Annotated in this window: 53 protein-coding genes and 2 tRNA genes (2 of these 55 only partly in view); 25 read left to right on the forward strand and 30 right to left on the reverse strand. The window is 70.5% G+C overall.

Going from position 1 to position 54,681, the window contains the following annotated elements:
- Together KAK07_RS16020 and cysE are read left to right on the forward strand one after the other, a co-directional pair.
- On the forward strand, nt 1-223 hold the end of the coding sequence (locus KAK07_RS16020; protein ID WP_210853736.1) for an RNA methyltransferase. It extends 548 nt beyond the left edge of the window; only the last 223 of its 771 coding nucleotides appear in the window; the start codon falls outside the window, past its left edge; the stop codon is at nt 221-223.
- Nucleotides 224-294: 71 nt separating this feature from the next.
- Nucleotides 295-1,074, forward strand: a complete 780-nt coding sequence (cysE, locus tag KAK07_RS16025) for a serine O-acetyltransferase (protein WP_210853737.1) — start codon at nt 295-297, stop codon at nt 1,072-1,074.
- A 27-nt stretch (nt 1,075-1,101) separates the two neighbouring features.
- Here cysE and KAK07_RS16030 read toward each other — a convergent pair whose 3' ends face one another.
- Genes KAK07_RS16030 through yjgA form a run of 3 tightly spaced genes read right to left on the reverse strand, consistent with a single transcriptional unit; the run spans nt 1,102 to nt 3,879 of the window.
- A complete protein-coding gene (locus KAK07_RS16030; protein WP_210853738.1) occupies nt 1,102-2,718 on the reverse strand; it encodes a FecR domain-containing protein in 1,617 nt (538 codons plus the stop codon).
- Complete coding sequence (mog, locus tag KAK07_RS16035) at nt 2,715-3,305, reverse strand: molybdopterin adenylyltransferase (protein WP_210853739.1); 591 nt, start codon at nt 3,303-3,305, stop codon at nt 2,715-2,717. Before mog ends, KAK07_RS16030 begins: the two co-directional genes overlap by 4 nt.
- Nucleotides 3,298-3,879, reverse strand: a complete 582-nt coding sequence (gene yjgA, locus KAK07_RS16040; RefSeq protein ID WP_210853740.1) for a ribosome biogenesis factor YjgA — start codon at nt 3,877-3,879, stop codon at nt 3,298-3,300. Before yjgA ends, mog begins: the two co-directional genes overlap by 8 nt.
- Before the next feature lie 95 nt (nt 3,880-3,974).
- Here yjgA and pmbA point away from each other — a divergent pair, with 95 nt between their 5' ends.
- The gene (pmbA, locus tag KAK07_RS16045) at nt 3,975-5,345 is read left to right on the forward strand and encodes a metalloprotease PmbA (RefSeq protein ID WP_210853741.1); all 1,371 of its coding nucleotides are present in this window, start codon (nt 3,975-3,977) and stop codon (nt 5,343-5,345) included.
- 146 nt (nt 5,346-5,491) lie between these two features.
- Nucleotides 5,492-6,574: a TRAP transporter substrate-binding protein gene (locus tag KAK07_RS16050; RefSeq protein WP_210853742.1), complete on the forward strand. Its 1,083-nt coding sequence runs from the start codon at nt 5,492-5,494 to the stop codon at nt 6,572-6,574.
- Between the two features lie 189 nt (nt 6,575-6,763).
- Here the strand turns inward: KAK07_RS16050 and KAK07_RS16055 are convergent, their stop codons facing one another.
- The 5 genes from KAK07_RS16055 to lysA form a co-directional block, all read right to left on the reverse strand.
- Nucleotides 6,764-8,479: a TRAP transporter large permease gene (locus tag KAK07_RS16055; RefSeq protein ID WP_210853837.1), complete on the reverse strand. Its 1,716-nt coding sequence runs from the start codon at nt 8,477-8,479 to the stop codon at nt 6,764-6,766.
- Complete coding sequence (locus tag KAK07_RS16060) at nt 8,479-9,072, reverse strand: TRAP transporter small permease subunit (protein ID WP_210853743.1); 594 nt, start codon at nt 9,070-9,072, stop codon at nt 8,479-8,481. Before KAK07_RS16060 ends, KAK07_RS16055 begins: the two co-directional genes overlap by 1 nt.
- A gap of 225 nt (nt 9,073-9,297) precedes the next feature.
- Complete coding sequence (locus tag KAK07_RS16065) at nt 9,298-9,639, reverse strand: protein tyrosine phosphatase family protein (protein ID WP_210803301.1); 342 nt, start codon at nt 9,637-9,639, stop codon at nt 9,298-9,300.
- Nucleotides 9,640-9,649: 10 nt separating this feature from the next.
- Entirely contained in the window at nt 9,650-10,096 is a 447-nt protein-coding gene (locus KAK07_RS16070; protein ID WP_210853744.1) for a GatB/YqeY domain-containing protein, read from the reverse strand.
- A 51-nt stretch (nt 10,097-10,147) separates the two neighbouring features.
- Entirely contained in the window at nt 10,148-11,386 is a 1,239-nt protein-coding gene (gene lysA, locus KAK07_RS16075; RefSeq protein WP_210853745.1) for a diaminopimelate decarboxylase, read from the reverse strand.
- A gap of 71 nt (nt 11,387-11,457) precedes the next feature.
- On the opposite strand from lysA, the gene KAK07_RS16080 reads away from it, so the two are divergent.
- Nucleotides 11,458-12,366, forward strand: coding sequence for a LysR family transcriptional regulator (locus tag KAK07_RS16080; RefSeq protein ID WP_210853746.1), 909 nt, complete (start codon nt 11,458-11,460; stop codon nt 12,364-12,366).
- A 2-nt stretch (nt 12,367-12,368) separates the two neighbouring features.
- On the opposite strand, the gene KAK07_RS16085 is transcribed toward KAK07_RS16080, so the two are convergent.
- From KAK07_RS16085 to rpsU, 3 genes are all read right to left on the reverse strand, one after another.
- The gene (locus tag KAK07_RS16085) at nt 12,369-13,430 is read right to left on the reverse strand and encodes an alpha/beta hydrolase family protein (RefSeq protein ID WP_247661058.1); all 1,062 of its coding nucleotides are present in this window, start codon (nt 13,428-13,430) and stop codon (nt 12,369-12,371) included.
- 106 nt (nt 13,431-13,536) lie between these two features.
- A complete protein-coding gene (locus tag KAK07_RS16090) occupies nt 13,537-14,643 on the reverse strand; it encodes an AraC family transcriptional regulator (protein WP_210853747.1) in 1,107 nt (368 codons plus the stop codon).
- Nucleotides 14,644-14,729: 86 nt separating this feature from the next.
- The gene (rpsU, locus tag KAK07_RS16095) at nt 14,730-14,942 is read right to left on the reverse strand and encodes a 30S ribosomal protein S21 (RefSeq protein WP_012346814.1); all 213 of its coding nucleotides are present in this window, start codon (nt 14,940-14,942) and stop codon (nt 14,730-14,732) included.
- Nucleotides 14,943-15,185: 243 nt separating this feature from the next.
- On the opposite strand from rpsU, the gene KAK07_RS16100 reads away from it, so the two are divergent.
- Nucleotides 15,186-16,034: a 3-hydroxybutyryl-CoA dehydrogenase gene (locus KAK07_RS16100; protein ID WP_210853748.1), complete on the forward strand. Its 849-nt coding sequence runs from the start codon at nt 15,186-15,188 to the stop codon at nt 16,032-16,034.
- A gap of 8 nt (nt 16,035-16,042) precedes the next feature.
- Here the strand turns inward: KAK07_RS16100 and KAK07_RS16105 are convergent, their stop codons facing one another.
- Together KAK07_RS16105 and queF are read right to left on the reverse strand one after the other, a co-directional pair.
- A complete protein-coding gene (locus tag KAK07_RS16105; RefSeq protein ID WP_210853749.1) occupies nt 16,043-16,471 on the reverse strand; it encodes an SET domain-containing protein in 429 nt (142 codons plus the stop codon).
- 11 nt (nt 16,472-16,482) lie between these two features.
- Nucleotides 16,483-16,980, reverse strand: coding sequence for a preQ(1) synthase (queF, locus tag KAK07_RS16110; protein ID WP_210853750.1), 498 nt, complete (start codon nt 16,978-16,980; stop codon nt 16,483-16,485).
- A 228-nt stretch (nt 16,981-17,208) separates the two neighbouring features.
- Here queF and KAK07_RS16115 point away from each other — a divergent pair, with 228 nt between their 5' ends.
- The 8 genes from KAK07_RS16115 (at nt 17,209) to KAK07_RS16150 (ending at nt 30,134) form a co-directional block, all read left to right on the forward strand.
- The gene (locus KAK07_RS16115; protein WP_210861852.1) at nt 17,209-18,693 is read left to right on the forward strand and encodes a DUF1800 domain-containing protein; all 1,485 of its coding nucleotides are present in this window, start codon (nt 17,209-17,211) and stop codon (nt 18,691-18,693) included.
- A gap of 11 nt (nt 18,694-18,704) precedes the next feature.
- Nucleotides 18,705-19,910 (forward strand): DUF1501 domain-containing protein, encoded by a 1,206-nt coding sequence (locus KAK07_RS16120; protein WP_210861854.1) that lies wholly within the window; start codon nt 18,705-18,707, stop codon nt 19,908-19,910.
- A gap of 174 nt (nt 19,911-20,084) precedes the next feature.
- Nucleotides 20,085-23,597 (forward strand): chromosome segregation protein SMC, encoded by a 3,513-nt coding sequence (gene smc, locus KAK07_RS16125; RefSeq protein ID WP_210861856.1) that lies wholly within the window; start codon nt 20,085-20,087, stop codon nt 23,595-23,597.
- A 16-nt stretch (nt 23,598-23,613) separates the two neighbouring features.
- Complete coding sequence (locus KAK07_RS16130; protein WP_210853754.1) at nt 23,614-24,675, forward strand: cell division protein ZipA C-terminal FtsZ-binding domain-containing protein; 1,062 nt, start codon at nt 23,614-23,616, stop codon at nt 24,673-24,675.
- 94 nt (nt 24,676-24,769) lie between these two features.
- Nucleotides 24,770-25,384, forward strand: a complete 615-nt coding sequence (locus tag KAK07_RS16135) for a c-type cytochrome (RefSeq protein WP_210853755.1) — start codon at nt 24,770-24,772, stop codon at nt 25,382-25,384.
- Between the two features lie 27 nt (nt 25,385-25,411).
- On the forward strand, nt 25,412-27,508 hold the full coding sequence (gene ligA, locus KAK07_RS16140; protein ID WP_210853756.1) for an NAD-dependent DNA ligase LigA: 2,097 nt from the start codon (nt 25,412-25,414) through the stop codon (nt 27,506-27,508).
- Nucleotides 27,509-27,510: 2 nt separating this feature from the next.
- Nucleotides 27,511-28,059 carry a peptide deformylase gene (gene def / locus KAK07_RS16145; protein ID WP_210853757.1) on the forward strand — a complete coding sequence of 183 codons (549 nt, stop codon included), beginning with the start codon at nt 27,511-27,513 and terminating at the stop codon, nt 28,057-28,059.
- Nucleotides 28,060-28,136: 77 nt separating this feature from the next.
- Nucleotides 28,137-30,134 carry a DUF6600 domain-containing protein gene (locus tag KAK07_RS16150; RefSeq protein ID WP_210853758.1) on the forward strand — a complete coding sequence of 666 codons (1,998 nt, stop codon included), beginning with the start codon at nt 28,137-28,139 and terminating at the stop codon, nt 30,132-30,134.
- Nucleotides 30,135-30,164: 30 nt separating this feature from the next.
- Here KAK07_RS16150 and KAK07_RS16155 read toward each other — a convergent pair whose 3' ends face one another.
- Complete coding sequence (locus KAK07_RS16155) at nt 30,165-30,824, reverse strand: arylesterase (protein ID WP_210853759.1); 660 nt, start codon at nt 30,822-30,824, stop codon at nt 30,165-30,167.
- Here KAK07_RS16155 and KAK07_RS16160 point away from each other — a divergent pair.
- Complete coding sequence (locus KAK07_RS16160) at nt 30,823-31,497, forward strand: ABC transporter ATP-binding protein (protein ID WP_210853760.1); 675 nt, start codon at nt 30,823-30,825, stop codon at nt 31,495-31,497. The genes KAK07_RS16155 and KAK07_RS16160 overlap by 2 nt on opposite strands.
- 22 nt (nt 31,498-31,519) lie before the next feature.
- Here the strand turns inward: KAK07_RS16160 and KAK07_RS16165 are convergent, their stop codons facing one another.
- From KAK07_RS16165 to KAK07_RS16205, 9 genes are all read right to left on the reverse strand, one after another.
- The gene (locus KAK07_RS16165) at nt 31,520-32,743 is read right to left on the reverse strand and encodes a BaiN/RdsA family NAD(P)/FAD-dependent oxidoreductase (RefSeq protein ID WP_210853761.1); all 1,224 of its coding nucleotides are present in this window, start codon (nt 32,741-32,743) and stop codon (nt 31,520-31,522) included.
- The gene (locus KAK07_RS16170) at nt 32,740-33,555 is read right to left on the reverse strand and encodes a sulfite exporter TauE/SafE family protein (protein WP_210853762.1); all 816 of its coding nucleotides are present in this window, start codon (nt 33,553-33,555) and stop codon (nt 32,740-32,742) included. Before KAK07_RS16170 ends, KAK07_RS16165 begins: the two co-directional genes overlap by 4 nt.
- Complete coding sequence (locus KAK07_RS16175; RefSeq protein WP_210853763.1) at nt 33,555-34,001, reverse strand: EVE domain-containing protein; 447 nt, start codon at nt 33,999-34,001, stop codon at nt 33,555-33,557. The genes KAK07_RS16170 and KAK07_RS16175 overlap by 1 nt, the downstream gene beginning before the upstream one ends.
- Before the next feature lie 272 nt (nt 34,002-34,273).
- Nucleotides 34,274-34,597 (reverse strand): cell division protein ZapA, encoded by a 324-nt coding sequence (locus KAK07_RS16180; protein ID WP_210861864.1) that lies wholly within the window; start codon nt 34,595-34,597, stop codon nt 34,274-34,276.
- Nucleotides 34,594-34,812 carry a DUF904 domain-containing protein gene (locus KAK07_RS16185; RefSeq protein WP_210853765.1) on the reverse strand — a complete coding sequence of 73 codons (219 nt, stop codon included), beginning with the start codon at nt 34,810-34,812 and terminating at the stop codon, nt 34,594-34,596. The genes KAK07_RS16180 and KAK07_RS16185 overlap by 4 nt, the downstream gene beginning before the upstream one ends.
- A gap of 34 nt (nt 34,813-34,846) precedes the next feature.
- Nucleotides 34,847-35,935 (reverse strand): lytic murein transglycosylase B, encoded by a 1,089-nt coding sequence (gene mltB, locus KAK07_RS16190; protein WP_210861865.1) that lies wholly within the window; start codon nt 35,933-35,935, stop codon nt 34,847-34,849.
- A gap of 8 nt (nt 35,936-35,943) precedes the next feature.
- Nucleotides 35,944-37,971, reverse strand: coding sequence for a transglutaminase TgpA family protein (locus KAK07_RS16195; RefSeq protein ID WP_210861867.1), 2,028 nt, complete (start codon nt 37,969-37,971; stop codon nt 35,944-35,946).
- Nucleotides 37,968-38,924 carry a DUF58 domain-containing protein gene (locus tag KAK07_RS25820; protein ID WP_210861869.1) on the reverse strand — a complete coding sequence of 319 codons (957 nt, stop codon included), beginning with the start codon at nt 38,922-38,924 and terminating at the stop codon, nt 37,968-37,970. The genes KAK07_RS16195 and KAK07_RS25820 overlap by 4 nt, the downstream gene beginning before the upstream one ends.
- Nucleotides 38,921-39,847, reverse strand: coding sequence for an AAA family ATPase (locus KAK07_RS16205; protein ID WP_210861877.1), 927 nt, complete (start codon nt 39,845-39,847; stop codon nt 38,921-38,923). Before KAK07_RS16205 ends, KAK07_RS25820 begins: the two co-directional genes overlap by 4 nt.
- Nucleotides 39,848-39,914: 67 nt before the next feature.
- On the opposite strand from KAK07_RS16205, the gene KAK07_RS16210 reads away from it, so the two are divergent.
- Together KAK07_RS16210 and KAK07_RS16215 are read left to right on the forward strand one after the other, a co-directional pair.
- Nucleotides 39,915-40,850, forward strand: coding sequence for a histone deacetylase family protein (locus KAK07_RS16210; protein WP_210861879.1), 936 nt, complete (start codon nt 39,915-39,917; stop codon nt 40,848-40,850).
- Between the two features lie 27 nt (nt 40,851-40,877).
- Nucleotides 40,878-42,137 carry a mechanosensitive ion channel family protein gene (locus tag KAK07_RS16215; RefSeq protein WP_210861895.1) on the forward strand — a complete coding sequence of 420 codons (1,260 nt, stop codon included), beginning with the start codon at nt 40,878-40,880 and terminating at the stop codon, nt 42,135-42,137.
- Between the two features lie 51 nt (nt 42,138-42,188).
- Here the strand turns inward: KAK07_RS16215 and KAK07_RS16220 are convergent, their stop codons facing one another.
- Nucleotides 42,189-43,715 (reverse strand): fumarate hydratase, encoded by a 1,527-nt coding sequence (locus KAK07_RS16220; RefSeq protein ID WP_210861897.1) that lies wholly within the window; start codon nt 43,713-43,715, stop codon nt 42,189-42,191.
- 70 nt (nt 43,716-43,785) lie between these two features.
- Nucleotides 43,786-44,433: a YqhA family protein gene (locus tag KAK07_RS16225; RefSeq protein ID WP_210853772.1), complete on the reverse strand. Its 648-nt coding sequence runs from the start codon at nt 44,431-44,433 to the stop codon at nt 43,786-43,788.
- Between the two features lie 239 nt (nt 44,434-44,672).
- Between KAK07_RS16225 and acs the strand changes: the two genes are divergently transcribed.
- Nucleotides 44,673-46,640 (forward strand): acetate--CoA ligase, encoded by a 1,968-nt coding sequence (gene acs / locus KAK07_RS16230; RefSeq protein ID WP_210853773.1) that lies wholly within the window; start codon nt 44,673-44,675, stop codon nt 46,638-46,640.
- A gap of 321 nt (nt 46,641-46,961) precedes the next feature.
- Here acs and KAK07_RS16235 read toward each other — a convergent pair whose 3' ends face one another.
- Together KAK07_RS16235 and KAK07_RS16240 are read right to left on the reverse strand one after the other, a co-directional pair.
- On the reverse strand, nt 46,962-47,453 hold the full coding sequence (locus KAK07_RS16235; RefSeq protein WP_210853774.1) for a 3'-5' exonuclease: 492 nt from the start codon (nt 47,451-47,453) through the stop codon (nt 46,962-46,964).
- 96 nt (nt 47,454-47,549) lie between these two features.
- Nucleotides 47,550-47,849 carry a c-type cytochrome gene (locus KAK07_RS16240; protein ID WP_210853775.1) on the reverse strand — a complete coding sequence of 100 codons (300 nt, stop codon included), beginning with the start codon at nt 47,847-47,849 and terminating at the stop codon, nt 47,550-47,552.
- 116 nt (nt 47,850-47,965) lie between these two features.
- On the opposite strand from KAK07_RS16240, the gene KAK07_RS16245 reads away from it, so the two are divergent.
- On the forward strand, nt 47,966-48,244 hold the full coding sequence (locus KAK07_RS16245) for a TIGR04438 family Trp-rich protein (RefSeq protein ID WP_210853776.1): 279 nt from the start codon (nt 47,966-47,968) through the stop codon (nt 48,242-48,244).
- 15 nt (nt 48,245-48,259) lie between these two features.
- On the opposite strand, the gene ilvD is transcribed toward KAK07_RS16245, so the two are convergent.
- Nucleotides 48,260-50,119, reverse strand: coding sequence for a dihydroxy-acid dehydratase (gene ilvD, locus KAK07_RS16250; protein ID WP_210861898.1), 1,860 nt, complete (start codon nt 50,117-50,119; stop codon nt 48,260-48,262).
- A gap of 75 nt (nt 50,120-50,194) precedes the next feature.
- Between ilvD and lgt the strand changes: the two genes are divergently transcribed.
- From lgt to KAK07_RS16280, 6 genes are all read left to right on the forward strand, one after another.
- The gene (gene lgt / locus KAK07_RS16255) at nt 50,195-51,019 is read left to right on the forward strand and encodes a prolipoprotein diacylglyceryl transferase (protein ID WP_210861900.1); all 825 of its coding nucleotides are present in this window, start codon (nt 50,195-50,197) and stop codon (nt 51,017-51,019) included.
- Nucleotides 51,016-51,726, forward strand: coding sequence for a DNA polymerase III subunit epsilon (gene dnaQ / locus KAK07_RS16260; protein ID WP_210853778.1), 711 nt, complete (start codon nt 51,016-51,018; stop codon nt 51,724-51,726). Before lgt ends, dnaQ begins: the two co-directional genes overlap by 4 nt.
- Before the next feature lie 65 nt (nt 51,727-51,791).
- A tRNA-Val gene (locus KAK07_RS16265) sits at nt 51,792-51,866 on the forward strand.
- A 20-nt stretch (nt 51,867-51,886) separates the two neighbouring features.
- A tRNA-Val gene (locus tag KAK07_RS16270) sits at nt 51,887-51,961 on the forward strand.
- A 108-nt stretch (nt 51,962-52,069) separates the two neighbouring features.
- Nucleotides 52,070-52,987, forward strand: coding sequence for an AEC family transporter (locus KAK07_RS16275; protein ID WP_210861902.1), 918 nt, complete (start codon nt 52,070-52,072; stop codon nt 52,985-52,987).
- A gap of 63 nt (nt 52,988-53,050) precedes the next feature.
- Nucleotides 53,051-53,467: a DsrE family protein gene (locus KAK07_RS16280; RefSeq protein WP_210853780.1), complete on the forward strand. Its 417-nt coding sequence runs from the start codon at nt 53,051-53,053 to the stop codon at nt 53,465-53,467.
- A gap of 16 nt (nt 53,468-53,483) precedes the next feature.
- Here the strand turns inward: KAK07_RS16280 and KAK07_RS16285 are convergent, their stop codons facing one another.
- Complete coding sequence (locus KAK07_RS16285; RefSeq protein WP_210861904.1) at nt 53,484-54,200, reverse strand: class I SAM-dependent methyltransferase; 717 nt, start codon at nt 54,198-54,200, stop codon at nt 53,484-53,486.
- A gap of 15 nt (nt 54,201-54,215) precedes the next feature.
- Nucleotides 54,216-54,681: the final stretch of a sulfurtransferase gene (locus KAK07_RS16290; RefSeq protein WP_210861906.1), read on the reverse strand. Its footprint extends 518 nt past the window's final position; only the last 466 of its 984 coding nucleotides appear in the window; the start codon falls outside the window, past its right edge; it ends in the stop codon at nt 54,216-54,218.

Here is a 54,681-nt window from a genome sequence, read left to right on the forward strand (position 1 = left end):
CCCGGTGCGCCAGGCCGATGCCACGATGGTGCAGGGCCTGCTGGCCCACTGGCGCGAGATGCTGGTGCAGATCGGCTTTCTGGATCCGGCCGCGCCCAAGAAGCTGATGCCGCGCCTGAACCAGCTGGCCAACCGCCTGCAGCCCACCGAGGAAGAGGTGCACATCCTGCGCGGTATTGCGCGCACCATGCAGCAGCGCGACGGCGGCGGGCGGGGGCGCTGACAGCAGGATTTCCGGCCGCGGGCTACACTGAGTGCGGACACTCACGTCCTACACGTCCGGTCCCCAACGCCATGTTCCACCGCCTGCGCGAAGACATCGCCTGCATCCTCGAGCGTGACCCGGCTGCCCGCAGCACCTGGGAGGTGCTGACCTGTTATCCGGGCCTGCACGCGCTGGTGCTGCACCGCCGGGCGAACTGGTGCTGGCGGCATGGCTTCAAGTGGCTGGGCCGCTTCATCTCGCATGTCTCGCGCTGGGCCACCGGCATCGAGATCCACCCGGGTGCCACGATCGGCCACCGGGTGTTCATCGACCACGGCATGGGCGTGGTGATCGGCGAGATGGCCGAGATCGGCGACGGCTGCACGATCTACCAGGGCGTGACGCTGGGCGGCACCTCGCTGGTCAAGGGCGCCAAGCGCCACCCGACGCTGGAGGCCGGCGTGATCGTCGGCGCCAACGCGGCGGTGCTGGGCGGTTTCACCGTGGGCGCGGGTGCCCGTGTGGGCTCGGGCGCGGTGGTGACCAAGCCGGTGCCGGCGGGCGCCACGGCGGTGGGCAACCCGGCGCGCATCATCCAGGCTGAAAAAGACCAGGAGCGCGAGGCCGCAGCCGCGCGCATGGGCTTCTCGGCCTATGGCGTGACCGCGGGCGATGACCCGGTGGCGCAGGCGATGAAGGGCCTGATCGACAACGCCTCGACCCACGAGCACCAGATCGCCCTGCTGTGGCAGGCGATCGAGAAGCTTTCGGCCCAGGCGCGCGAGTTGCCGGCCGCCGAATGCGTGCCGCAGGAAGCCCACACCACCGAGCAGTTCGACGCCGAGCGCCTGAACCGCCTGGTCAAGTGAGCCGGTCCCCGGCGCTGCCGGGAAGGATCACAGCGCGAACAGCAGCGGCAGCAGCAGACCCCAGGCGCCGCGCCAGTCGCGCGGCAGCTCGATCTTCTGCGTGCTGCTCCAGGGCGTGGTGAAGCCGTCGGGCTCGACCGTGCGGTAGCGGAAGTAGTAGGTGCCGGGCTGCTCGGGCTTGGCCAGCTGCCAGCGCGGCTCGCTCAGTTCGGCCTCGGCCACGCGGGTGGCGAAATCCGCCTCGCGCGCGAGCTGCACCTGCTGCTTGTCCTCGGGGCGGCCGCTCCAGGCCAGCGTCAGCGCGTTGCCGTCCAGCGCCAGGCTGGGCGGCGTGGGCAGCGCGCGCAGCTCGAACTGCTGCGCATCACCCCAGGGGCCGGCGCTGCCGTCGGCACGCAGGCTGGCCAGGCGCCAGTGGACCGTGCCGGGCTCGGACAGCGTCAGCGTGGTGCGCGCGCCGCTCAGGCCATCCAGGCGCTGCACGCCGGTGGCGAAGGCCGGGTCGCGCGAGAGCTCGATGCGGTAGCGCGCGGCGTCGGTGTTCTCGGCCCAGTTCAGGGCAACTTCCCCCACACTGAGCTTGCCCCGGTGCACCGGCGCCACTGCTGCGGGCGGCTCGGGGCGCGCGCGCAACTGCACCTTCAGCTGGGCGTTGCGGCCTTCCAGGCCCTGTTCGTTGCTGCGCCGCACACGCAGGTACCAGTCACCGTCGGGCAGGCCGGTCAGGCGCGCCTCGGCACCGGCCGCGAAACGCTCGTCGCGCAGGATGCGGCTGAAGCCGGCATCGGCGGCCACCTGCACGCGCAGCGGGTCATTGCCCGGGACCTTGAAGCGCAGCACCGGGCGCTCGAACAGCGTGGGCACCGACGACAGATCAGGCGCCGGTGGCAGGGCCACTGGCGCGGCGGTGAGGCCGGGCTGCAGCGCACTGCCGAAGCCGGCGTCGAGCAGCACGCTGCTGGCGCCCACGTCGGCCTGCACGCGGCCTTCCAGCACTTCGGCGACCGAGCGCTGGTCTTCGTGGCGCACCCGGTACTCGGTGCCGCGCACGCCGATCACGGCGGTGGGCGTGGTCACCTCCAGCGGCTTGGCCCGCTGCAGCTTGGTGGCCAGCACCTCCAGCGTGCCGCGCAGCAGGCGCATCGTGCCGGCGAACAGGCCTTCATCGTCGGGCTGGCTGGCGCGCAGCAGGTAGCGCTGGCTTTCGCTGAGTTCGCCCTGGCTCAGCGGCGCCAGCTGCAGGCGGCTGCCATCGGCCAGGATCAACACGGCGGAGCTGTTGGCCGCCACGTCCAGCGCCTGGCCGGGCAGCACCGTGTCGCCCGCGCGGGCCTCTCGGCCGGCCAGGCGCACGCTGCCCTCGATCGCGTCCAGGCGGGCCGGTGCCTGCGCCGAGCGCAGCAGGCGCAGCGGCATCTGCAGCACCTGGCCGGTGCGGATCAGGTTGGGGTTGGGCAGGCGGTTCAGGCGCGCCACCTCGGGCCAGGCCTGCGGGCTGATCAGCACGTCGCGGCCCAGGCCGATCAGGGTGTCGTGCGGCTGCACGGTGTAGGGCAGCACGGCCTCGGCGGCCAGGGCCTCGGCACCCAGCGCCAGCAGCAGCGCCGCCAGGGCGCCACCGACGGAGCGACGGCGCGTGTTCATCCGCGTGGCGGCCGTTGGGCCGACTTGGGTCGGAAGGCGACGATGACCTCGGGATCGGTCTCCATGTAGGGGCCACCGATCAGGTCAATGCAGTAGGGCACGGCCGCGAAGATGCCGGGGGCCGGCGGCTCGGCCCGGGGCAGGCCTTCCAGCGTCTCGGCGATGCTCTTGGGCTGGCCTGGCAGGTTGATGATCAGGCAGCGGCCACGGATCACCGCCACCTGACGCGACAGGATGGCCGTGGGCACGAAGCGCAGGCTGATCGCCCGCATCTGCTCGCCAAAGCCGGGCATCAGCTTGTCGGCCACATCCATCGTGGCTTCGGGCGTGACGTCGCGCGGCGCCGGGCCGGTACCACCGGTGGTCAGCACCAGGTCGCAGCCGGCCTGGTCGACCAGCTCGGTCAGCGTGGCGGCGATCAGCGGCCGCTCGTCGGGAATCAGCCGGGTCTCGAAGGTGATCGGGTTGCGCAGCGCGCGGCCCAGCCACTCGCGCAGCGCCGGGATGCCCTTGTCCTCATAGGTGCCGCTGCTGGCGCGGTCGCTGACCGAGACCAGGCCGACGCGCAGGTGGTCGGGCTCACTCATCATCGTTCTCCTCGGTGTCGTCGTCGGCCGCGTCGGCCTGGGCCAGGGCCTGCTTGATCAGCTGGAACAGTTCGCGGTAGGCCCGGCCGTGGCGCACGGCGCCGGTGGCGGTGTCGGGCTGCGCATCCTTGCGGGCGGCACGCACCAGGCTGCGCAGCTGCTGGGCACCGGTGTCGGGGTGCTCGGCCAGCCAGCGGGTCAGGGCGCTGTCGTCGGCCAGCAGCTGCTCGCGCCAGCGCTCGGCGGTGTGCAGGGCCAGCGACTGGCGGGCGCCGCCCAGGCGGAAATCGTCCACGGCGGCCTGCAGCGGCGCCGGATCGACCTGGCGCATCAGCTTGCCGATGTACTGCAGCTGGCGGCGCAGGCCTTCGTGCGAGCGGATGCGGCGGTAGTCGGCGATCGCCCCAGCCAGCGTTTCGGGCAGCGCCAGCGCCTCCAGGCGCGAGGCGGGCAGCTCGCTCAGCGCGCGGCCCAGCGCCTGCAGGTCATGGCTCTGGCGCTTGAGCGCCGACTTGCTGGGGCGGGCGCTGAAGTCGTCGTCGGGTGGGTCGAGGTGGGCGGGCGCGGAGCGCATGGGACAGGCCGGCGGTCGGGCGGTGTGGGTGTGGCTATGATTGTCCCCGCAATTCTGACCGGGCGGCGTACCGTCCACGACACCGACCACACCCGATGACCGCCACCGCCGCCCAGGGCTTTGCCTTCGACCGTGAACAATTTCAGCAGATCGTGGAGGATGTGCTGACGATGGCGCGCCACCTGGGGGCCAGCGACGCCGGGGTGGAGGTGTCCGAGGGCGCCGGCCTGTCGGTCTCGGTGCGCCGCGGCGAGGTGGAACATGTCGAGCGCAACCGCGACAAGTCGGTGGGCGTGTCGGTCTACCTGGGCCAGCGGCGCGGCAATGCCAGCAGCTCCGATTTCTCGCGCCAGGCGCTGGAGCAGACGGTGCGCGCCGCCTACGACATCGCCCGCTTCACCGCCGAGGACCCGGCCGCCGGCCTGCCTGACGCCGAGGACCTGGTCAGCGCCGACGAGGCCGCGCGCGACCTGGACCTGTTCCACCCCTGGGCGCTCGACGCCGAAGGCGCGGCGCGCCTGGCCCGCCGGGCCGAGGACGCGGCCTTCGCCGTGGACAAGCGCATCACCAACAGCGAGGGCGCCTCGGTGTCGGCGCAGCAGTCGCACTTCTGGGCGGGCAACAGCCGGGGATTCCGGGGCGGCTATGCCAGCTCGCGCCATTCGCTGTCGGTCTCGCCAATCGCCGGGCGCGGCGCCGGCATGGAGCGCGACTACTGGTACAGCTCTGAGCGCGACGCGCTGCAGCTGGCCTCGCCCGAGGCGGTGGGCCGCTACGCCGCCGAGCGCACGCTGGCCCGGCTGAAGGCCCGCAAGATCGCCACCTGCGAGGTGCCGGTGCTGTTCGAGAACACCGCGGCCGCCGGCCTGCTGGGCTCTTTCGTGCAGGCCGTCAGCGGTGGCGCGCTGTACCGCAAGGCCAGCTTCCTGGTCGACAGCCTGGGCCAGCCGGTCTGGGCCGACCACATCGACGTCATCGAAGACCCGCTGCTGCCGCGCGGCAAGGCCAGCGCCCCGTTCGACGACGAGGGCGTGCGCACCCGGGCGCGGCGCGTGGTCGAGGGCGGTGTGGTGCAGGGCTATTTCCTGTCCAGCTACTCGGCGCGCAAGCTGGGCATGAAGACCACCGGCCACGCTGGCGGTTCGCAGAACCTGCGCCTGTCCAGCCGCCTGACCCAAGCCGGCGACCACCTCGACGAGATGCTGCGCAAGCTGGGCCGCGGCCTGTTCGTCACCGACCTGATGGGGCAGGGCGTCAATCCCGTGACCGGCGACTATTCGCGCGGCGCCGCCGGCTACTGGGTCGAGGGCGGACGCATCGTCCACCCGGTGCACGAGATCACCATCGCCGGCAACCTGCGGCAGATGCTCAAGGGCGTGGTGGCCGTCGGCGCCGACGCCTTCACGCTGGGTGGCAAGACCATCGGTTCGGTGCTGCTCGAGCGCATGAAGGTGGCCGGCAGCTGAGCGCGGTTCCGGCCAGGCCGGAAATTTCTTCCTGTCAGCCAGGGGGCGCTCGGGGGAAACCCGCCGCAGGGCTGTGAGGACCCACTCCTAGAATCGTCCGACCGACCCTCTTTCCGCGGTCGCTCTTTACTGAGGAGTTCACCTACATGGAACGTCGTTCCTTTGTCCGTGGTGCCGGCCTGGCTGGCGTGCTGGCGGCCGGTACCGCCCCGGCGATCGTGCAAGCCCAGGCCCAGATCCGCTGGCGCCTGGCTTCCAGCTTCCCGAAGTCGCTGGACACCATCTTCGGTGCGGCTGACGAGTTCGCCAAGCAGGTCTCCGCGCTGAGCGGCGGCAAGTTCCAGATCTCGATCCATGCCGGCGGCGAGCTGATGCCCGCGTTCGGCGTGGTCGACGGCGTGCAGAACGGCACCGTCGAGATGGCCCACACCGCGCCGTACTACTTCTTCGGCAAGGACGAGACCTTCGCCCTGGGCTGCGCCATCCCCTTCGGCCTGAACAGCCGCCAGATGACGGCCTGGATGTTCGAGGGCAACGGCCTGAAGCTGATGCGCGAGTTCTACCGCGGCTACAACATCGTCAACTTCCCTGGCGGCAACACCGGCGCCCAGATGGGTGGCTGGTACCGCAAGCCGATCACGTCGCTGGCCGACATGAAGGGCCTGAAGTTCCGCGTCGGCGGCTTCGCCGGCAAGGTGGTCGAGCGCCTGGGTGGCGTGCCGCAGAACATCCCCGGCGGCGAGATCTACCAGTCGCTGGAAAAGGGCACGATTGATGCCGCCGAGTGGATCGGCCCGTACGACGATCAGAAGCTGGGCTTCAACAAGGTGGCCCCGAACTACGCCTACCCGGGCTGGTGGGAAGGCGGCCCGCAGCTGGACTTCTTCGTCAGCTCCAAGGCCTACGACGCGCTGTCGCCTGAGTACAAGGCGATCCTGGAGTGCGCCACTGCCTACGCCCACGTCGACATGCAGGCCAAGTACGACGGCCGCAACCCGGCGGCGCTGCGTCAGCTGGTGGCCGGCGGTACCAAGCTGTTCCGCTTCCCGAAGGACGTGATGGAGTCGGCCTTCAAGGAATCGATGGCCCTGTACTCCGAGATCTCGGCCAAGAACCCGAACTGGAAGAAGGTGTACGACGACTACGCCAAGTTCCGCGCCGACCAGAACCTGTGGTTCCGCTTCGCCGAAGCCAGCTTCGACGAGTTCATGCACCAGCAGAAGCTGTGAGGACGGCGGCCGCCTAGTAGCGGCCTGCCCATCCCTCTCGAAGCCGAAGGGCCCTGCCACCGCAGGGCCCTTTTTTCATGCCTGAGACCTGCGGGATCCGATGGATCCTGGCCAAGAAAAAAGCCCGACGGCGTGGCTGCGCCGTCGGGCCTGGGGCGTCGCCATGGCCGGGCATGCCCGGCCATGGCCTCACTTCTTGAACGCGTCCATCGGGTCCGGCTCCTTGCCGCCTTGCGGGGCGCTGGCCGGCGTGCCGAACAGGGCGTTGGTGTCGATCTCCTTGTCCGGGGCGTTGTCGTTCGGCTGGACTTCGATGATCACGTTGCTGGTGTCCAGATCCGCCTTCTTGTCCAGGCCGCCGGAGACCAGGTTGGGGAAGGCGATGATCAGGCCGACCATGATGATCTGGATGATCACGAAGGGCACCGAGCCCCAGTAGATCTGGCCGGTGGTGACCGGTGCGATCTCGGCGTTGGTGACCTTGTCCTTGTACTTGTCCACCGGCGCCACGCTGCGCAGGTAGAACAACGCGAAGCCGAAGGGCGGGTGCATGAACGAGGTCTGCATGTTCACCGCCAGCAGCACGCCGAACCAGACCAGGTCGATGCCCAGCTTTTCGGCCACCGGACCCAGCAGCGGCACCACGATGAAGGACAGCTCGAAGAAGTCCAGGAAGAAGGCCAGCACGAAGACCAGGATGTTCACCACGATCAGGAAGCCCAGCTGGCCGCCCGGCAGGCTGGTCAGCAGGTGTTCCACCCAGATCGGGCCGTCAACACCCTGGAAGCTCAGACTGAAGACGGTGGAGCCCAGCAGGATGAAGACCACGAAGCAGGACAGCTTCATCGTCGAATCCATGGCCTGCTTCATCAGGTGCATCGACAGGCGGCGGCGCGAGATCGCCATGATCAGCGCACCAACGGCGCCCATCGCACCGCCCTCGGTGGGGGTGGCGATGCCCAGGAAGATCGTGCCCAGCACCAGGAAGATCAGGCCCAGCGGCGGGATCAGCACGAAGGTGACACGTTCGGCCATCTTCGACAGCAGGCCGCGGCCGGTGAGCTTGTTGAGCACCGCCAGCGAGAAGGCCACGCCCACGCCCACGCACATCGACAGCACGATCAGCTCGTCGGTGGGCATGGTGTCGGGGCGGCTCTTGGCGAAGGCCACGGCGGCAGCTACCGACAGCACGGTCAGCACGCCCAGCGAGCGCAGGCCGGAGCTGCCATCGGGCTCGCGGAAGGTGCGTGCCTCGGGCGGCAGGGCTGGCGCCCACTGCGGCCGGAACAGCGTGACCAGGATGACGAAGCCGACGTACAGGCCAGTCAGCACGAAGCCCGGCAGGAAGGCACCCTTGTACAGGTCACCCACCGACCGGCCGAGCTGGTCGGCCATGATGATCAGCACCAGCGAGGGCGGGATGATCTGCGCCAGCGTGCCCGACGCGGCGATGACGCCCGAGGCGATGCGCCGGTCGTAGCCGTAGCGCAGCATGATGGGCAGCGAGATCAGGCCCATCGAGATCACCGACGCCGCCACCACGCCGGTGGTGGCCGCCAGCATCGCACCGACGAAGATCACCGCGAAGGCCAGGCCGCCGCGCACCGGACCGAAGAGCTGCCCAATGGTGTCCAGCAGATCCTCGGCCATCCCGGATCGCTCCAGGATCAGGCCCATGAAGGTGAAGAACGGGATCGCCAGCAGCGTGTCGTTCTGCATGATGCCGAAGACGCGCAGCGGCAGGGCCTGCAGCAGCGAGGCCGGCAGGATGCCCAGTTCGACGCCGACGAAACCGAAGAACAGGCCGGCTGCGGCGAGCGAGAACGCCACCGAGAAGCCCATCAGCAGGAACACGATCAGGCCCGCGAACATCACGGGCGCCATGTTGTGGGTCAGGAACTCGATCACTTCGCGGCTCCTTCTTCACGGGCACGGATCACTTCGGCCAGCTCCTCTTCGGCCGATTTCTGCTGGTGGCGCTTGGTGGGGTCGTCGACCAGGCCTTGCAGGAAGGCGAAACGCTTGATCAGCTCGGACACGCCCTGCAGGCCCAGCAGCGTGAAGCCGATCGGCACCAGCGCATACACCGGCCAGCGGATCAGGCCGCCGGCGTTGCTGGACATCTCGCCGCTGGCGTAGGCCTTCAGCACCAGCGGCGTCACCAGCGTGATCACCTCGATCACGAAGGGGAACAGGAAGACGATGATGCCGAAGATCTCGACCTTGATCTGGGTGCGCTTGGAGAACTTGCCCAGGATGACGTCGATCTTGACGTGCTCCTGGCGCATCATGGTGTAGCCGGCCGCCAGCAGAAAGACGGCGGCGAACAGGTACCACTGGATCTCGAGAAAGGCGTTCGAGCCGATGCTGAAGACCTTGCGGACCACGGCGTTGCCGGCGCTGATCAGCACCGCGGCCAGGACCAGCCAGGATGTCCAGCGGCCGACGCGCTCACTGAGCGCGTCAATCAGCTTGGAGAGCTTGAGAAGTGCCGTCACGGTGACTCCATCGTTGGGCATGACAAACGAAGCGCCGCGCCGACTTGGGGCCGGCGTGGCGCGGGTGGCGAGACTGTAGCGGCTCGGCCCCGACCAGAGGGCACCGTGCCGGTGCCGATCAGGGGAAACGCTGAGGAATCAAGGCTGAAAAGTTTTCAGCCTGCATCGGAATTTCCGTCAGTGTCGCGCGTGGTCAATGTCGCGCGTGGTCAGTGTCGCGCGTGCTCAGAGGCTGATGGCCTGCTGGTACAGCCGCGTCGAGCGTGCCCCCGAGCGGCAGAAGCACAGCAGCGGTCGCGGCAGCTCCGCCAGCAGCGCGGCGAAGGCGGCGATCTCCTCGGGCGACTGGTAGCCACCGGCCACCGGCAGGTGGCGGTAGACCAGACCGGCCGCTTCAGCGGCGGCCTGGACCGCGGCGCTGGTGGGCTGGTCGGGGCCGTGCTCGAAGTCGGGGCGGTTGTTGACCACCGCCTTGAAGCCCAGGCGGGCGGCCTCGGCCATGGCCTCGGGGCTGAGTTGCGGGGCGACGCAGACGTCGGCGGCGATCTGTTGCAGCGGCAGGTTCACGGCGCGTTCCTCACTTCGACAGCGCGGCCTTGACGGCGGCCGACACCAGACCCATGTCGGCCTTGCCGGCCAGTTGCGCCTTCACGGCGCCCATCACCTTGCCCATATCGCCCGGGCCGGCGGCGCCAACCTCGGCGACGATGCGAGCCACCTCGGCGGCGATCTCGTCGGCGCTCAGGCGCACCGGCAGGTAGGCCTGCAGCACGGTGATCTCGGCGCTCTCCTTGGCGGCCAGGTCCTCGCGACCGGCCTGCTGGTAGGCGGCGACCGAGTCCTTGCGCTGCTTGATCAGCTTGTCGACCAGGCCGATCACCATCGCATCGTCCAGCGTCACGCGCTCGTCGACTTCCTTCTGCTTGCAGGCGGCCAGCAGCATGCGGATGGTGGACAGGCGCTCGGCCTCCTTGGCGCGCATGGCGGCCTTCATGTCCTCGGTGATGCGGTCTTTGAGACTCATGGCGACAGTGGATGGAATGTGGGGTCGGCGGATTGTCGCAAACCCCGCCGCTCAGACCACTTCCAGGGCCAGCAGTTCGCCGAAGGACTGGCGGCGGCGGATCAGCCGCGCCTGGCCGCCATCCACCAGAACCTCGGCGGCCAGCGGGCGGCTGTTGTAGTTGCTCGACATCGAGGCGCCGTAGGCCCCGGCGTCGTGCAGCACCAGCAGGTCGCCCACGCGCGCCTCGGGCAGCGCCCGGCGCTGCACCACGCCGCCGTCGCCCTGGGTGAAGACATCGCCCGACTCGCACAGCGGTCCGGCCACCACCGTGTCGACGGTGGCGCGTGGCGTGCCGTCCTGCGCGATCAGGCTCATCGCGTGGTAGGCACCGTACATCGAGGGGCGCATCAGGTCGGAGAAGCCGGCATCCACCAGGGTGAAGCGGTTGTCCCCCATGGGCTTGGTGGCGCGCACCTCGGTCAGCAGCACGCCACTTTCCGCCACCAGGTAGCGGCCGGGTTCGATCTCCAGGTGAACCCCATGGCCCAGGTGGGTGGCCACGGCCTGGCGGGCGGTGTTCCACAGGCTGAAGTAGTGGGTGGTGTTGATGCGCGCGTCGCCCTCGCGGTAGGGGATCGACAGACCGCCACCGGCCGAGATGGCCTGCAGGTCACAGTCGGCGCGCTTGACGAGATCCACCATGGCCTGGCAGACCTGCTGCAGGTGGCCGTAGTCCACGCCCGAGCCGATGTGCATGTGCAGCCCCACCAACTGCAGACCATGCTGGCGCACCGCGGCGAGTGCGGCATCCAGCTGCGCGTGCCAGATGCCGTGCTTGCTGTGCTCGCCACCGGTGTTGGTCTTGTTGCTGTGGCCGTGGCCGAAGCCGGGGTTGATGCGCAGCCACACCTTGTGGCCTGGCGAGGCCGCGCCCAGCTGGTGCAGCATGTCGATCGAGCCGGCGTTCACCGGCACCCGGTGCTCGACCACGGTGGCCAGCGTGGCGGCATCGAACAGGTCGGCGGTGAAGACGATGCCGCTGGCGCCGCAGGGCGCATCGTCGGCGCTGTAGCCGGCGGCCAGCGCGCGCAGGATCTCGCCGCGCGACACCGCATCCACCACCACCCCTTCGGCGCGCATCAGGCGCAGCAGGTGGGTGTTGGAGTTGGCCTTCTGGGCGTAGCGGATGGTGTCGAAGGCGCGCAGGTCGGCGATGCGCTGGCGGATCGTGGCGGCGTCGTAGACCCACAGCGGGGTGCCGTGCTGGCGCGCCAGGGCGCGCAGCGTGTCGTCGGTGAACGGGTTCATGGGGGGCGATCCTGCCGCAGATGGTGCATATTGCAAAATACTGATTCTTCTTGAATGCATTCAATGGTGATATGGAATTGACCCACCGCCAGGTCGAGGTGTTCCGCGCCGTGATGGGCACCGGCCATGTCACCCGGGCGGCCGAGCTGCTGCATACCTCGCAGCCCACGGTGAGCCGCGAGCTGGCGCGGCTGGAGCAGGTGCTGGGCTACGCGCTGTTCGACCGCGTGCGGGGCCGGCTGCACCCCACCACCCGCGCGCTGGCCTTGCTGGACGAGGTGAAGGCCTCGTATGTGGGCCTGGAGCGCATCGCCGCCACCGCACAATCGCTGAAGCACTTTGCCCAGGGGCGGCTGACTCTGGCCAGCCTGCCGGCCCTGGCCCACGCGCTGGTGCCCGAGGCGCTGGCCGGCTTTGCCCAGGGGCAGCCGCAGGCGCGGGTGAGTCTGGAAAGCCTGGAGTCGCCCCTGCTGGAATCGGCGCTGGCCGAGCAGCGCTATGACCTGGGCCTGGTCGAGCGGCATGAAGCCCCCGCCGCCTGCACGCTGCAGACGCTGCTGGTGGCCGACGAGGTGGCGGTGCTGCCCGCCGGGCATCCGCTGGCGGCGCGGGAGCGACTGACGCCGGCCGACTTCGCCGGCCAGCCCTTCGTCAGCCTGGCGCCCACCGACCCCTACCGCCAGCAGATCGACGCGCTGTTCGCGCAGGCCGGCATCGAGCGCACGCTGCGCCTGGACACGCCCAGCGCGGTGTCGGTCTGCGCGCTGGTGCGCCAGGGGCTGGGGCTGGGCATCGTCAACCCGCTGACCGCGCTGGAGATGGCCGGCCCGGCGCTGCTGGTGCGGCCGCTGAGCGTCTCGATCCCCTTCCATGTGGCGCTGGTGCGGCCCGCCTGGCGGGCGGTGCACCCGCTGCGGGCCGAATTGGAGGCGGCGCTGAGTGCCGCGGCACAGCGGCTGCAGCAGCGTCTGGGCGGCTGAGCTCAGCGCAGCAGGTGACGCTGGAAAAAGGCCACGGTGCGTTGTTCCACCGCGGGCACGGTGGCGGCGCGGTCGAAGCCGGGCGGATCGGCCAGCAGCCGGCCGGCCAGGCCGCCCACTGGCGGCGGCGGCGACAGCATCGCGCCGTGCCCGCCGTCGGGCAGGGTGGCCAGATCCTCACAGCCGGTGCAGCCCTGCAGCACGCGCAGACCATGCCAGGCCGGAAGCAGCCAGCGGTCCTGCGCGGCGTTGACCAGGCCCAGCGGCACCGCGGGCCGCTGCAGCGAGGCGGGGTCGAAATCGGCGGCCAGCGGCACCACGGCCACCACGGCGGCGATGCGCTCGTCGCGCTCATGGCGCCAGGTGGTGTCGCTGCCGAATCGGCTGTCCAGCGCGCGCGGCGCCAGCCAGCGCTTCAGGCCGTCGAGCGGGCCACCGGTGAGCTCGGCGTACAGGCCCACGCAGGCCGCGAAGTCCTCGGCGATGTGTTGCCGGCAATGCTCGGCGAACCGGGCGGGTGACCAGCGGCCGCCGGCCAGTTCCAGCGCCGTGTGGCCGCCGGCCGACAGGCCCCACAGACCCACGCGCCGGGCGTCCAGGCCGGGCCAGCGGCCATCGGCCAGCACGGCGTCGATCGCCCGCCGCACCTCGCCAGGGCGGCGGCTCCAGCTCTCGGGCCCTGGGGTGCCGGGATCCCCGGCGTGATCGCCCCGGTGCTGGGGCAGGGCCACGACGAAGCCGGCCTCGGTGAGCCGGCGCGCCAGGTCCAGGTGCACCCAGGGCGTGCCGCCCGAGCCGTGCGACAGCACCACCAGCCGGCCGTTGCCGGCAGCGGGCGGGGCGTCGGTGGCCAGCGGCACCGGCTGCCAGCCGGCCCACACCGGCCGTTCGGCCGCATCGCTGGGGTAGAAGACCGTGACCGGTCCGTCGTCGCCGCTGGCGGGCAGGCGGGTCATGCCCAGTCCCGCCCAGGCGGGGGACAGGGTGGCACCGGCGCACAGCGCCAACGCAGCCAGGAAACGGTCCAGGAAACGGCCCAGGGGCCGGGAACATGCAAGCGTCATCGTCAGCTCCTTGCGGCGGCGACGGCCACCGTGGAGCGCAGGGTCGCGCTGGCGGCTGCGGCGGTCTGCGCGATTCCTGCAAGCAGCCAGGCCGGGCTGGCCGATTTCAGGAATCGGCCAGCTGCTGGCGCCGGAACTCGGTGGGCGTCTGGCCGGTCGCGGCCTTGAAGGCGCGGTTGAACGGGCCGATCGACTGGAAGCCCACGTCCAGCGCGATCGCCAGCACCGCCTGGTCGCGCCGCGCCGGGTCGGCCAGCGCGGCCTGCGCGGCGGCAATGCGGTGGCTGTTGATGAAGGCGCTGAAATGGCCGTGGCCCAAGCGATCGCGGATCACCCGGCGCAGCCGGTACTCCGGGCAGCCCAGGCGCGCGGCCAGCGCGCCGATGCCCAGCTCGCCCTGGCGCCACAGCTGGTCCTGCTGCATCGCGCGCTGCAGCCGCTCGGCGGTCAGATCGTCATCGGGGTCGCGCGGCGCGACGGCCGCTGTGGGCGGAGCCACGTCGGGCGACGGGGGCGGTGCGGCCGGGGCGGCGGGCGCCGGACCGATGAACCAGCCCAGGTCGTCGCGCAGCCGGGCCATGCCCAGGACCACCGCGGCCAGCATGGCGGCCACCATGGCCGAGTCCAGCAGCGCCGCCCCGCCCACCAGCCGCCCGCCGGGCTGGCCCAGGCGCAGCGCCAGCTGGACCAGCGTGTAGGCGCCGCCGCCGGCGACGATCACCAGGCGCAGCCGGCGCCGGGGCTCGACAAGGTCGCCGCGCCAGTGCCGCAGCGCCACCCACAGCGCGCCGGCGGCACAGGCCAGCGGCAGCAGGCGCTGGGCCGCGGCGGCGGCTTGCGCCCAGCCCTCGTCGCGCCCGGTGCAGCCCAGCGACACGTTGAAGACGCCCAGCGCCACCGCCGCCAGCCAGGCCAGCGGCCAGTGCGATGGCGCCTGGCCGTCGGCACGGAACAGGGTCAGGGCCAGCGCCCAGAACAGCAGGGCGTTGGCCACCGCCACACCCACCAGCGGCGCAAGCGCGGCCCGCGACAGCGAGGATTCCACGCCGGGGTGGCCCGCCAGCGTCTGCACCACCAGGCCGGCCAGCAGCAGCCGGCCGATCCGCGCCGCCGGGCTGGTCGCGCCGGCACGCCACAGCCACGCTGCCAACAAGGCCGCCAGCGCGGCGGCGGCGCCGCGCAGCAGGGAATCCATCCAGGCCAGCCAGTCCATGGGGCGGCAGTGTCGGCGAAAAGGCGGGCACAAAAAAACCCGCAGCGGCGTCCCGCGGCGGGTTTTTCAGGGGAAGCGACTGAGGATCAGTACAGCTTCTTGGGCAGCTGCATGCTGCGCACGCGCTTGTAGTGGCGCTTGACCGCGGCGGCCTTCTTGCGCTTGCGCTCGGCGGTGGGCTTCTCGTAGAACTCGCGGGCGCGCAGTTCGGTCAGCAGGCCGAGCTTTTCGATGGTGCGCTTGAAACGGCGCAGGGCGACGTCGAACGGCTCGTTTTCCTTGACGCGGATGGTGGTCATTGACAGGGGGTTCCTAGGGGTAGTTGCGCTCGGTGTCCGGCGCCGGCCGGTGCAGGCTCTGCAATCAAAGCACCACACGGTTTCCGGAAAACTGCCAGGGCTGGATCGACACGCGGTTTGCCAGCAAAGACGGCGATTCTATGCCAAAACTCGCACGATCGGCAAATCGGGCGCCGAGGGCGTTGTCGACACTTCGGGCTGGGTAGACTGCGGGCATCCTTCTACAACCTCCGGAAACTCGACATGAGCATTCAGACTGTGGGCGTCGTCGGCGCCGGCACCATGGGCAATGGCATCGCGCAGGCCTGCGCGGTGGTGGGCATCGACGTGGTGATGGTGGACATCAGCGAGCAGGCGGTGGCCAAGGGCCTGGCCACGGTGGCGGGCAGCCTGGACCGCCTGATCAAGAAGGAGAAGATGACCGAGGCCGAGAAGGCCGCCGCGCTATCGCGCATCCGCGGCAGCACCGACTACGGCGCGCTGACCGGCGCCCAGCTGGTGATTGAGGCCGCCACCGAGAACGAGGCGCTGAAGGTGAAGATCCTGCAGCAGCTCGACGGCCTGCTGCCCGCCGAGACCCTGGTGGCCACCAACACCAGCTCGATCAGCATCACCAAGCTGGCGGCGGCGACGAAGCGCGCCGACCGCTTCATCGGCATGCATTTCTTCAACCCGGTGCCGATGATGGCCCTGGTCGAGATCATCCGCGGCCTGCAGACCAGCGACGCCACGCATGATGCGGTCAAGGCCATGGCGCTGCGCCTGGGCAAGCAGCCGATCACGGTGAAGAACGCGCCGGGCTTCGTGGTCAACCGCATCCTGGTGCCGATGATCAACGAGGCCTTCTTCGTGCTGGCCGAGGGCCTGGCCACGCCCGAGGAGATCGACGCCGGCATGAAGCTGGGCTGCAACCACCCGATCGGTCCGCTGGCGCTGGCCGACATGGTGGGCCTGGATGTGTGCCTGGCGGTGATGAATGTGTACTTCGAGGAGTTCGCCGACTCGAAGTACCGGCCGTGCCCGCTGCTCAAGGAAATGGTGGCGGCTGGCTGGCTGGGCCGCAAGACCGGGCGCGGCGTCTACACCTACTGAGAACCGGCTCAGAGCCGGCCCACGCAGCCGGGGGCGCCGCAGCGGCAGGTCAGCCGGCCCTCGTGGTGGGTCTCGCCGTAGTTGACGGTGATTTCCTCGCCGGGGGCGATGTCGCGCAGTGCGTAGAACTCGATGCGGCCGTCGCGGATCGTCAGCCGTCCGTTGGGCTGGCAGCTGTGGTTGGTGAAGCGCATCGGGTCGGTGGAACTGGCCAGGTCGACCGCCGACTTGTGGCTGACCTCGACGATCATGATGCGCGCCAGCGTGGCGGCGCGGCGGCGCGCTTCGGACACGCTGATCGCCTCGCCCCGCACCTCGCCGATCTTGTGGCCGCGCCGCGCCGGCTCCAGCGCGAAGACGCCGTAGCCGTCGATCGGGCTGCGGCGCACCGTGACGTCGACCTTCTGGTAGGGCTGGCGAACGAACAGGGCGCCCATCGCGGGGCGGCTCAGAGGCCGGTGGCCGTCGGCAGGTGCGGCGCGGGAACGACCGCGTCGCCCTTCCAGCCCTTCTTGCGGTGTTCGGCGATGACGTTGGTGTAGATGCCCCCGCGCACATACCAGCGCGCGGTGATGCGCGCGTAGCGCGGCTTCGTGGTGGCCACGATCTTGGACAGGATGTCGTTGGTCACCTTCTCGTGGAAGGCGCCTTCATGGCGGAAGCTCCACATGTACATCTTCAGGCTCTTGAGCTCCACGCAGAGCTGGTCGGCCACCATGTCGATCGTGAAGTGCGCGAAGTCCGGCTGGCCGGTCAGCGGGCAGTGGCAGGTGAACTCGGGCACCTGGAACTGGATCACATAGTCGCGCTCCGGCGCCGGGTTGGGAAAGACGTGCAGTTCCTTGCTGGGCGCGCTGGGCGGGTTCGGCGGCAGCGGGCGCTGCTGCGGTGCGGTGGCCTCGGCGCTGCGGGCGGGCTTCTTCGGGGTGGCGGCGGTGCGGGCCATGGTGAACGGTCGTGATCGGTCAGGGAAAGTGCGAATGCTACCATCGCCGCTACCCGGCAAGGGCTCAGGGGTGCTTGATTAGTTCAAATAAATCAAGGACTTAGATTCATCGAAGGGCGGCGACACCTCTGCTGACGGACGCCGCCCGGCGGCTTTGCAAAACTTGACCTGGCGCGCGGTCAACCACACTGACCCCGGCGCCGTCTGAGACATCGGAGGATCGACTGCATGCCCACCACCCGTGATGCCTACATCGCCGCTTTTCGCTTCGGCCTGGGCGAGGCCTCGCTGGAGGCCGTCGGCGCCGACCCGCGGGGCTGGTTGCTGTCCCAGGTCGGCCCGGCCGACCCGCCTGCCCGCGCGGTGCGCAACGCCGAGGACGTGCTGGCCGACCGTCACCGCGTGCACAAGCTGGCCCGCGAGCTCAAGCGCAGCAGGAAAGCGGCCGCGCAGGACCCCGGCCAGATGGCCATGGCGCCCGACGGCGCCGACCCCAACATGGGCCCGACCAAGGCCGCCAAGAAGGTCATCCGTGCCTCGGATGCCGGCAAGGACAGCGTGGACCTGAACCAGGCCACCCGCGACGACCGCTACATCCGGCTGCGCACCGCACTGGGCACCGGGCGACCCTTCGCCGAGCACCTGGTGTGGTTCTGGGCCAACCACTTCACCGTCTCGGCGGCCAAGGGCAAGGCGCGGGGCCTGGTGGGCAGCTTCGAGCGTGACGCGATCCGCCCGCACATTGCCGGCACCTTCGAGGCCATGCTGCGCGCCAGCACCACCCACCCGGCGATGCTGCAGTACCTGGACAACCAGCACTCGGCCGGTCCCAATTCGCCGCATGTGCAGCGGGCCCGAGGCGGCTACCGCACCGACAAGAACGTCGACAAGGTCCGCGGCCTGAACGAGAACCTGGCGCGCGAGCTGATGGAGCTGCACACCCTGGGGGTGGCACGCAACGATGGCAGCGCCGCCTACAGCCAGGCCGATGTCACCGCGATGGCCGCGGTGCTCACCGGCTGGCGGCCACCGCAGGACGTGCCCGGCCAGCGCGCACGGCCGCTGTTCGACGCCAGCTGGCACGAGCCGGGCAGCAAGCAGGTGATGGGCCGCAGCCTGCCCGAAGGCCCCGGCGCGCTGGACGAGGCGCTGCACATGCTGGCTGCCCACCCGGCCACGGCGCGGCACGTCTGCGCGCGCATGGCCAGGCACTTCGTCGCCGACGAGCCGCCGCCGGCGCTGGTCGAGCGCATGGTCAGCGCCTGGCAGCGCAGCGGCGGCCAGCTGACCCAGGTCACGCAGGCCATGGTCACCGCCCCCGAGGCCTGGGTGAGCTCGGCCGCCAAGCTGCGCACGCCGGAAGAGTTCGCGGTCTGCAGCCTGCGCATGCTGGGCCAGACCGGCGAGTCGGTGGCGGTGGCGGCCGATGCCGGCATCGTCGGCATGGGCCAGGAGGTGCAGTCCGCGCCGTCGCCGGCCGGCTGGCCCGAGCGCTCCGAGGAGTGGCTGGGGCCCGAGGCCATGTGGACCCGCGTGGAATGGGCCCAGCAGCTGTCGCGCCGACTGGGTGGTCACCAGGATGCACGCGTCATCGCCCGGCAGGCGCTGGGCGAGGGGCTGTCCGAGCGCACCGCCCGCCAGATCAGCCAGGCCGCCGATGGCGAGCAGGCCTTGACGATGCTGTTGCTGGCCCCCGAGATCCAGCGCCGCTGAGGAGCACACAGATGAACCACGACGATCTGCCGCTGAACAACCTGTCCCGCCGCCGCTGGCTCGGGGGCGTGGCTGCGCTGGCCTCCACGATGGCCGTGCCGCGGCTGGTGATGGCCGGCGCGGCCGGACCCGAGGACCCGCGCATGGTGTTCGTCATCCTGCGCGGCGGGATGGACGGCCTGGCTGCGGTGCCGGCGCTGGGCGACCCCGACTTCGCCTCGGCCCGCGGCCCGATGGCCCAGTACGGCCGGCCCACGCTGCCGCTGGAGCAGGGCTTCGCGCTGCACCCTGAACTGGGCAAGCTGCACGAGGCCTACAAGGCCGGCGAGCTGACCGTGGTCCACGCGGTGGCCCAGCCCTACCGCGAACGCTCGCACTTCGATGGCCAGCAGCTGCTGGAGTCGGGCGGCTTGCAGCCCTACACGCTGCGCGACGGCTGGCTGGGCCGCGCGCTGAAGGTGGGGGGCCTGCGCAAGGGCCTGGCGATTGCCAACGCCGTGCCGCTGGTGCTGCGCGGCTCGCCGGGCGTGGACACCTGGGCACCGTCGGCACTGCCCGACCCGCCCACCGAGCTGCTCGAGCGGCTGCGGATGCTGTACGCCGACGACAAGGAACTGCTCACCGCCCTGTCGCGGGCGCAGTCGCTGCGTGACGACCAGGGCGGCAACATGGCCTCGGTCGACCCGCGCAAGGGCGGGCACGACGCCTTCCGCAACCTGGCCAAACGCGCGGCCGAGTTCCTGTCGCAGCCCAACGGCCCGCAGATTGCGGTGCTGGAGCTGGGCGGCTGGGATTCGCACACCAATGCGGTGTCGCCCACCGGGCGGCTGGCGCACAACTTCTCGGTATTGGACGCCGGCCTGGGGCAGCTGCGTGAGACGCTGCAGGCCTCATCGGCCTGGCGCCGCACGGTGGTCGTGGCGGCCACCGAGTTCGGCCGTACCGTGGCCACCAATGGCACTCAGGGCACCGATCACGGCACCGCCAGCGCGGCCTTCGTGCTGGGAGGTGCGGTGCGTGGAGGACGGGTGCTCACCGACTGGCCCGGCCTGGCCCCGGCCCGGTTGCACGAGCGACGCGATCTGCGCCCGACCACCGATCTGCGCGCCGTCTTCAAGGGCGTGCTGGCCGACCACATGCGCCTGCCCAGTCAGGCCCTGTCACAGACGGTGTTCCCGGACAGCGCCGCGATCGCACCGCTGCGACTGATGGCCTGATGACGGGTCTGCGCGCCACCGGGCGCGCCGGGCCGCGGTGGTATCATCCGAGCCTTCCGGGCCACCGCTAGGTGGTTGAATTTTCTAAATAAATCAACGACTTAGAGCGACGGCGCGGTCGCTGCCAGGGCTTGCATGGCGAGGCCGGCCGGCCCGCCGTTCACGACTTGTTTCATGCGGCTCAACCAGATCAAGCTCTCAGGCTTCAAGTCGTTCGCCGAGCCCACCACCTTCCAACTGCCCGGGCAGCGCGTCGGCGTGGTGGGACCCAACGGTTGCGGCAAGTCCAACATCATGGACGCGGTGCGCTGGGTGCTGGGCGAGAGCAAGGCGTCCGAGCTGCGTGGCGAGTCCATGCAGGACGTCATCTTCAACGGCTCCGGCAACCGCAAGCCCGCCAGCCGCGCCAGCGTGGAGCTGGTCTTCAGCAATGAGGATGGCCGCGCCGGCGGCAGCTGGAACCAGTACAGCGAGATCGCCGTCAAGCGGGTGCTCACGCGGGACGGCGCCAGCAGCTACTACATCAACAACCAGCCGGTGCGCCGGCGCGATGTGCAGGACGTGTTCCTGGGCACCGGCCTGGGCCCGCGCGCCTACGCCATCATCGGTCAGGGCACGATCAGTCGGATCATCGAGTCCAAACCTGAGGAACTGCGGCTGTTCCTGGAAGAGGCCGCGGGCGTCTCCAAGTACAAGGAGCGCCGCCGCGAGACCGAGAACCGGCTGAAGGACACCCGCGAGAACCTCACCCGCGTGGAAGACATCCTGCGCGAGCTGGGCAGCAACCTCGACAAGCTCGAACGCCAGGCCGAGGTGGCCGCGCAGTACCGCGGCCTGCAGGAGCAGGGCACACTGAAGCTGCACCAGCTGTGGTTCCTCAAGCACCGCGACGCGGCGGCCGAGGAGGAACGCGTCAAGTTGGCAGCACTCGAGGCCACCAACGCACTGGAATCGCGCCTGGCCGAGCTGCGCCATGTCGAAGCCGAACTCGAAACCATCCGCCAGGCCCATTACGCCGCCAGTGATGCGCTGCATGCCCGCCAGGGCGATCTGGCCCAGGCGCAGCTGGAGGTGAGCCGGCTGGAAGAGCGCATCCGCTACGTGGTCGAGGGCCGCCAGCGTGCCCAGGCGCGACTGGCCGAACTGGTCGCGCAGAACGCCCAGTGGAGCGAGCGCCGCACCGAGGCCGAGGCCGAGCTGGAATCGATCGCCGAGCAGATCCTTGCCGCCGAGGAACAGGCCGAGGTGCTGGCCGCGCAGGCCGAGGAAGAGTCGCTGAACGCGCCCACCCACGAGGATGCGGTGCGCGCGGCCCAGGCCCGCGCCAACCAGCAGCGCCAGCAGGTGGCCCTGGTGCAGCAGCAGATCCAGCTGCTGGCCGCCGAGAGCCGCAACATCGACGAGCAGATGAAGGGGCTGCGCAGCCGCCGCGAGCGCCTGGCTGCCGAGCGCCAGGGCCTGGCCTCGCCCGATCTGGACAAGCTGGCCGCGTTGCGCGAGGACAGCGCAGCCGCCGACGAGGTGCAGGCCGAGGCCGAGGCCCGCGCCCAGGCCCTGGGCGACGAGGTGCCGCAGCTTGACGAGCGCCGACGCGCCCAGCAGGAGCTGGTCAACCGCGAATCGGCCCGCCAGGCCGACCTGAGCGCGCGGCTGGACGCGCTGCGTGCCCTGCAGGAAAAGGTGCAGACCGAGGGCAAGTTGAAGCCCTGGCTGGCCAAGCACGGTCTGGACGGCCTGGCCGGTCTGTGGACGAAGATCCACATCGAAGCGGGCTGGGAAGTGGCGCTGGAATCGGCGCTGCGCGAGCGCATGAACGCGCTGGCCGTGGGCCGGCTGGACATCGTGCGCGCCTTCGCCGCGGATGCGCCGCCGGCCAAGCTGGCCTTCTACTCGCCGCCGGCTGCCGGCATCCAGAACACCCACCAGACACTGCCGCGGCTGTCCGATCTGCTGCGCCTGAACGACGCCGGCCTGAAGGCATTGCTGAACGACTGGCTGGAGGGCGTCTACACCGCCGACAGCCTGGACACCGCGCTGGCCCAGCGCGGCCAGCTGACCCACGGCGAGGTCATCATGACCCGCGAAGGCCATGCGGTCTCGCAGTTCGCGGTGGGCTTCTACGCCCCCGACTCCGAGCAGGCCGGTCTGCTGGCGCGGGCGCAGGAGATCGAGAACCTGGAGCGTGAGTCGCGCGCCCAGCACCTGCTGGCCGACGAGGCCCGCACCGGGCTGGTCCGCGTCGAGGCGGCGTTCACCGAGGCCTCCAGCCGCCTGGCCCAGGCCCGCCGCGAGGCCACCGACGCGCAGACCCGTGCCCACCAGCTGCAGGTTGAACTGCTGCGCCTGTCGCAGCAGGCCGAGGCCTCGTCGGCCCGCCGTGGGCAACTCGACGAGGAGCTGGCCGAGGTCGATGCGCAGATGGAGGAGCTGGCCGAGCGCCGTGCCACCGGCGAGGGCCGATTCGAGGAACTCGACCTGCAGCTGGCCGAGACGCAGGAGCACCATGCCCAGCTCGAGGAGGACGTGATCGCCGCCGAGCGCCGGCTGGCCGGTGCACGCGAGCAGCTGCGCGCGCTGGAGCGCCAGGCGCAGGAGGCGCAGTTCCAGGCGCGGGCGCTGTCGGCGCGGCGCGGTGAGCTGCAGCGCCAGGTCGAGACCGCCGCGCAGCAGGTGCGCGCCAACGAGCAGGCCGGCGAGCAACTGCAGCTGGAGCTGGGCGCGTTCGACGACCAGGCCGCGCAGGCCGGGCTGCAGGACGCGCTGGCGCTGCAGGCCGAGAAGGCCGAAATCCTGGGCGCCGCCCGCAGCGAGTACGACGAGCTCAGTGCCAAGCTGCGCGCTGCCGACGAGCAGCGGCTGCAGTTCGAGCGCAGCCTGGACCCGCTGCGTGAACAGATCACCAAGCTGCAGCTGGAGCAGCAAGCCGCCAGCCTGGGTGGTGCCCAGTACCTGGAGCAGCTCACCGCAGCCGAGGTGGACCTGGCCGCCTTGGCCCAGAACATCGCGGACCACAACGTCAAGCTGTGGGGCCTGCAGGGCGAGATCGACCGCATCAACCGCGAGATCGCGGGCCTGGGCGCGGTCAACCTGGCGGCACTGGACGAGCTGACGGCGGCGCGTGAGCGCAAGACCTTCCTCGATGCGCAGAACGCCGACCTGATCGACGCCATCACCACGCTGGAAGACGCGATCCACAAGATCGACCTGGAAACCCGCGACCTGCTGATGACCACCTTCAACCTGGTCAACGAGGGCTTCGGACGCATGTTCCCCAGCCTCTTCGGCGGTGGCCAGGCCAGGCTGATCATGACCGGCGACGAGGTGCTTGACGCCGGCGTGCAGGTGATGGCGCAGCCGCCGGGCAAGAAGAACAGCACCATCCATCTGCTGTCGGGTGGCGAGAAGGCGCTCACCGCGATCGCGCTGGTGTTCGCGATCTTCCTGCTCAACCCGGCGCCGTTCTGCCTGCTCGATGAGGTGGACGCGCCGCTGGACGACGCCAACACCGAGCGCTACGCGCGCCTGGTCAGCGAGATGTCCAAGGGCACGCAGTTCCTGTTCATCTCGCACAACAAGATCGCGATGGAGATGGCCGAGCAGCTGATCGGCGTGACGATGCAGGAACAGGGCGTGTCGCGCATCGTCGCGGTGGACATGGAAGCCGCCGTCGGCATGGTCGAGGGATGACAGGAGTCGTCGAACAATGAGTCTGACCGTGGCACTGGCCATCCTGGCCGGCGTGGTGTTGCTGGGCGTGGTGGTGCATGGCGCCTGGACGACGCGCCGCGCCGGGCCGCGCCAGCCGCAGGTGGTGGACAACGCCGAGCCCGCACACCGGCTGGAGCCCACGCTGGGGGGCGTCGACCCCGCACCGGCCACGATCGACGGCGAGCCGGTGGTCGGCCTGCCCGACCCGGTGCGCACCGCGGTGGCCACGCGGCGTGCGGCACGCATCGATGCGCTGATCGACGCCATCGCCACCGTCGCACCGGAAACCCCCATCAGCGGCGAGTTGGCGCTGCAGCACCTGCCCACCACGCGCCGCGCCGGCTCCAAGCCCTTTCACATCGAAGGTCTGGACAGCGAGACCGGTGACTGGGAACAGCCCCAGGCCGGTCACCGCTACACCGAGTTCCAGGCCGCGGTGCAACTGGCCAACCGGCATGGCGCCCTCAACGAGATCGAGTACTCCGAGTTCGTGCAGAAGGTGCAGGCCTTTGCCGATGCTGTGGGCGCGATGCCCGATTTCCCCGACATGCTCGATGCCGTCGCACGCGCCCGCGAGCTGGACGCGTTCTCCAGCGCCCACGATGCCCAGCTGACCGCGGTGCTGCGCGCCAACTCGGTGGCCTGGAGCGTGGGCTACCTGCAGCAGTGCGCCGGCCGCCATGGCTTCGTGCCCGGCGTGGTGCCGGGTCGGCTGGTGCTGCCGTCGACCGAGGAAGGCGCGCCGCCGGTGCTGGTGCTGGCCTTCGACCACCAGGCCGCGCTGGCCGAGGATCCGGGTGAGGCGGCGCTGCGCGAAGTCACGCTGAGCCTGGACGTGCCGCAGACCCCCGAGGCCGCCGAGCCCTTCTCCGCCTGGCAGGAACAGGCGCGTCGCCTGGCTGACGATCTGGACGCCACGCTGGTGGACGACCAGGGCCAGCCGATCACGCTGCACGCGTTCGCCGCCATCGGCGCCGAACTGCTGCGCCTGTACCGCGCGCTGGAGTCCCGCGACCTGGCCGCCGGCAGCCTGGCCGCGCGACGACTGTTCAGTTGACGCCGCGCAGAGCCGCTGCGCGCGGCTGGCCGGTGGCAGCCAGGGCTGCCGGTATCATCGCCCATCCACATTGCCTGCCCGTACGGAGGCCTGCATGAGTCGTTGGGACACGCGCGCGCTGCGGCGCTGCGCCCTGGGTCTGTTCGCCTGCCTGGCCGCTGCCTCGGCCCCGGGCCAGACCCCTGCGCCCGACGCCAAGGCCCTGGAGCGCGGTGCCCGGCTGATCGGCTTCTGCGCCAACTGCCATGGCGCCAACGGCAATTCCACGGCGCCGGAGATTCCCAACCTGGCGGGCCAGAACCCGGCCTACCTGGACGAGCAGATGCGGCGCTTCATCGACGGCCGCCGCAAGGACCCGTTCATGAGCGGCCTGATCAAGGCCATGAGCCCGGCCGAGCGCGCCGATGCGGTGGCCTATCTGGCCGCCCAGACCATGCAGCCCAGCGCGCCGCCAGCGCCCGCCGCCCAGGTGGCCGAGGGCCGCGCCTACTACGGCAAGGTGTGCTTTCGCTGCCATGGCGAGCAGGCCCGGGGTGATGCCACCGTGCCGCGCCTGGCCGGCCAGCAGCCTGGCTACGTCGTCAAGAGCCTGAAGCGCTACCGCGACGGCACCGGCGAGCGGCTGGAGCCGGTGATGGCGGCCAACACGAAGATGATGAGCGACGCGCAGATCCAGGCCGTTGCCGCCTACGTGGCGAGCCTGCGATGAGGCGATCGGCTGCGTACACTCGCAGCCATGTCCCAGACGCCTGATCTTTTCGGCCCCAGCCCCGCCGAGCAGGCGGCTGCGCTGCGCGCGCAGCTGCACCACCACGCCCACCGCTACTACGTGCTGGATGCGCCGGAGATTCCCGACGCCGAATACGACCGTCTGTTCCAGGCGCTGCAGGCGCTGGAGGCGGAGCATCCCGAGCTGCTGACGCCCGACTCGCCCACGCAGCGCGTGATCGGCCGGGTGCTTGACGGCTTCGCGCCGGTGCGCCACGCGGTGCCGATGCTCAGCATCCGCACCGAGACCGACACCACGCCCGCCGGCGCCGAGGCCTTCGATGCCCGCGTGCGGCGCGAGCTGGCGCTGCCCGAAGAGGCCCCGCCAGTGGCCTATGCCGCCGAGCTGAAGTTCGACGGCCTGGCGATCAACCTGCGCTACGAGCGCGGCGTGCTGGTCCAGGCCGCCACGCGGGGTGATGGCGAAACCGGCGAGGACGTCACGCAGAACATCCGCACCGTCAACCAGATTCCCCTGCGCCTGCAGGACGCCGAGCCCGAGGTGCTGGAAGTGCGCGGCGAGGTCTACATGCGCCGCGATGACTTCGAGGCGCTCAATGAACGCCAGCGCGGCCTGATTGCCGCCGGCGCCAGGAACGAGAAGACCTTCGTCAACCCGCGCAATGCCGCGGCTGGCGCGGTGCGGCAGCTCGATCCGGCGATCGCCGCGAAGCGCCCCTTGAGCTTCTTCGCCTACGGCCTGGGTGAGGTGCGTGGCTGGGATGTGCCCGCCACCCACCATGGCCTGCTGGAGGCCCTGGCGGCGCTGGGCCTGCCGGTGTGCGAGCACCGTGCGGTGGTCGAGGGCGCGGCCGGCCTGTCGGCCTTCCACCAGCGCATCGGCGCGCTGCGCGACAGCCTGCCGTTTGACATCGACGGCGTGGTCTACAAGGTCAACGACCGCGCGCTGCAGGAGCGTCTGGGCTTCGTCACCCGCGAGCCGCGCTGGGCGGTGGCGCACAAGTACCCGGCGCAGGAGCAGATGACGCGTCTGCTGGACATCGACATCCAGGTCGGCCGCACCGGCAAGCTCACCCCGGTGGCCAAGCTCGAGCCGGTGTTCGTGGGCGGCACCACCGTCAGCAATGCCACGCTGCACAACGAGGACGAGGCCCGGCGCAAGGACGTGCGCGTGGGCGACACCGTGATCGTGCGCCGTGCCGGCGACGTGATCCCCGAGGTGGTGGGCGTGGTGCTGGAGCGCCGTCCGGCTGATGTGGGCGAGCCGTTTGATCTGTACCAGCGCCTGCAGGGCCGCTGCCCGGTGTGTGCCAGCCCGATCGAGCGCGAGGAGGGCAGTGCCGACTGGCGCTGCACCGGCGGCCTGACCTGCCCGGCGCAGCGCAAGCAGGCGCTGCTGCACTTTGCCGGCCGCCGGGCGATGGACATCGAGGGCCTGGGCGACAAGCTGGTCGACCAGCTGGTGGATGCCGGCATCGTCCAGGCGGTGCCTGACCTCTACAAGCTGGGCTTCACCGCGCTGGCCGCGATGGAGCGAATGGGCGAGAAGTCGGCGCAGAACCTGTTGGCCGGCATCGAGAAGAGCAAGTCCACCACGCTGGGCCGCTTCCTGTTCGCGCTGGGCATCCGCCAGGTGGGCGAGGCCACGGCCAAGGACCTGGCGCGCCACTTCGGCACGATCGATCGGCTGATGGACGCGCGGGTGGAGGAACTGCTGGAGGTCAACGATGTCGGACCGATCGTGGCCGAGAGCATCCGCCATTTCTTCGACCAGCCGCTGCACCGCGAGGTGGTCGAGCAGTTGCGCGCCGCTGGCGTTCACTGGCCCGACGAGCAGGGCACCGCCAGCGACGCGCCGCGCCCGCTGCTGGGCAAGGTGCTGGTGCTGACCGGCACGCTGCCCACGCTGGGCCGCGACGAGGCCAAGGACCTGATCGAGGCGGCCGGCGGCAAGGTCAGCGGATCGGTCTCGAAAAAGACAACCTGGGTGGTGGCCGGCGAGGAGGCCGGCTCCAAGCTGGACAAGGCGCGCGAGCTGGGCGTGCCGGTGATCGACGAGGCCGGCCTGCGTGCGCTGCTGGCCGGTGATGGACAGGAGCCCTGACGATGGCCGTGCGAGAGATCCTGAGAATGGGCGACCCGCGCCTGCTGCGCGTGGCGCAGCCGGTGACCGCCTTTGACACGCCCGAACTGCATGCGCTGGTGGCCGACATGGAAGAGACCATGGCGGCCGCCCGCGGCGCCGGGCTGGCCGCGCCGCAGATCGGCGTGGACCTGCAGCTGGTGATCTTCGGTGTCGAGCGCAGCGAGCGCTACCCCGATGCCCCCGCCGTGCCGCGCACCGTGCTGCTCAACCCGGTGATCACGCCGCTGCCCGGGCCCGATGGCGCGCCGGACGAGGAAGAGGGCTGGGAAGGCTGCCTCAGCGTGCCCGGCCTGCGCGGCGTGGTGCCACGCCACCGGCGCATCCGCTACAGCGGGGTCGACATCGCCGGCCGGCCGATCGAGCGCGAGGCCGAGGGCTTCCACGCCCGCGTCGTGCAGCACGAGTGCGACCACCTGATCGGCCGCCTGTACCCCACCCGCATGCGCGACCTCACCCGCCTGGGCTTCACCAGCGTGCTGTTTCCCGGCCTGGACGACGCCGACGACTGAGTGTGACGGGGCGCAACGCTGTCAGCCGCGCTGCCGCCGGGGGCGTTGATGTCCCTGGAGGCTTGATGACCATGTCCATGCAATTGATTGTTCGCACCCGGGCCAGCCGTTGGCTGGCGGTGGGTGTTCTGGCCCTGACCGGTCTGGCCGCCCAGGCCATGGACGACCCGCCGGGACGCGTCGGCCGCGTGGCCGACGTCCAAGGCCGGGCCTGGCTGCAGGAGGCCGGGCAGGGCGAGTGGATCGACGGCCTGCGCAACCGCCCGCTGACCAGCGGCGACCGCCTGTCCACCGACCGCGACGGCCGGCTGGACCTGCAGATCGGCTCCACCGCGCTGCAACTGGGCACCGGCAGTGAGCTGCAGGTGCTGCGCCTGGACGACGACCGCATCGAGCTGATGCTGGTGGCCGGCAGCCTGGGCCTGCGCGTGCAGGAGCCCGAGGTGGCGCGCGAGATCGAGTTGCGCGCCGGCGACTTCCGCTTCTTGCCGGTGTCGCCCGGCGCCTACCGCATCGACCAGGACAGCCGCAGCAGCCACGGCGGCGTGGGGGCCAGCGGCGAGTTGGCCTTTGAATCGCGCGACGCGCAGCTGAACCTGCGCGCCGGCCAGCGCGCCGAGTTCTGGCTCGACCCCTCGGATGGTCGCACCCACTACAGCTGGTCCACGCTGCCCGGCGACGGCCTGGCCGCCTGGCTGCAGCAGCCGGTGTGGGCGCCGGAGCGCCGCGCCGAGTCGCGCTATGTGTCGCCCGAAATGACCGGTGCCGACGACCTGGACCGCTACGGCCGCTGGGCCGACCACCCCGAATACGGCGCGCTGTGGACGCCGACCACGGTGGTCGCCGGCTGGGCCCCGTACCGCTACGGCCGCTGGGCCTGGGTCTCGCCCTGGGGCTGGACCTGGGTGGATGACGCGCCCTGGGGCTTCGCGCCCTTCCACTATGGTCGCTGGGTGTTCTGGGGCGGCCGCTGGTGCTGGGCGCCGGGCCGCTACATCCGCCGTCCGGCCTACGCCCCGGCGATGGTGGCCTGGGTGGGCAGTCCCGGCGTGAGCATCAGCGTGGGCATCGGGCCGCAGGTGGGCTGGGTGCCGCTGGCGCCGCGCGAGGTCTATTACCCCGCCTACCGGTACTCGCCGCGCTACCTGGAGCATGTCAACCACCCCTACGTCTACGGTCGGCCGGTGCCGCCGCGGCCGCCGCGTGAGCCGGTGATGTACTCGAACCGCGGCGTGCCGGGGGGCGTCACCATGGTGCCGTCCAACGCGCTGCAGCAGCGCCAGACGGTGGCGGTGATGCAGCACCGTCTGGACGACGTCCAGGTGCAGCGGGTGGTGCAGAGCCAGCCGGCGCGGTCCTGGCAGGCCGTCACGCCGCCGGCACCGCAGGGCGCGGTCCAGGCGCCGCGGGTGCTGCCCACCGCCTCGCCCGCCCTGGCCCAGCCGCGTTCGCCGGCCCAGCGCACGCTGCCCAGTGCCGCGGTACGGCCCGAGAACGAGGCCGACGGCAACAGCCGCCGCGACTACCCGCAGCGCATCGCGGTGCCGGAAGCGCCCGGCCGCGCCGAGGCGCCCGCCCGCGTCGAGCCGGCCAACCCGTCGCCCGCCGTGCGCAGCAGCCCGGCCGTGGTGGCGCCGCCCAGCCGCACGCTGCCGCCGGCCGAACCGGCAGTGCGTCCGATGGAGGCCCCGCGTGCACCGGCCGCCCCGGCCGCCCGCCCCGCCGAGGTGGAACGCCCGGTGGCCACGCCGCCCAGCCGCACGCTGCCCCCGGCCGAGCCCACCGTGCGTCCGATGGAAGCGCCGCGGGCGCCGGCCGCCCCGGCCACCCGCCCCGCCGAGGTGGAGCGCCCGATGGCCGTGCCGCCGAGCCGCACGCTGCCCGCCGAGCGTCCGGTGCCGGTTCGCCCGCAGGTCGAGCGTCCACAGGTCGAGCGCCCGCCCGTCGAACGCATGCCGGCCGAGCGCCCGCAGGTGGAACGCGCCCAGCCGGAGCGCCCGCAGGGCGAGCGCCCGGGGCGCCAGCGCGACGCCGAAGGCCGTGGCAACGGCCGACGCGACCGCGACGAACGCTGAACGGCGCCGTCCCGGTCCGCGCTGCCCCGCTCAGCGGGGCAGCAGTGTTTTCAGCGCCGGCCAGACGTTGTCCAGCATCAGCGGATGCGCCTTGGCCAGCGGGTGGATGCGGTCGCTCTGGAACCAGGCCTCGGCGTCCGGCCGGTCGGCCACGCCGGCCAGCAGGAAGGGCACCAGGCCGGCCCGGCGCTCGCGGGCCACGTCCTGGAAGCTGCGGGCGAACTCCTCGGTGTAGGCGCGGCCGTAGTTGGGCGGCACCTGCATGCCCACCAGCAGCACCTTGGCGCCGGCCTGCTGGGCGGCGCTGGTCATCGCCATCAGGTTGTCTCGGGTGCTGGTCACCGGCAGGCCGCGCAGCGCGTCGTTGCCGCCCAGCTCGATCACCACCACCGCGGGCTTGTGCTGCGCCAACAGGCCGGGCAGCCGGCTGCGGCCGCCGGCGGTGGTGTCGCCGCTGATGCTGGCGTTGACCACCTGCAGCGGCGACTTCTGGGCCTTCAGCCGCTCGGCCAGCAGTGCCACCCAGCCGCTGCCGCGCGCCAGGCCGTACTCGGCCGACAGGCTGTCGCCCACGACCAGCAAGACCGGCGCTGCCGTGGGGGCGGCGGTGGCCGCGCTACAGTCGGCGCCGATGCAGGCGATCAGGCCTGCCAGCAGCCCGGCGCGCCGCGCCCTTGAAACCAAGCTCATGTCTGAACCCATCATCGCTGTGGAGCATGTCAGCAAGCGCGTCACCGACGCCACTGGCACGCTGACGATTCTCCACGACATCGACTTCAGCCTGCAGCCGCGGGAGTCGGCCGCCATCGTCGGCGCCTCGGGCTCGGGCAAGAGCACGCTGCTGGCCTTGATGGCGGGCCTGGACGTGCCCAGCGAGGGCACGGTGCGTCTGGCGGGCACCGACCTGTTCGCGCTGGACGAGGACGCGCGCGCCGAGGTGCGGGCGCGCTCGCTGGGCTTTGTCTTCCAGAGTTTCCAGTTGCTGGCCAACCGCACCGCGCTGGAGAACGTGATGCTGCCGCTGGAGCTGGCCGGTGCGGCGCGGGCGCGCGAGCAGGCGGCCGAGATGCTCGACCGCGTGGGCCTGTCGCAGCGCCTGCGCCACTACCCCAAGGTGCTGTCGGGCGGCGAGCAGCAGCGCGTGGCGCTGGCGCGGGCCTTCGTCGTGCGGCCACAGCTGCTGCTGGCCGACGAGCCCACCGGCAGCCTGGACTTCGCCACCGGCGAGTCGGTGATGAACCTGATGCTGGAGCTCAACCGCGAGGCGGGGACGACGCTGGTGCTGGTGACGCATGACCGCGCGCTGGCGGCGCGCTGCGAACGCCAGCTGCACATCGAGGCCGGCCGCCTGATGCCGGCCTGATGCCCGCCTGATGCCCGCCTGATCAGGCCGGCGCGGCCATCGCCTCGGCGCAGGCCATGGCGCTGGCCCAGGCCCACTGGAAGTTGTAGCCGCCCAGCCAGCCGGTCACGTCGACCACCTCGCCGATGAAGTACAGGCCGGGGTGCAGGCGGCTCTCCATCGTCTGCGAGCTGAGGTCGCGGGTGTCGACCCCGCCGGCCATCACCTCGGCCTTGGCCCAGCCCTCGGTGCCACTGGGCGTGAGGGTCCAGTGCTGCAGGCTGTCGGCCAGGCGGCGCAGCGTGGCGTCGGGCACCTGCGGCATCGGCGTGTCGGCGGCGATGCCCTGCAACGCCAGCCAGGTGTCGGCCAGGCGCTGGGTCAGCAGCGCAGCCAGTTCGTTGCCCAGCTGGCGGCGCGACTGCCGCTTGAGCTGCTGCAGGGTCTCGAACAGGTCGGTGCCGGGCAGCAGGTCGATCTGGAGGGGCTGGCCAGGGCGCCAGAAGCTGGAGATCTGCAGCACCGCCGGGCCGCTGAGGCCGCGGTGGGTGAACAGCAGGTCTTCGAGAAAACTCACCGTGTTCGAGCGCTTGCCCTTGCCTGGCACGGCGGTGGAGATGGCCACCGGTCGCGCGATGCCCGCCAGCGGCACGAAGGGTGCCCAGCTGGCGGCGTCGAAGGTCAAGGGCACCAGCGCCTCGCGCGGCGCCACCAGGCGGTGGCCCAGGCGCTCGGCCAGGCGCAGGCCCCAGTCGCTGGCGCCGATCTTGGGCACCGGCAGGCCGCCGGTGGCCACGACCACCTGGCGGGCCAGCACATCGCCGCGGTCGGTGCGGGCGCGCCAGGCGCCGTCCAGCGGCTCCACGGCCTGCACTGCGCAGGGCTGCCAGCGCTCGACGCCGCCCGCCGCGCATTCGCGCAGCAGCAGCTCGATGATGTCCTGCGCCGAGTGGTCGCAGAACAGCTGGCCCTTGTGCTTCTCGTGGAAGGCGATGCCGTGGCGCTGCACCAGCGCGATGAACTCGGATGCCGGGTAGCGCGCCAGCGCTGAGCGGCAGAAGTGCGGGTTCTCGGACAGGTAGTTCGCCGGCCCGGCCTCGCGGTTGGTGAAGTTGCAGCGGCCGCCGCCGGAGATGCGGATCTTCTCGGCCAGCTTGGGCGCGTGGTCGACCAGCAGCACCTTCAGGCCGCGCTGGCCGGCCTGGGCGGCGCAGAACAGGCCCGCAGCGCCGGCGCCGATGACCAGCGCATCGAGCGCGGCGCTCAAGCCGTCAGGCCCTTCCAGAGCATGTAGCTGGCCAGGCCGTAGAGCAGCACCGCAAAGACCCGCTTGAGCTGCGCCACGTTCATCGCGTGGCTGGCGCGCGCGCCCAGCGGCGCCATGGTCACGCTGGCGCTGGCAATCACCAGCAAGGCCGGCAGGTAGAGGTGGCCCAGCGCACCGGGCAGCGCCGGCGGCAGGTTCCAGCCGCCCACCACATAGCCCACGGTGTTGGCCAGTGCGATCGGAAAGCCCAGCGCCGCGCTGGTGCCCACCGCCTGGTGGATTGGCACGTTGCACCAGGTCATGAAGGGCACGCTGACAAAGGCGCCGCCGGCACCGACCAGACCCGACAGGAAGCCGATGCCGGTGCCGGCCGCGCCCTGGCCCGGCGGCCCGGGCATCTGGCGGCTGGGCTTGGGCTGTCGGTTGCGCAGCATCTGCGTGGCCGAGAAGCCCACGAAGAGCGCGAAGCACAGCGCCAGCGCCTGCCCCTTGATCAGCGCGAACGCGCCGGCGCCGGCCAGCAGGCCGCCGGCCACGATGCCCGGTGCCATGCCGCGCACCAGGTCCCAGCGCACCGAGCCCTTCTTGTGGTGGGCGCGCACGCTGGAGATGGAGGTGAACATGATCGTGGCCATCGAGGTGGCGATGGCCATCTTCACCGACACGTCGGCCGGCACGCCGCGCTGGCCCAGGATGAAGGTCATGAACGGCACCATCATCATGCCGCCGCCCACCCCCAGCAGGCCGGCCAGGAACCCGGCCACCAGGCCCAGGGCCAGCAGCTCGGCGATCAAGGTCAGGGACAGATCCATCAACGGTCCAGCAGTTGCGTCACCACCGCCCACTCGGCGGCGCTGACCGGGGTGATCGACAGGCGGCTGCCCTTGCGCAGCAGCTCCATCGTGGCCAGGCGCGGTTCGGCGCGCAGCTCGGCCAGCGTCAGCAGCCGGGTCTTGCGCACGAAGCGCACGTCCACATGCACCCAGCGTGGCGCCTCGGGCGTGGCCTTGGCATCAAAGTACGGGCTGGCGGGGTCGAACTGCGTGGCGTCGGGGTAGGGTGCGCTGGCCACCTCGGCCAGGCCGGCGATGCCCGGCTCGGCGCAGGAGGAGTGGTAGTACAGCACGCCATCGCCCGGGCGCATCGCGTCGCGCATGAAGTTGCGCGCCTGGTAGTTGCGCACGCCGGTCCAGGGCACGGACTGGCCGGGGCGGCGCGCGAGATCGTCGATCGAGCACTCGTCGGGCTCGATCTTCATCAGCCAGCAGGATGGCATGGGGGCGGGGCGTGGGAGGAAAGGTGTCCACCACCAACCGTGGGCCGCATTCCTGAACCCAGGGGATTCAGGTGGGCGAGGTCAGCACGGCGTCGGGTTCATCTGACGCGAGACGATCACACCTGCCGAGCGATGTTCCAAGCCCTGGCTCGCGAGAGCATCGGTTCAAGGAAATATAAAACCCACGCGGAGGTGGCGGACGGCTTGATTCTAGGCCTTGGTCGGCCGCTGCGTGGCCGAGAAGCCCGTGAATTTCAGAGCAATTGCCCGTCGTGGCCCAGCGAGCCGTCGATGCGCTCGATCAGGCGCTGCACCACGGTCTCGTCGAGCGAGGCACCGCTGGCGTCTGACGGGGCTGCGGCGGCCGGGCGGGCGGTCGGCTTCTCGGCCAGGCGGTAGGCCAGGTTCAGCGCGGCCAGCACGGCCATGCGCTCGCGCGCCTTGACCCGGCCGGCGTCGCGGATCGCGCTCATCTCCTGGTCGACGGTGGCGACGGCCTGCTGCAGCAGCGCCTCGCCGCCCTCCGGGCAGCCCAGCAGGTAGCTCTGGCCGAGGATGGTGACTTCGATCTGCTTCATTCGCCGGCCTCGCGGGTCGGGGCCGGGTCGGCGGGCAGGCGCTCGAGCAAGGCGTCGATGCGCGCACGCGCCGCTGCCAGGCGCGACTTCAGGCTGTCACGCTCGCTGGTCGTGGCCTTGAGCTGCTGTTCGAGCAGCTCGTTCGTGCGCTGCAGCTCCTCGTGGCGCAGCACGAGTCGCTCGATGCGTTCGGCGAGATCCGGCAGACGGGACATGGGCCGTGGAACCTTGTCTGAAGCGGCGTGACCCTCATTGTAGAGGGGCCGACGCCACAGGCTGTGGCGGAGGTGGCCGCAGGCGCTTGATCTCGCGCGCCAGGTCGATCACGGCCATGGCGTAGTAGCTGGACCAGTTGTAGCGCGTGACCACCCAGAAATTGCGCGTGCCGGCCACGTAGCTGGGGGCGGCATCGCCGTTCTGCAGTTCGACCAGGGCCAGCGGGCCGGCGTGGGCGCGGGCCGTCTCGTCGAGCACCGCGCCCAGCTCGGTCATGCGCTGGGCGCTGAAGCTGGGCTGGATGTCGGGTGCCAGCAGCGTGGCGCGGGCGCTGGTGTCGGTGGGCGCCTGCACGCCGTAGTGGGTGGGCAGGCCTTTCTCCCAGCCGAACTCGGCAAAGTAGCGGGCGACACTGCTGACCACATCGGCGGGGTTGTGCTCCAGGTCGATGCGGCCGTCGCCGTCGCCGTCGATCGCGTAACGACGGATGCTGCTGGGCATGAACTGCGGCAGCCCGATCGCACCAGCGTAGCTGCCCTTGACGCTGGTGGGATCGCGCTGCTCGGCGTGGCACCAGGTCAGGAAGGCGGCCAGCTCGTCGCGGTAGAAGCCGCTGCGGTCGGAGCGGCCGCTGGGGAAGTCCAGGCTCAGCGTGGCCAGGGCATCCAGCACCCGGAAGTTGCCCCGGATGCGGCCGTAATAGGTTTCGATGCCGACGATGGCCACCACCATCTCCGGCGGCACGCCCCAGCGCGCTTCGGCCTGGGACAGCCAGCGTTCGTTGGCCTGCCAGAAGCGCAGGCCCTCGGTCGCGCGGGCGGCATCGACCATGCGGGCCCGGTAGGCCGACCAGTTCTTCGCCGTGCCCGCCGGCGGCGGCATCACCAGGCGCGTGATGCTGGCCTGGAAGCGTGCCTGGGCCAGCGCACGCAGCACCCAGTCGGGGTCCAGCCCCTGGGCGGCGGCGATCGCCCGGCCCAGGGCCTGGGCGTCCTCGCGTCCCGCATAGCTGACCGCGGTAGCGGGTGGCGGGGAGGCGGCGCGCTGGGTGCGGTGGGGCGCTGCCTGGGCGGCCCAGGTGAACAGCAGCGCGGCGGCAGGCAGGAGCGGGGACCAGGACATGGGCGGGATTATCGGGAGCTGGGGTCAGGCAGGGCCACGGCCCGCCGGGCCTGGCGCAGGCGGCGCTGCCAATCGCGCCAGGACGCACGGGGCTGCGGCGTCCCCGCCACGGCGGGGGCGTAGCGCCAGGCCTGCAGGGCGTCGAGCTGCGCCACCAGTGGTGCTGCGGACGCGCCGTGCCGCTGCTGCAGCTGCCGGGCCATGGCCGCGGGGCTCATGGTGTCGTCGGCCACCACGTCCAGCCGGTCCAGTTCCTGGATCAGCCAGGCCTGCAGCCGTTGCCAGGGCGTGCGGCGGCGCCGGTCCAGCCAGACCCACACCGCGCCTGCCGTGGCCGCCAGGGCCATCAGCACCGCCAGCGCGCGGCCCAGCGTGGCCATGTCTGGCGTCTCGAACCCCAGGTCCTCCAGCAGCCGGTACTGTTCCTGGCGGCCATAGCCCAGCACCCATTGATTCCAGCGGTTGTCCAGCGCCTCGGCCCATTGGCGCAGGACCAGGCTCAGGCCAGGACTGACCGTGTCCAGCGTGCCGGCCACCAGGCCGGTCGGGGCGGGCAGGGCGCGGCCACGCTCGATGCGCTCGGGTGCGACCGCGGCGGTGGGGTCGACGCGCAGCCAGCCCTGGCCCTCGACCCAGATCTCGGCCCAGGCGTGGGCGTTGCTTTGGCGGACCACCAGGTAGCCGTCCACCGGCTGGGGGTCGCTGCCCTGGTAGCCGGTGACGATGCGCGCGGGCACGCCCAGTGCGCGCATCGCCACCACGAAGGCCGAGGCATAGTGTTCGCAGAAGCCGGCGCGGCGGTCGAACCAGAACTCGTCGACCACGTCGCCCTCGTAGGGGCCGGGCGACAGCGTGTAGCGGAAGGGCTGTTCGCGCACATGGCGCAGCACCGTCTGCGCCCAGGCGAGCGGGCCGGCCTGCTGCAGGCTGGGCGAGGTGTCCAGCAGCGACTGGGCCCAGGCCCGCATGCGCGGGTGCGCGCCCGGTGCCAGCGACAGCAGCACGCGGCGCTCGCCGCGGCCCAGGTCGCCGCTCAGCCGGCCCTGCGGCCAGGCGCGTGCCTGCAGGCGCAGCCGCGCGCTGGTGGGCACGTTCAGGCTCCACTGCAGGCCCGGCTCCTGGCGCAGCTCGTTGGACAGCTCGGGGGGCAGGCCGGCGGGGGCATTGGGCGTCAGCTCCAGCAGGGGCAGCGAGCGCGTGCGGCCAGGCTCGATCGTGATCTCGTAGCCCAGTCCGGGGCCCTCGGCGCTCACGGTGGACGAGCGGCTCGACTCGCCCAGGCCCGGCGCGGTGCGCCAGCGTCGGCCATCCTGGCGCACCAGCACCGGCCCCCGCAGGTACAGCGACGCGGCCGGCGGCGGCCGACCCTCGAAGCGCAGGCGCAGCGCCACGCTGTCGTCCAGCGCCAGCTCGGCCACGTCGCCCGGCTGCATGCTGTCGGACAGGCCGGTGACCGCGCCGTCGCCGGGCACCGACCACAGCGGCGCCAGGCGCGGGAACAGCAGGAACAGCGCCAGCATCACCGGTGTGCCCCAGGCGGTGGCGCGCAGGGCCAGGCCGGCAGCCGACGCCAGCGTCGGCCGACCGGCCGGCATGTGGGCCAGGGTGAGCACCGTCAGCCAGCCCCACACCGCCAAGGCCATGGCCGCCGCCAGGGCCAGCGACTGCGAATACAGGAAATTCGTCAGCACGACGAAGAAGCCCAGGAAGAACAGCAGCATCGCGTCGCGCTGGGCGCGCATCTCCAGCGTCTTCAGGGCCATCAGCGAGACCAGCAGCAGCACCCCCGCGTCGCGGCTGACCAGGGTGCGCTGGCTCTGCCAGGTCAGCACGCCCAGCAGCAACAGCAGCGCCAGCAGCACCCAGCGCCGGGGCAGTGGCGCCTGGCGCGCCGCCAGCCAGCCGCGCCAGAGCAGCACGCCCACGCACAGCACGGCCAGCCACAGCGGCTGGCGCCACAGGTGGGGCATCACCGTCCAGCCGATCAGGCCCAGCAGCAGCCAGGTGTCGCGGGTGTCGCGTGGCAATGGCGTCATCCGCGGTACTCCGCCAGCAGGCGCAGACCCTGCTCCAGGTGCACGGCGCCAACGCTGACCGGGCATTCGCGGCCGCCAGCGCGCAGACCCCAGGGGCGTTGGCTGCGTTCGCAGGCCAGGGCCCAGGCGGTGAGGCGCGACAGCCGGGCTTCGATGCCCGCGCCGGGCGTGTCGGCCAGATCCAGCCACAGCGGCGGTGCCTGCGGCTCGCTGCCCTCGCGGCTGACCCATTCGCCACTGTGCGCCAGCTTCTTCCAGGCGATGCGGCGCGGGCTGTCGCCACGGCGCCAGGGTCGCACGCCGTCGAACTCCCCCTGCTCGGCGCGGCGCCGCTCGCCGCTGTCGTCGCTGGCACCCGCGGCGATCGGCAGCGGCGGCTCGGGCTGCTCGGGCGCGGGCCAGACGCAGACCTGGCCGGCGGGCCGCCACAGCGACCAGGCACGGAACAGGCCGAAGGGGAATCGGCTTTCGATGCGCAGCAGCGGCAGCGGGTGCAGGCCGCGCTGGGGGCAGGCCAGGGTCAGGGTCAGCGCCGACTGGCCCTGGGCGCCAATCTCCGCCCAGGCCAGCGCGGCCGCCCCCGCATCCGGCTGCAGGCCCAGGCCCACGCCGTGGCGCTCGCGACCAGGATTGGCGATCTGCAGTTCCAGCGCGCTGGCCTGCCCGGCGTGGCAGGCGGCTACCGGGCGCAGGTGCAGGCTCAGGCCGCGCAGGCTGGCGTGGGTGATGTGCATCGACGCCAGCGCCGCACCCGCCAGCAGGAAGGTCAGCGCATAGCCCAGGTTCAGCTGGTAGTTGATCGAGCCGATCAGCAGCAGCAGCAGCATGACGATGAAGGCCAGCCCCGCGCGTGTGGGCACGATGTAGATGTTGCGCTGGTTCAGCTCATGGCGCTCGCTGGCCCGGTGCCGCGCATGCCAGGCCTGGCGCAGGCGCTGTCGCAAGCCGATCAAGGCAGCGGCACCGCCTGCAGCATCGCGCGGACCTGCTCACGCCGACCGCGGCCCGCGCCCGACACCGGCTGCAGGCGGTGGGCAATGGCCTGCGGCAGCACCGCCTGCAGGTCATCCGGGGTGACGTGGTCGCGGCCCACCAGCAGCGCCCGGGCGCGCGCCACGCGCAGCACGCCGATGCCGGCGCGCGGCGACAGGCCATCGACGAACCAGCGGCCCGAGCGGGTGGCGGCGATCAGCGCCTGCAGGTAGTCCAGCAGCGGCTCGGACACATGGACCTGGCCGACCGCGGCCATGGCCTGCAGCAGCTCCTCAGGACCGAGCACCGGCTTCAGGCGGGCCAGCAGCTCGCGCCGGTCCTCGCCCGCCAGCAGGGCGCGCTCGGCCCGGGCGTCCGGGTAGCCCAGGCTGATGCACATCAGGAAGCGGTCGAGCTGGCTTTCCGGCAGCGGGTAGGTGCCCAGCTGCTCGCCGGGGTTCTGGGTGGCGATGACGAAGAAAGGCCGGGGCAAGGCACGGGTGGCACCATCGACACTGACCTGGTGCTCTTCCATGGCCTCGAGCAGCGCGCTCTGCGTCTTCGGACCGGCGCGGTTGATCTCGTCGGCCAGCAGCACTTGGGCGAACACCGGCCCCGGATGGAACACGAAACGCTCGTTGCTGCGCTCGAACACGCTGACGCCGATCAGGTCGCTGGGCATCAGGTCGGCGGTGAACTGCACGCGCGAGAACTGCAGGCCCAGCGAGATCGCCAGTGCATGCGCCAGTGTGGTCTTGCCCACACCGGGCAGGTCCTCCACCAGCAGGTGGCCGCCGGCCAGCAGGCAGGCCAGGCAGTCGTCCACCTGGGTCGGTTTGCCGACGACGATCGTGCTAATCTGACCCTTGAGTTGGGTCAATCGTTCGGTCCAGCGTGCGCTCATCATGGAGGCACGATAGCTCACAACCAGAGGAAGACAAATGCCGTCGCCTGTGCGGGGGCATGACGCCATGACCACGGCCTTTTTCACCCACCCCGACTGCCGCCGCCACGACATGGGCAACGGCCACCCCGAGTGCCCTCAGCGTCTGGACGCCATCGAGGACCACCTGCTCTCCACCGGTCTGGACATCGCGCTCACGCGCATGGATCCGCCGCTGGCCAGCCACTCCGACCTGATGCTGGCCCACTCCGAGGGCTACCTGCTGGAGCTCGACGAGTTCATGAAGCAGGCCACCGAGACGGGTGAACACCGTGCGCTGGACCCGGACACGCTGGTGTGCCCGCACACCTGGCAGGCCGCGCTCAGAGCGGCCGGTGCCGCGGTGGCCGCCACCGACACGGTGCTGGACGGCCGCGCCGAGAACGCCTTCTGCGCGATCCGCCCGCCGGGCCACCACGCGACGCGCTCGCAGAGCATGGGCTTCTGCTTCTTCAACAACGTGGCCATCGCCGCCCGGCATGCGGTGGACGTGCGCGGCCTGGAGCGGGTGGCGATCATCGATTTCGATGTGCACCACGGCAACGGCACCGAGGACATCGTCGCCGGCGACGACCGCATCCTGATGGTGAGCTTCTTCCAGGACCAGCTCTACCCGTTCAGCGGTGGCGTGCCGATGGGCGAGAACATGCTCAACGTGCCGATCCCGGCCTACACCCGCGGCGGCGAGATCCGCGAGATCATCGAAGCCAACTGGATGCCGCGCCTGGAGACCTTCAAGCCGCAGATGATCTTCATCTCGGCCGGCTTTGACGCCCACCGCGAGGACGACCTGGGCCAGCTCGGGCTGGTCGAGGCCGACTACGAATGGATCACCCGCCGCCTGAAGGATGTCGCGCAGCGGCACTGCCAGGGCCGCATCGTCTCGTGCCTGGAAGGCGGCTACACGCTGAGTTCGCTGGCGCGCAGCGTGGCGGCGCATCTGCGGGCCCTGGCCGACGTGTGACGTGACGGGCCGGGTGACAATCCGGCGATGACCACGGATGCCGCCCCCAGCCTGCAGGAATTTCTCAACGCGCTGACCCACCCGAGCGCAGCGCTCGAGCTGGCGGTGATTGCCGGCTGCCTGGGCCTGGCCTGGGCCCTGGTGCGCCTGCTGCACGGCGCCGCGGCCAGCGCTGCACCCTCGGTGCTGTTCGGCCGCCGGCTGGTCGATGGTCTGTTGTTCCCGGTGCTGGCCCTGGGCCTGGCGCTGGCAGCGCGACGTGCGCTGGTGGCGGCCGACGTGCACGTGGCGGTGTTCAAGATCGTCATCCCGGTGCTGGTGGCCTTCGCGGTGATCCGGCTGGCGGTGCGGGTGCTGGAAGCGGCCTTTCCCACGTCGCGCGTGGTGCGGGTGATCGAGCGCTCGATCTCGTGGCTGGTCTGGGCCGGCATGGTGGGCTGGGTCACCGGCCTGCTGCCCGAACTGCTGTCGGCCATGGAGGAGATCCACTGGAAGATGGGCGGCTCCACCGTGTCGCTGCGCACGCTGGTGGAGGGCACGGTCAGCGCGGGCGTGGTGCTGATCGTGGCGCTGTGGATCTCGGCGGCGATCGAGGCGCGGCTGCTCAGCGGCGCCAGTGGCGAGAACCTGTCGCTGCGCAAGGTGGTGGCCAACACCGTGCGCGCGCTGCTGGTGTTCGTGGGCCTGCTGGTGGGCCTGACCGCGGTGGGGATCGACCTGACCGCGCTGTCGGTGCTGGGCGGCGCGATGGGCGTGGGCATCGGCCTGGGCTTGCAGAAGCTGGCGGCCAACTATGTGTCGGGCTTCGTGATCCTCACCGAGCGCTCGCTGCGCATTGGCGACACCGTGCGGGTGGACAACTTCGAGGGCCGCATCACCGACATCGCGATGCGCTACACCGTGATCCGCTCACCCGGCGGTCGCGAGGCCATCGTGCCCAACGAGATGCTGATCACCCAGCGGGTGGAGAACTCCTCGCTGGCCGACCCGCAGGTGCTGCTGCAGACCACGGTGCCCGTGGCCTACGGCACCGATCTGGATGCGCTGTTCCCGCAGATCGTGGCGGCGGTGACGCAGGTGCCGCGGGTGATGGCCGAGCCGGCCCCGGTGGTGCACCTGTCGGCCTTCGCGGCCGACGGGCTGGAGCTGACGGTGAACTTCTGGATCACCGACCTGGAGAACGGCGCCGGCGGCGTGCGCTCGGGCGTCAACCTGGCGATCCTGGCGCTGCTGTCCCGCCTGGGCGTGGAGATCCCTTACCCGCAGCGGGTGATCCGCCAGGCCTGAAAGACGCAGGCCCCGCGGTGCGGGGCCTGTGTCGGGGTGCGGGGCAGGGGGTCAGGCCACCGCCACCGGGATCTTGCCGATCTTGGCCTGCCAGGTCTTCGGGCCTTCGATGTGGGCGCTGGTGCCGCCGGCATCCACCGCCACGGTGACCGGCATGTCGACCACGTCGAACTCGTAGATGGCTTCCATGCCCAGGTCGGCAAAGCCCACCACCTTGGCGGCCTTGATCGCCTTGGACACCAGGTAGGCGCTGCCGCCCACCGCCATCAGGTAGGCCGACTGGTGCTTCTTGATGGCCTCGATGGCCACCGGGCCGCGCTCGGCCTTGCCCACCATCGCGATCAGGCCGGTCTGGGCCAGCATCATCTCGGTGAACTTGTCCATGCGGGTGGCGGTGGTGGGGCCGGCCGGGCCGACCACCTCGTCGCGCACCGGATCGACCGGGCCGACGTAGTAGATGACGCGGTTGGTGAAGTCCACCGGCAGCGGCTCGCCCTTGGCCAGCATGTCCTGGATGCGCTTGTGGGCGGCGTCGCGGCCGGTGAGCATCTTGCCGTTGAGCAGCAGGGTGTCGCCGGGCTTCCAGCTGGCCACCTCGGCCGGGGTCAGGGTGTTCAGGTCCACCCGGCGCGACTTGTTGTAGTCGGGCGCCCAGCTGACATCCGGCCACAGGTCCAGGCTCGGCGGCTCCATGTAGGCCGGGCCCGAGCCATCCAGCACGAAGTGGCCGTGGCGGGTGGCGGCACAGTTCGGAATCATCGCGATCGGCTTGCTGGCGGCGTGCGTGGGGTAGGTCTTGATCTTGACGTCCAGCACCGTGGTCAGGCCGCCCAGGCCCTGGGCGCCGATGCCCAGTGCGTTGACCTTCTCATAGAGCTCGATGCGCAGTTCCTCGAGCTTGTTCTGCGGGCCGCGGGCCAGCAGCTCGTACATGTCGATGTCGTCCATCAGCGACTCCTTGGCCAGGAGCGCCGCCTTCTCGGCCGTGCCGCCGACGCCGATGCCCAGGATGCCCGGCGGGCACCAGCCGGCACCCATCGTGGGCACGGTCTTCAGCACCCAGTCGACGATGTTGTCGCTGGGGTTGAGCATGTAGACCTTGGACTTGTTCTCGGAGCCGCCACCCTTGGCCGCGACGATCACGTCGACGGTGTTGCCCGGCACCACCTCCATGAAGACCACCGCCGGCGTGTTGTCCTTGGTGTTCTTGCGCTCGAAGATGGGGTCGGACAGCACCGAGGCGCGCAGCCGGTTGTCCGGGTGGTTGTAGGCACGGCGCACGCCCTCGTCGACGGCGTCCTGGATCGAGCCGCTGAAGCCTTCCCAGCGCACATCCATGCCGATCTTCAGGAAGACGTTGACGATGCCGGTGTCCTGGCAGATGGGTCGCTTGCCCTCGGCGCACATGCGCGAGTTGGTCAGGATCTGGGCGATCGCGTCCTTGGCGGCGGCGGATTCCTCGCGCTCGTAGGCGCGGGCCAGGTGGGCGATGTAGTCGGCCGGGTGGTAGTAGCTGATGTACTGCAGCGCGGCGGCGACGCTCTCGACGAGGTCGGCGTACTTGATCGTGGTGGACATGGCGTTCGGGCGGTGATGGCCGGAGCCGTCCAGTGTAGTCACCGGACTGTCACCAGCCTTGCAAGAGGGTTCAGTGCGGCGGATGGCTGGCGCGGCTGCTGTCCTGCAGCAGCTTGTCGGCATAGGCCAGCGCCAGGGCCGACAGCAGGAAGGCCACGTGGATCGCGATCTGCGCCAGCACCACGCGGTCGGTGATCTTGTCGGCGTTGATGAAGGTCTTGAGCAGGTGGATCGAGCTGATGCCGATCAGCGCCATGCCCAGCTTGACCTTCAGCACCGAGGCGTTGACGTGGCTCAGCCATTCCGGCTCGTCGGGGTGGCCTTCGAGCTTCATGCGGCTGACGAAGGTGTCGTAGCCGCCGACGATGACCATGATCAGCAGGTTGGAGATCATCACCACGTCGATCATGCCCAGCAGCACCAGCATGATGATGGTCTCGTTCAGGCCCTTGATCTCGTCCATGCCCACCGGCTTGCCGTCGGCCGACAGGATCGGGTTGGCCTTGTAGCCCAGGCTTTCGACCAGGATCTGCAGCGCATGCTGGTTGCCGAAGGCGGCCTCCACCAGGTGTGTCAGTTCGAGACAGAAGTTGTAGACGTACACGCCTTGCGCGACGATCAGCCCGAAGTACAGCGGCAACTGCAGCCAGCGACTGGCGAAGATCAGGTTGGCCAGCGGGTTAAGGCGCGGGCGGTCGGTGTTGTTGTGTGATGCCATGGTGCGGGCCGTGGAGCAGGGAGCGGCGATTCTAGGACAGCACCCCCGGGCTTCGACGGGGTATCGGCGCCCCCAGGTGCACACTAGACTTTCAACTGCACCCATGCTGTGCGCCGGCATCCGGCTGGCGCGGCGGGCGAGCGCACCAGAGTAAGGCGGTCGTCAGACGGCCAGACGACCATTCGCCCAGGACGCACATGGTGTGCAACGCATCAATCCGAGCTTCGAGGAGACATTCGATGAGCGAAGAACTCAAGGTCTATGCACCGCCGGCCGATTTCGCGGCCCAGGCCCACGTCAGCGGCATGGCTGCCTATGAGGCCCTGTGCAAGGAAGCCGAGACCGACTACGAAGGCTACTGGGGCCGCCTGGCCAAGGAGCTGATCAGCTGGAAGACGCCGTTCACCAAGGTGCTCAACGAGGCTGAGGCACCGTTCTTCAAGTGGTTCGAGGACGGCACCCTGAACGCCTCCTACAACTGCCTGGACCGCAACGTCGAGCGCGGCCTGGGCGACAAGACCGCGATCATCTTCGAAGCCGACGGCGGCGAAGTCACCAAGGTCAGCTACAGCGAACTGCTGGCCAAGACCTGCCAGATCGCCAACGGCCTGAAGAGCCTGGGCATCAAGAAGGGCGACCGGGTGATGATCTACATCGCCATGTCGGTCGACGGCGTGGCCGCCATGCAGGCCTGCGCACGCATCGGCGCCACCCACTCGGTGGTGTTCGGCGGATTCTCGGCCCAGTCGCTGCGTGACCGCATCGAGGACACCGGCGCCAAGGCCATCATCACCGCCGACTGCCAGGTGCGCGGCGGCAAGCAACTGCCGCTGAAGGCCATCGTCGACGAGGCCCTTGGCCTGGGCGGCTGTGACTCGATCCAGAAGGTGCTGGTGGTCAAGCGCGGCGACGCCAAGTGCGCGATGACCGCCGGCCGCGACCAGTGGATGGACGATCTGGTGTCGGGCCTGCCCACCACCTGCGAGCCCGAGTGGGTCGAGGCCGAGCACCCGCTGTTCCTGCTCTATACCTCCGGCTCCACCGGCAAGCCCAAGGGCGTGCAGCACAGCACCGGCGGCTACCTGCTGCATGCAGCACTCACCACCAAGTGGACCTTCGACCTCAAGGCCGATGACGTCTTCTGGTGCACGGCCGACATCGGCTGGGTCACCGGCCACACCTACATCACCTACGGCCCGCTGGCCCTGGGCGGCACCGAGATCGTCTTCGAGGGCGTGCCCACCTACCCGGATGCCGGCCGCTTCTGGAAGATGATCCAGGACCACAAGGTCTCGATCTTCTACACCGCGCCCACGGCCATCCGCTCGCTGATCAAGGCCGCCGAGGCCAATGACGCGGTGCACCCGAAGAGCTACGACCTGTCCAGCCTGCGCCTGCTGGGCTCGGTGGGCGAGCCGATCAACCCGGCCGCTTGGGAGTGGTACCACCAGCACGTGGGCGGCGGCCGCTGCCCGATCGTCGACACCTTCTGGCAGACCGAGACCGGCGGCCACATGATCACCCCGCTGCCGGGCGCCACGCCGCTGGTGCCGGGCTCGTGCACGCTGCCCTTCCCGGGCATCCAGTTCGCGGTGGTCGACGAGGTCGGCAACGACCTGCCCTGGGGCAAGGGCGGCATCCTGGTCTGCAAGAAGCCCTGGCCGTCGATGATCCGCACCATCTGGGGCGACCCGGAGCGCTTCAAGAAGTCCTACTACCCGGAAGACTTCAAGGGCAAGTACTACCTGGCGGGCGACGGTGCCATCCGTGACGAGAAGACCGGCTACTTCACCATCACCGGCCGCATCGACGACGTGCTGAACGTCTCGGGCCACCGCATGGGCACGATGGAGATCGAGTCGGCGCTGGTCAGCTGCACCGAACTGGTGGCCGAGGCCGCCGTGGTCGGCCGTCCGGACGACACCACCGGCGAGGCGATCTGCGCCTTCGTGGTGCTCAAGCGTCCCCGCCCCACCGGCGACGAAGCCAAGGCGATCGCCAAGCAGCTGCGCGACCACGTGGGCAAGGAGATCGGCCCGATCGCCAAGCCCAAGGACATCCGCTTCGGCGACAACCTGCCCAAGACCCGCTCGGGCAAGATCATGCGCCGCCTGCTGCGCTCGCTGGCCAAGGGCGAAGCCATCACCCAGGACACCTCCACCCTGGAGAATCCCGCCATCCTCGATCAGTTGGGCGAGAACAACTGATCGAGCGGCGCGCAGCGCCGGCCGCCGTGAGGCGGCATGCGGGGTTCGGGGCCTGCTTATGTCGCGCAGCGACGTGAGCGGGCACCACAATCCGCCATCCTCGATCAGTTGGGCGAGAACAACTGATCGAGCGGCGCGCAGCGCCGGCCGCCGTGAGGCGGCATGCGGGATTCGGGGCCTGCTCATGTCGCGCAGCGACGTGAGCCGGCACCACAATTGGGCATCCTCGAACAGTTGGGCGAGAACAACTGATCGCCGCCAAGCGGCGAAGGACGAAGGGGCGCCTCAGCGCCCCTTTCTCATCTCCGCGCCACAGTTCGCTCAGTTCAGCAATTGCTCCAGGGCCCATTGCAGTGCCCGGGCGTCGCTGCTGGCCCGGTGGCGGGTGATGCCCAGCGCCTGGAAGGCCTGCTGGCGCAGCGCGCCCAGGTCGGGCAGGCGCCGATCGTCCAGCAGTTGCGCCACCGGCGCCACCCGGTAGCGCAGTGGCACCCCGGCCTCGTCATGCAGCTTGTGCAGCCAGGGCATGTCGTTGCCCCAGGCGTCGGTGTAGACCGTCAGACCGTCCAGGTCCTGGTTGAGCTGTCGGGCCACCTCGGCCGGCGAGCGGCCATGGCGTTCCAGTGTCTCGCGCGCAATGCCGTGCACGGTCTGCGCCTGGGTGTCCCAGTGCTGCCAGTCCTCGGCCGGGATGACCAGCGAGCACCAGCCGCGACCGTCATGGCGGACGTAGCCCACCTCGATCGGGTAGCTTCCGCGGCCGAAGCCGGAGGCCTCGACGTCGATCACGCACGGCGCAGTGGTGCTGTTCATCAGGCGCGACGATAACCGCTGCGCGTCGGCGATGGGCAAGAAAAAGCCCCGCGGAGCGGGGCTGTTCGGATCGGCTGCGGCGCGGGCCGCGCCCGATCACTTCTGGGACAGGACCCAGGCGGCCAGGGTCTTGGCCTCGTCCGGGGTGACCTGGTTGGGAGGCATCGGGACCTGGCCCCAGGTGCCCACGCCGCCCTTCTGGATCTTCTCGGCCAGCTTGGCAGCGGCGGTCTTGTCGCCCGCGTACTTGGCCGCCACCTCCTTGTAGGACGGGCCAACGACCTTCTTGTCGACCGCGTGGCAGGCCAGGCAGTTCTTCTTCTGCGCCAGTTCCTGGTTGGCGAAGGCGGGGGCGGTCACGGCCACCGCGGCGATCAGGGCGAACAGAGCTTTCATGGGTTCCTTCCTAAGAGGGGTGGACACAAACAAGATACAGTGCCACAACGGATTCTAAGGAGTTCGGTTGACGGCGGGCAGGCGCTGTCGCATCCGTGTTTCACAGGAGTTACCCCATGGCCTTCATCGTGATCGGCGTCCTGATGTTGCTGCTGCACTTTGCCGGCATCGGGCCGACCGCGGCCTGGGACCCGTTCTCGCTGACGGGTTTTGCCAAGTTCTCGGTGCCTTTTCTGCTGGCGCTGGCCTGGTGGGCCTGGGCCGACGGCACCGGCCTGACCAAGCGCCGCGAGATGGACCGCGAGCTCGAGAAGCAGAAGGAGCGCCGCAAGCGCCACATCGAGGCGATGGGCCTGGGCCCCGACCAGCGCAGCAGCAGCTTCCGGCGGCGCTGAGCGCCGCCGGGCCGGTCAGTCTTCCAGCTTGGACAGGTCGCGCACCGCGCCCTTGTCGGCCGAGGTGGCCAGCAGCGCGTAGGCCTTCAGCGCGGCCGACACCTTGCGCGGCCGCGGCTGCGCCGGCTTCCAGCCCTGGGCATCCTGGGCAGCGCGGCGGCGGGCCAGTTCGTCATCGTCGACCAGCAGGCTGATCGAGCGGTTCGGGATGTCGATGCGGATGCGGTCGCCATTCTTCACCAGACCGATCGTGCCGCCGGCCGCCGCTTCGGGCGAGCAGTGGCCGATCGACAGCCCCGAGGTGCCGCCCGAGAAGCGGCCGTCGGTCAGCAGCGCGCAGGCCTTGCCCAGGCCCTTGGACTTGATGTAGCTGGTCGGGTAGAGCATTTCCTGCATGCCCGGGCCGCCCTTGGGGCCCTCGTAGCGCACCACCACCACATCACCCGCCTTCACCTGGTCGGCCAGGATGTGCTCGACGGCCTCGTCCTGGCTCTCGACCACGTGGGCCGGGCCCTCGAAAACCAGCAGGCTGTCGTCGACGCCGGCGGTCTTCACCACGCAGCCGTCCAGGGCAATGTTGCCGCGCAACACCGCCAGGCCGCCTTCCTTGCTGAAGGCGTGCTCGTACGAGCGGATGCAGCCTTCGGCACGGTCCAGATCCAGGCTGGGCCAGCGGGTGGCCTGGCTGAAGGCCACCTGCGTGGGGATGCCGGCCGGACCGGCCCTGTAGAAGGTCTGGACCGCCTCGTCCTGGGTGCGGCGGATGTCCCACTGGGCCAGCGCGTCGCCCATCGTGGGGGCGTGCACGGTGGGAGCGTCGGTGTGCAGCTTGCCGGCGCGCTCGAGCTCGCCCAGGATGGCCATGATGCCGCCGGCGCGGTGCACGTCCTCGATGTGGTACTTGTTGGTGTTGGGCGCCACCTTGCACAACTGCGGCACATCCCGCGAGAGGCGGTCGATGTCGGCCATGTCGAAATCGATGCCGGCCTCCTGGGCGGCGGCCAGGATGTGCAGGATGGTGTTGGTCGAGCCACCCATCGCGATGTCCAGCGTCATCGCGTTCTCGAAGGCCTTCTTGCCGATGCTGCGCGGCAGCACCCGTTCATCGCCGCCCTCGTAGTAGCGCTGGCACAGCTCCACGGCCAGGCGGCCGGCGCGCTTGAACAGCTGCTCGCGGTCGGCGTGGGTGGCCACCACGGTGCCATTGCCGGGCAGCGACAGGCCCAGCGCCTCGGTCAGGCAGTTCATCGAGTTGGCGGTGAACATGCCCGAGCAGGAGCCGCAGGTCGGGCAGGCCGAGCGTTCGACCTCGGCCACCTCGGCGTCGCTGACCTTGCTGTCGGCGGCCATGACCATGGCGTCGATCAGGTCGAGCTTCTTGATCTGGATGGTCGAGGTGCCGGGCACCGCCAGCTTGACCTTGCCGGCCTCCATCGGGCCGCCGCTGACGAAGACCACCGGGATGTTCAGCCGCATCGCGGCCATCAGCATGCCCGGGGTGATCTTGTCGCAGTTGGAGATGCACACCAGCGCGTCGGCGCAGTGGGCGTTGACCATGTACTCGACCGAGTCGGCGATGATGTCGCGGCTGGGCAGCGAGTACAGCATGCCGTCGTGGCCCATCGCGATACCATCGTCCACCGCAATGGTGTTGAACTCCTTGGCCACGCCGCCGACGGCCTCGATCTCGCGCGCCACCAGCTGGCCCAGGTCCTTCAGGTGCACGTGGCCGGGCACGAACTGCGTGAAGCTGTTGGCGATGGCGATGATGGGCTTGCTGAAGTCCTCGTCCTTCATGCCCGTGGCGCGCCACAGCGAGCGGGCACCCGCCATGTTGCGGCCGGCGGTGGAGGTCTTGGAGCGGTAGGCGGGCATCGGCGGAACCTTGACAGGGTTGGAAAGCAGGAACCCGCCATTTTCGCCCAGCCGGGGCCGATATGATCCCTGCCCATGCTGACGCATCCGCAATTCAACCCGATCGCCCTGGACCTGACCGGGCTGGGCCTGCCGCTGCAGGTCCACTGGTATGGCATCACTTACCTCGTGGCCTTTGGCCTGTTCCTGTGGCTGGCCACGCTGCGCACCCGGCTGCCCTGGTTCGCCGAGGAGGGCTGGACGCGCCGCGATGTCGAGGACCTGCTGTTCTTCGGCGTGGTCGGCGTGGTGGTGGGCGGGCGACTGGGCTATGTGCTGTTCTACAAGCCGGGCTGGTATGGCACGCACCCGCTGGAGGTGTTCGCGATCTGGAAGGGCGGCATGTCCTTCCACGGCGGCATGCTGGGCGTGGCGGTGGCGATGGCGGTGTTCGCCTGGCGCCGCCAGCTGGGGTTCCTGGCCGTGATGGACCTGGTCGCCCCCTGCGTGCCCACCGGTCTGGCCAGCGGCCGCATCGGCAACTTCATCAATGGCGAGTTGTGGGGCCGCGCCGCCGACCCCGGCCTGCCCTGGGCCATGGTGTTTCCGCAATCGGGACTGGAGATCGCCCGCCACCCGTCGCAGCTCTACCAGTTCGCGCTGGAGGGCCTGCTGCTGTTCGTCGTGCTGTGGCTCTACAGCCGGCGCCAGCGCCCGCTGGGCCGGGTGACGGCCATGTTCCTGATCGGCTACGGCGTGCTGCGCTTCGTCGCCGAGTATTTCCGCGAACCCGATGACTTCCTGGGCACCCTGGCGCTGAACCTGAGCATGGGCCAGTGGCTGAGCCTGCCGATGGTGGCGGGCGGTCTGGCGCTGTGGGTCTGGGCGGGCCGCCACAAGCGCGCGGAGGCCATGGCATGAGGCAGATCTTCCTGGACACCGAGACCACCGGCCTGTCGCCCGAGAGCGGCGACCGCATCGTCGAGCTGGCCTGCGTGGAGATGGACAACCGGCGCCTGACCGGCCGCCACCTGCACTGCTACTTCAACCCCCAGCGCCCGGTGCCGGAAGAGGCCACCCGGGTGCACGGCCTGACCGATGCGTTCCTGGCCGACAAGCCGCTCTTCGCGTCGGCCGTGGACGAGTTGCTGGCGTTCGTGGCCGGGGCCGAGGTGATCATCCACAACGCGCCCTTCGACCTGGGTTTCCTGGACGAGGAACTGCGCCGCCTGGGCCGCCCGGTGTTCCGCCAGGCGGTGGCGCAGATCACCGACTCGCTGGTGATGGCGCGCGAGATGTTCCCCGGCAAGGCCAACTCGCTGGATGCGCTGTGCCGCCGGCTGGAGGTGGACAACTCGGGCCGCACCTTCCACGGCGCCTTGCTGGATGCCGAGCTGCTGGCCGACGTCTACATCAACATGACCCGTGGGCAGGGCTCGCTGGTCATCGATGCCGGCGGCGACAGCAGCGCTGCCGCCACCCTGGCGCTGGCCCAGATCGACCTGTCCGCGATGGCCCTGCCGACGCTGGAGCCGGACGAGGACGAAGCCCGGGCGCACGAGGCCGTGCTGACCGAACTCGACAAGGCCAGCGGCGGCAAGACCCTGTGGCGCCAGCTTGTGGCATAATCAAAGGCTTTTCCGGGTCTTGGCCTTCAGCAGAAGGCCAGAAGACATCAGAAAATGCCCGGCTTGGGCGGTTAGCTCAGCGGTAGAGCACTGCCTTCACACGGCAGGGGTCGCAGGTTCGAACCCTGCACCGCCCACCAAGCCCCGCATGCCCTGAACCGGGCGGTTAGCTCAGCGGTAGAGCACTGCCTTCACACGGCAGGGGTCGCAGGTTCGAACCCTGCACCGCCCACCACGGTCCCAGCGACGCCACCCTTGCGGTGGCGTTGTGCTTTGCGGGCTGCATAGCAGCCTTCGCGCGCCGGCATCGCTGGCATCGCGTGGCCGGGCGATCATCCACCCCATGACGCAGATCCTGTCCATCACCGCCCCGATCTACCTGCTGATGGCGGTGGGTTTCCTGTCGGTGCGCAGCGGCTGGCTGGAGGCGGGCGTGATGCGTGCGGTGGGCCTGTTCGTGATCCGCGTGGCGCTGCCGGCGCTGCTGTTCCAGATCGTCACCTCGCGGCCACTGGCCGAGATGCTGCAGTGGCGTTTCCTGCTGGCCTACGGGGGCGGTTCGGTCCTGAGCTTTGCGCTGGGCTGGTGGTGGGCGCGTCGCCGCGAGCCGTCGATGCGCGCGTTGATGGGCGCCGGCATGTCCTGCTCGAACACCGGTTTCGTCGGCACCCCGGTGCTGATGACCTGGATGGGGGCGGCGGCAGCCCCCGCGCTGGCGCTGGTCTTCCTGGTCGAGAACCTGGTGGTGCTGCCGCTGCTGTTCGTGCTGGCCGAGCCGGCGTCGAACCGCTCGCGGGCCTGGCAGCGCCTGCGCGACGCCCTGGCACCGCTGGCCCGCCAGCCGATGCTGTTGGCGATCGTCGGCGGGCTGCTGTGGTCGGCGCTGGGCCTGACGATGCCGCCGCCGCTGGCGCGCTCGATCGATCTGCTGGGCCGGGCCGCTGCCGGGGCCGCGCTGGTGGTCATCGGTGGTGCGCTGGCCGGCCTGCACAAGGGCCACCTCGACAAGGACCTGCTGGTGGTGGCGCTGGGCAAATTGGTGGGTCACCCGCTGGCGGTGGCGCTGTGCATGCTGCCGCTGCTGCCGGCCGGCGACCCGCTGCGCGCCGCCGGCATCGTGGCGGCGGCTGCGCCGATGCTGAGCATCTACCCGATGCTGGCGCAGCGCCACGGCCACGAGGGGTTCTGCGCCGCCGCCCTGCTGCTGGCCACCGCCAGTTCCTTCCTCAGCCTGAGCGGCGTGCTCTGGCTGCTGAGTTGACACCGATTGACGCCGCTCATGCCAGCGCGTACCGTGCGCGCGGTTGAATATCAGGAGTTGCTGATGAAATCCGTCCGCGCCACCGTGCTGGCCTTGGCCCTGACCACCCTGGCGGGTCTGGCCGCCGCCCAGGACAAGGTGGTCTACCACATCAGCGACACCGCCACCCAGGCGCTGGCCGGCCTGCGCAATGTGCGCAACCACCTCGACACCGACCCGTCCGCACAGATCACCGTCGTCGCCCACGCCAACGGTGTGGACTTCCTGATGGAGGGCGCCAAGGACCGCAACGACACCGAGTACGAGCCGCTGGTCGCCGGTCTGAAGAACCGCGGCGTGAAGTTCGAGGTCTGCGAGATCACGCTGAAGAACCGCAACCTGAAGAAGGAGCAGTTCATCCAGGAGGCCGACTTCACGCCCAGTGGCGTGGTGCGCATCACCAAGCTGCAGCTGCAGGGCTGGGCCTACCTGAAGCCCTGAAGGGCCGCGCTAAGGCTCAGCGGCGGCGCAGCAGCCGCACGTGCATCGGGCGCACGAAATGCGCGCCCTGCGGGCCGCAGTGCGGCTCGAACCGCTGGCGCACCGCGGCGATCAGCTCGGGCGTCAGCCGGTGGTCGGCGAAACTGGGGCGCATCATGCGTTGCTCGAAGCTGTCGAAGTCGGGGTAGGCCACGGCCTGGGCGAAGCGGTGTTCGCTGACCGCGGTGAAGCGCCCGCGGGCCAGTGCGCGGTCCAGTGCCGCCTGGGCCGCCGCACGCACCACGCCCTCGTCGTTGAACAGCCGGATCAGCGCATTGAGGGCACCGGCGTAGATCGGCTCGGACACGTAGAACCAGCCGCCGGGTCGCAGCACCCGGGCCACCTCGTCCAGTGCGGTGTCCAGCTCGTCCAGCGGCACGTGGTGCAAGGATTTCAGCATCAGCACGCCGTCGGCCCAGCCGTCGGGCAAGGGCATCGCGGCGGCGCTGGCCTCGATGAAGTGCAGGCCCGGGCAGAGCGGTTCACTGCGGTTGCGCGCCAGTTGCACCCGGTCCACCTCAAGGGCTGCGCATTCCAGGCCGTCCACCTGCTGCAGCAGCTGCCGCAGCAGCCGCGCAGGGCCACAGCCGACCTCGACGAGGCGGCAGCCCGCCAGCGGCACGAGCGAGGCCAGCAGCCTGTCCTCCTGGTCGATCAGGGGCAACTGGTCGGCCGCAGCGTCGTCAGCGTTCATGTCGGAGCAGGCGCCTCAGTTCAGCGGCACGGCGCCGACCAGGTTGCGCTTTTCCAGTGTCCACTGGTGCAGCGAGCCGTCGTAGAGGCTGGCGCGGCTGTTGCCCAGCAACTCGGAGAGCACGAACCACGGGCCCGACGACAGGTGGCCGCTGTTGCAGTAGGTGATGGCCGGTGCGGCGGGGTCGATGCCCTGGGCGCTCATCAGGCCCTTGTAGGTCGCCGGGCTCATGAAGCTCACCACGCCGTTGGCCGACTTCAGCAGCAGGTCCGGGCTGTACAGACGGGCGCCCTCCAGGTGGCCATAGGCGAACACATAGTCGCGCTTGGACAGGCCGTGGTACTGGCGGGCGTCGCGCGCGTCGACCAGCGTGGCCGACTTGCCGGCGATGGCCTTGGCCACATCGTCTGACGTGGCGAAATAGCGGCCGCTGCGATCGTCCGTGGCCTTCCAGTTGCCGCTGCGGGGTGCCGCGGCCTCG

Source organism: Ideonella alba (assembly GCF_018069875.1).
In the GTDB taxonomy this organism is placed as follows: domain Bacteria; phylum Pseudomonadota; class Gammaproteobacteria; order Burkholderiales; family Burkholderiaceae_C; genus Ideonella; species Ideonella alba.

Bases quoted from the DNA above. Each gene is read 5' to 3' on its own strand.
- cysE (WP_210853737.1), top strand. From the start codon at position 295: ATGTTCCACCGCCTGCGCGAAGACATCGCCTGCATCCTCGAGCGTGAC.
- KAK07_RS16030 (WP_210853738.1), bottom strand. From the start codon at position 2,718: ATGAACACGCGCCGTCGCTCCGTCGGTGGCGCCCTGGCGGCGCTGCTG.
- mog (WP_210853739.1), bottom strand. From the start codon at position 3,305: ATGAGTGAGCCCGACCACCTGCGCGTCGGCCTGGTCTCGGTCAGCGAC.
- yjgA (WP_210853740.1), bottom strand. From the start codon at position 3,879: ATGCGCTCCGCGCCCGCCCACCTCGACCCACCCGACGACGACTTCAGC.
- pmbA (WP_210853741.1), top strand. From the start codon at position 3,975: ATGACCGCCACCGCCGCCCAGGGCTTTGCCTTCGACCGTGAACAATTT.
- KAK07_RS16050 (WP_210853742.1), top strand. From the start codon at position 5,492: ATGGAACGTCGTTCCTTTGTCCGTGGTGCCGGCCTGGCTGGCGTGCTG.
- KAK07_RS16070 (WP_210853744.1), bottom strand. From the start codon at position 10,096: ATGAGTCTCAAAGACCGCATCACCGAGGACATGAAGGCCGCCATGCGC.
- lysA (WP_210853745.1), bottom strand. From the start codon at position 11,386: ATGAACCCGTTCACCGACGACACGCTGCGCGCCCTGGCGCGCCAGCAC.
- KAK07_RS16080 (WP_210853746.1), top strand. From the start codon at position 11,458: ATGGAATTGACCCACCGCCAGGTCGAGGTGTTCCGCGCCGTGATGGGC.
- KAK07_RS16085 (WP_247661058.1), bottom strand. From the start codon at position 13,430: ATGACGCTTGCATGTTCCCGGCCCCTGGGCCGTTTCCTGGACCGTTTC.
- KAK07_RS16090 (WP_210853747.1), bottom strand. From the start codon at position 14,643: ATGGACTGGCTGGCCTGGATGGATTCCCTGCTGCGCGGCGCCGCCGCC.
- rpsU (WP_012346814.1), bottom strand. From the start codon at position 14,942: ATGACCACCATCCGCGTCAAGGAAAACGAGCCGTTCGACGTCGCCCTG.
- KAK07_RS16100 (WP_210853748.1), top strand. From the start codon at position 15,186: ATGAGCATTCAGACTGTGGGCGTCGTCGGCGCCGGCACCATGGGCAAT.
- KAK07_RS16105 (WP_210853749.1), bottom strand. From the start codon at position 16,471: ATGGGCGCCCTGTTCGTTCGCCAGCCCTACCAGAAGGTCGACGTCACG.
- queF (WP_210853750.1), bottom strand. From the start codon at position 16,980: ATGGCCCGCACCGCCGCCACCCCGAAGAAGCCCGCCCGCAGCGCCGAG.
- KAK07_RS16115 (WP_210861852.1), top strand. From the start codon at position 17,209: ATGCCCACCACCCGTGATGCCTACATCGCCGCTTTTCGCTTCGGCCTG.
- KAK07_RS16120 (WP_210861854.1), top strand. From the start codon at position 18,705: ATGAACCACGACGATCTGCCGCTGAACAACCTGTCCCGCCGCCGCTGG.
- smc (WP_210861856.1), top strand. From the start codon at position 20,085: ATGCGGCTCAACCAGATCAAGCTCTCAGGCTTCAAGTCGTTCGCCGAG.
- KAK07_RS16130 (WP_210853754.1), top strand. From the start codon at position 23,614: ATGAGTCTGACCGTGGCACTGGCCATCCTGGCCGGCGTGGTGTTGCTG.
- KAK07_RS16135 (WP_210853755.1), top strand. From the start codon at position 24,770: ATGAGTCGTTGGGACACGCGCGCGCTGCGGCGCTGCGCCCTGGGTCTG.
- ligA (WP_210853756.1), top strand. From the start codon at position 25,412: ATGTCCCAGACGCCTGATCTTTTCGGCCCCAGCCCCGCCGAGCAGGCG.
- def (WP_210853757.1), top strand. From the start codon at position 27,511: ATGGCCGTGCGAGAGATCCTGAGAATGGGCGACCCGCGCCTGCTGCGC.
- KAK07_RS16150 (WP_210853758.1), top strand. From the start codon at position 28,137: ATGCAATTGATTGTTCGCACCCGGGCCAGCCGTTGGCTGGCGGTGGGT.
- KAK07_RS16160 (WP_210853760.1), top strand. From the start codon at position 30,823: ATGTCTGAACCCATCATCGCTGTGGAGCATGTCAGCAAGCGCGTCACC.
- KAK07_RS16155 (WP_210853759.1), bottom strand. From the start codon at position 30,824: ATGAGCTTGGTTTCAAGGGCGCGGCGCGCCGGGCTGCTGGCAGGCCTG.
- KAK07_RS16170 (WP_210853762.1), bottom strand. From the start codon at position 33,555: ATGGATCTGTCCCTGACCTTGATCGCCGAGCTGCTGGCCCTGGGCCTG.
- KAK07_RS16175 (WP_210853763.1), bottom strand. From the start codon at position 34,001: ATGAAGATCGAGCCCGACGAGTGCTCGATCGACGATCTCGCGCGCCGC.
- KAK07_RS16180 (WP_210861864.1), bottom strand. From the start codon at position 34,597: ATGAAGCAGATCGAAGTCACCATCCTCGGCCAGAGCTACCTGCTGGGC.
- KAK07_RS16185 (WP_210853765.1), bottom strand. From the start codon at position 34,812: ATGTCCCGTCTGCCGGATCTCGCCGAACGCATCGAGCGACTCGTGCTG.
- mltB (WP_210861865.1), bottom strand. From the start codon at position 35,935: ATGTCCTGGTCCCCGCTCCTGCCTGCCGCCGCGCTGCTGTTCACCTGG.
- KAK07_RS16195 (WP_210861867.1), bottom strand. From the start codon at position 37,971: ATGACGCCATTGCCACGCGACACCCGCGACACCTGGCTGCTGCTGGGC.
- KAK07_RS16205 (WP_210861877.1), bottom strand. From the start codon at position 39,847: ATGAGCGCACGCTGGACCGAACGATTGACCCAACTCAAGGGTCAGATT.
- KAK07_RS16210 (WP_210861879.1), top strand. From the start codon at position 39,915: ATGACCACGGCCTTTTTCACCCACCCCGACTGCCGCCGCCACGACATG.
- KAK07_RS16215 (WP_210861895.1), top strand. From the start codon at position 40,878: ATGACCACGGATGCCGCCCCCAGCCTGCAGGAATTTCTCAACGCGCTG.
- KAK07_RS16220 (WP_210861897.1), bottom strand. From the start codon at position 43,715: ATGTCCACCACGATCAAGTACGCCGACCTCGTCGAGAGCGTCGCCGCC.
- KAK07_RS16225 (WP_210853772.1), bottom strand. From the start codon at position 44,433: ATGGCATCACACAACAACACCGACCGCCCGCGCCTTAACCCGCTGGCC.
- acs (WP_210853773.1), top strand. From the start codon at position 44,673: ATGAGCGAAGAACTCAAGGTCTATGCACCGCCGGCCGATTTCGCGGCC.
- KAK07_RS16235 (WP_210853774.1), bottom strand. From the start codon at position 47,453: ATGAACAGCACCACTGCGCCGTGCGTGATCGACGTCGAGGCCTCCGGC.
- KAK07_RS16240 (WP_210853775.1), bottom strand. From the start codon at position 47,849: ATGAAAGCTCTGTTCGCCCTGATCGCCGCGGTGGCCGTGACCGCCCCC.
- KAK07_RS16245 (WP_210853776.1), top strand. From the start codon at position 47,966: ATGGCCTTCATCGTGATCGGCGTCCTGATGTTGCTGCTGCACTTTGCC.
- ilvD (WP_210861898.1), bottom strand. From the start codon at position 50,119: ATGCCCGCCTACCGCTCCAAGACCTCCACCGCCGGCCGCAACATGGCG.
- lgt (WP_210861900.1), top strand. From the start codon at position 50,195: ATGCTGACGCATCCGCAATTCAACCCGATCGCCCTGGACCTGACCGGG.
- dnaQ (WP_210853778.1), top strand. From the start codon at position 51,016: ATGAGGCAGATCTTCCTGGACACCGAGACCACCGGCCTGTCGCCCGAG.
- KAK07_RS16275 (WP_210861902.1), top strand. From the start codon at position 52,070: ATGACGCAGATCCTGTCCATCACCGCCCCGATCTACCTGCTGATGGCG.
- KAK07_RS16280 (WP_210853780.1), top strand. From the start codon at position 53,051: ATGAAATCCGTCCGCGCCACCGTGCTGGCCTTGGCCCTGACCACCCTG.
- KAK07_RS16285 (WP_210861904.1), bottom strand. From the start codon at position 54,200: ATGAACGCTGACGACGCTGCGGCCGACCAGTTGCCCCTGATCGACCAG.